At 67.2% G+C, this 56,372-nt stretch carries 56 protein-coding genes, 2 pseudogenes and 1 CRISPR repeat array; of the genes and pseudogenes, 27 read left to right on the top strand and 31 right to left on the bottom strand.

What is annotated here, in order from left to right; all coding sequences use genetic code 11:
• Positions 1-459 precede the first annotated feature (459 nt).
• The 4 genes and pseudogenes from ABZX61_RS10795 to ABZX61_RS10780 form a co-directional block, all read right to left on the bottom strand.
• The gene (locus tag ABZX61_RS10795; RefSeq protein WP_355193430.1) at positions 460-711 is read right to left on the bottom strand and encodes an aldo/keto reductase; all 252 of its coding nucleotides are present in this window, start codon (positions 709-711) and stop codon (positions 460-462) included.
• A 67-nt stretch (positions 712-778) separates the two neighbouring features.
• Positions 779-964 (bottom strand): annotated as a pseudogene (locus tag ABZX61_RS10790) (aldo/keto reductase); the annotation flags it as partial.
• Positions 965-1,014: 50 nt separating this feature from the next.
• Positions 1,015-1,293 (bottom strand): aldo/keto reductase, encoded by a 279-nt coding sequence (locus ABZX61_RS10785; RefSeq protein ID WP_355193428.1) that lies wholly within the window; start codon positions 1,291-1,293, stop codon positions 1,015-1,017.
• Complete coding sequence (locus ABZX61_RS10780) at positions 1,269-2,204, bottom strand: LysR substrate-binding domain-containing protein (RefSeq protein WP_355193426.1); 936 nt, start codon at positions 2,202-2,204, stop codon at positions 1,269-1,271. Before ABZX61_RS10780 ends, ABZX61_RS10785 begins: the two co-directional genes overlap by 25 nt.
• 170 nt (positions 2,205-2,374) lie before the next feature.
• On the opposite strand from ABZX61_RS10780, the gene ABZX61_RS10775 reads away from it, so the two are divergent.
• From ABZX61_RS10775 to ABZX61_RS10750, 6 genes and pseudogenes are all read left to right on the top strand, one after another.
• Entirely contained in the window at positions 2,375-2,929 is a 555-nt protein-coding gene (locus ABZX61_RS10775) for a hypothetical protein (RefSeq protein WP_355193424.1), read from the top strand.
• A gap of 43 nt (positions 2,930-2,972) precedes the next feature.
• A complete protein-coding gene (locus tag ABZX61_RS10770) occupies positions 2,973-3,635 on the top strand; it encodes a hydrolase (RefSeq protein WP_355193422.1) in 663 nt (220 codons plus the stop codon).
• Between the two features lie 285 nt (positions 3,636-3,920).
• Positions 3,921-4,991, top strand: coding sequence for an LLM class flavin-dependent oxidoreductase (locus ABZX61_RS10765; protein WP_355193420.1), 1,071 nt, complete (start codon positions 3,921-3,923; stop codon positions 4,989-4,991).
• A complete protein-coding gene (locus ABZX61_RS10760; RefSeq protein ID WP_355193419.1) occupies positions 4,988-5,695 on the top strand; it encodes an NAD(P)-binding domain-containing protein in 708 nt (235 codons plus the stop codon). The genes ABZX61_RS10765 and ABZX61_RS10760 overlap by 4 nt, the downstream gene beginning before the upstream one ends.
• Positions 5,586-5,918: pseudogene (locus ABZX61_RS10755) on the top strand (N-acetyltransferase); the annotation flags it as partial. The gene ABZX61_RS10760 and the pseudogene ABZX61_RS10755, both read left to right, overlap by 110 nt.
• Positions 5,919-6,084: 166 nt before the next feature.
• Entirely contained in the window at positions 6,085-6,927 is an 843-nt protein-coding gene (locus tag ABZX61_RS10750; protein ID WP_355193417.1) for an alpha/beta hydrolase, read from the top strand.
• Here ABZX61_RS10750 and ABZX61_RS10745 read toward each other — a convergent pair.
• Positions 6,917-7,360 (bottom strand): hypothetical protein, encoded by a 444-nt coding sequence (locus tag ABZX61_RS10745; protein ID WP_355193415.1) that lies wholly within the window; start codon positions 7,358-7,360, stop codon positions 6,917-6,919. The two genes, ABZX61_RS10750 and ABZX61_RS10745, sit on opposite strands and share 11 nt — an antisense overlap.
• Positions 7,361-7,588: 228 nt before the next feature.
• Between ABZX61_RS10745 and ABZX61_RS10740 the strand changes: the two genes are divergently transcribed.
• On the top strand, positions 7,589-7,981 hold the full coding sequence (locus tag ABZX61_RS10740; protein WP_192785439.1) for an ester cyclase: 393 nt from the start codon (positions 7,589-7,591) through the stop codon (positions 7,979-7,981).
• Positions 7,982-8,440: 459 nt separating this feature from the next.
• Here ABZX61_RS10740 and ABZX61_RS10735 read toward each other — a convergent pair whose 3' ends face one another.
• The 7 genes from ABZX61_RS10735 to ABZX61_RS10705 form a co-directional block, all read right to left on the bottom strand.
• Complete coding sequence (locus ABZX61_RS10735; RefSeq protein ID WP_355193413.1) at positions 8,441-9,622, bottom strand: low temperature requirement protein A; 1,182 nt, start codon at positions 9,620-9,622, stop codon at positions 8,441-8,443.
• Between the two features lie 74 nt (positions 9,623-9,696).
• Positions 9,697-10,038, bottom strand: coding sequence for a GNAT family N-acetyltransferase (locus ABZX61_RS10730; protein WP_355193411.1), 342 nt, complete (start codon positions 10,036-10,038; stop codon positions 9,697-9,699).
• Between the two features lie 285 nt (positions 10,039-10,323).
• Positions 10,324-11,109, bottom strand: coding sequence for an NAD(P)-binding oxidoreductase (locus ABZX61_RS10725; protein ID WP_355193409.1), 786 nt, complete (start codon positions 11,107-11,109; stop codon positions 10,324-10,326).
• Positions 11,106-12,815 carry a carboxylesterase family protein gene (locus ABZX61_RS10720; protein ID WP_355193407.1) on the bottom strand — a complete coding sequence of 570 codons (1,710 nt, stop codon included), beginning with the start codon at positions 12,813-12,815 and terminating at the stop codon, positions 11,106-11,108. The genes ABZX61_RS10725 and ABZX61_RS10720 overlap by 4 nt, the downstream gene beginning before the upstream one ends.
• Positions 12,816-13,018: 203 nt before the next feature.
• Positions 13,019-13,162 carry a hypothetical protein gene (locus ABZX61_RS10715; protein ID WP_192785442.1) on the bottom strand — a complete coding sequence of 48 codons (144 nt, stop codon included), beginning with the start codon at positions 13,160-13,162 and terminating at the stop codon, positions 13,019-13,021.
• 79 nt (positions 13,163-13,241) lie between these two features.
• Positions 13,242-14,174 (bottom strand): alpha/beta fold hydrolase, encoded by a 933-nt coding sequence (locus tag ABZX61_RS10710; protein WP_355193405.1) that lies wholly within the window; start codon positions 14,172-14,174, stop codon positions 13,242-13,244.
• Positions 14,175-14,288: 114 nt separating this feature from the next.
• Positions 14,289-14,495 (bottom strand): hypothetical protein, encoded by a 207-nt coding sequence (locus ABZX61_RS10705; RefSeq protein WP_355193403.1) that lies wholly within the window; start codon positions 14,493-14,495, stop codon positions 14,289-14,291.
• 174 nt (positions 14,496-14,669) lie between these two features.
• On the opposite strand from ABZX61_RS10705, the gene ABZX61_RS10700 reads away from it, so the two are divergent.
• Entirely contained in the window at positions 14,670-15,101 is a 432-nt protein-coding gene (locus ABZX61_RS10700; protein WP_355193401.1) for a LysR family transcriptional regulator, read from the top strand.
• Here ABZX61_RS10700 and ABZX61_RS10695 read toward each other — a convergent pair.
• The 6 genes from ABZX61_RS10695 to ABZX61_RS10670 all read right to left on the bottom strand — a co-directional run bounded on the left by ABZX61_RS10695 (position 15,049) and on the right by ABZX61_RS10670 (position 21,183).
• A complete protein-coding gene (locus tag ABZX61_RS10695; RefSeq protein ID WP_355193400.1) occupies positions 15,049-15,783 on the bottom strand; it encodes a GPP34 family phosphoprotein in 735 nt (244 codons plus the stop codon). The two genes, ABZX61_RS10700 and ABZX61_RS10695, sit on opposite strands and share 53 nt — an antisense overlap.
• On the bottom strand, positions 15,780-17,537 hold the full coding sequence (locus ABZX61_RS10690) for an alpha/beta fold hydrolase (protein WP_355193398.1): 1,758 nt from the start codon (positions 17,535-17,537) through the stop codon (positions 15,780-15,782). Before ABZX61_RS10690 ends, ABZX61_RS10695 begins: the two co-directional genes overlap by 4 nt.
• An 82-nt stretch (positions 17,538-17,619) precedes the next feature.
• Positions 17,620-18,648: a DUF418 domain-containing protein gene (locus ABZX61_RS10685; RefSeq protein ID WP_355193396.1), complete on the bottom strand. Its 1,029-nt coding sequence runs from the start codon at positions 18,646-18,648 to the stop codon at positions 17,620-17,622.
• A gap of 213 nt (positions 18,649-18,861) precedes the next feature.
• Positions 18,862-19,500: a GPP34 family phosphoprotein gene (locus tag ABZX61_RS10680; RefSeq protein WP_355193395.1), complete on the bottom strand. Its 639-nt coding sequence runs from the start codon at positions 19,498-19,500 to the stop codon at positions 18,862-18,864.
• A gap of 31 nt (positions 19,501-19,531) precedes the next feature.
• Positions 19,532-20,251, bottom strand: coding sequence for an ABC transporter permease (locus tag ABZX61_RS10675; RefSeq protein WP_355193393.1), 720 nt, complete (start codon positions 20,249-20,251; stop codon positions 19,532-19,534).
• A gap of 47 nt (positions 20,252-20,298) precedes the next feature.
• Positions 20,299-21,183 (bottom strand): ABC transporter ATP-binding protein, encoded by an 885-nt coding sequence (locus tag ABZX61_RS10670; protein WP_355193391.1) that lies wholly within the window; start codon positions 21,181-21,183, stop codon positions 20,299-20,301.
• Between the two features lie 100 nt (positions 21,184-21,283).
• Here ABZX61_RS10670 and ABZX61_RS10665 point away from each other — a divergent pair, with 100 nt between their 5' ends.
• The gene (locus tag ABZX61_RS10665; RefSeq protein ID WP_355193389.1) at positions 21,284-21,643 is read left to right on the top strand and encodes a hypothetical protein; all 360 of its coding nucleotides are present in this window, start codon (positions 21,284-21,286) and stop codon (positions 21,641-21,643) included.
• Between the two features lie 232 nt (positions 21,644-21,875).
• Here the strand turns inward: ABZX61_RS10665 and ABZX61_RS10660 are convergent, their stop codons facing one another.
• From ABZX61_RS10660 to ABZX61_RS10650, 3 genes are all read right to left on the bottom strand, one after another.
• A complete protein-coding gene (locus ABZX61_RS10660; protein WP_355193387.1) occupies positions 21,876-22,478 on the bottom strand; it encodes a response regulator transcription factor in 603 nt (200 codons plus the stop codon).
• Positions 22,475-23,605, bottom strand: a complete 1,131-nt coding sequence (locus ABZX61_RS10655; RefSeq protein WP_355193385.1) for a histidine kinase — start codon at positions 23,603-23,605, stop codon at positions 22,475-22,477. Before ABZX61_RS10655 ends, ABZX61_RS10660 begins: the two co-directional genes overlap by 4 nt.
• 603 nt (positions 23,606-24,208) lie before the next feature.
• Positions 24,209-25,138: an AraC family transcriptional regulator gene (locus ABZX61_RS10650; RefSeq protein ID WP_355193383.1), complete on the bottom strand. Its 930-nt coding sequence runs from the start codon at positions 25,136-25,138 to the stop codon at positions 24,209-24,211.
• 143 nt (positions 25,139-25,281) lie between these two features.
• Here ABZX61_RS10650 and ABZX61_RS10645 point away from each other — a divergent pair, with 143 nt between their 5' ends.
• Complete coding sequence (locus tag ABZX61_RS10645; RefSeq protein WP_355193381.1) at positions 25,282-26,034, top strand: SDR family oxidoreductase; 753 nt, start codon at positions 25,282-25,284, stop codon at positions 26,032-26,034.
• 306 nt (positions 26,035-26,340) lie between these two features.
• Here ABZX61_RS10645 and ABZX61_RS10640 read toward each other — a convergent pair whose 3' ends face one another.
• On the bottom strand, positions 26,341-26,982 hold the full coding sequence (locus ABZX61_RS10640) for a class I SAM-dependent methyltransferase (protein ID WP_355193379.1): 642 nt from the start codon (positions 26,980-26,982) through the stop codon (positions 26,341-26,343).
• A 98-nt stretch (positions 26,983-27,080) separates the two neighbouring features.
• Here ABZX61_RS10640 and ABZX61_RS10635 point away from each other — a divergent pair, with 98 nt between their 5' ends.
• The 3 genes from ABZX61_RS10635 to ABZX61_RS10625 all read left to right on the top strand — a co-directional run bounded on the left by ABZX61_RS10635 (position 27,081) and on the right by ABZX61_RS10625 (position 31,965).
• Positions 27,081-28,130: a phosphotransferase gene (locus ABZX61_RS10635; RefSeq protein ID WP_355193377.1), complete on the top strand. Its 1,050-nt coding sequence runs from the start codon at positions 27,081-27,083 to the stop codon at positions 28,128-28,130.
• A 201-nt stretch (positions 28,131-28,331) separates the two neighbouring features.
• Positions 28,332-29,747: a glutamate--tRNA ligase gene (gltX, locus tag ABZX61_RS10630; protein WP_355193375.1), complete on the top strand. Its 1,416-nt coding sequence runs from the start codon at positions 28,332-28,334 to the stop codon at positions 29,745-29,747.
• 250 nt (positions 29,748-29,997) lie between these two features.
• On the top strand, positions 29,998-31,965 hold the full coding sequence (locus tag ABZX61_RS10625) for a serine/threonine-protein kinase (protein WP_355193373.1): 1,968 nt from the start codon (positions 29,998-30,000) through the stop codon (positions 31,963-31,965).
• 184 nt (positions 31,966-32,149) lie between these two features.
• On the opposite strand, the gene ABZX61_RS10620 is transcribed toward ABZX61_RS10625, so the two are convergent.
• From ABZX61_RS10620 to ABZX61_RS10585, 8 genes are all read right to left on the bottom strand, one after another.
• On the bottom strand, positions 32,150-33,136 hold the full coding sequence (locus tag ABZX61_RS10620) for a glycosyltransferase (RefSeq protein ID WP_355193372.1): 987 nt from the start codon (positions 33,134-33,136) through the stop codon (positions 32,150-32,152).
• Positions 33,133-33,660 (bottom strand): HD domain-containing protein, encoded by a 528-nt coding sequence (locus tag ABZX61_RS10615; protein ID WP_355194057.1) that lies wholly within the window; start codon positions 33,658-33,660, stop codon positions 33,133-33,135. The genes ABZX61_RS10620 and ABZX61_RS10615 overlap by 4 nt, the downstream gene beginning before the upstream one ends.
• Positions 33,661-33,736: 76 nt before the next feature.
• On the bottom strand, positions 33,737-35,422 hold the full coding sequence (locus tag ABZX61_RS10610) for a carbamoyltransferase C-terminal domain-containing protein (protein WP_355193370.1): 1,686 nt from the start codon (positions 35,420-35,422) through the stop codon (positions 33,737-33,739).
• 7 nt (positions 35,423-35,429) lie between these two features.
• The gene (locus ABZX61_RS10605; protein WP_355193368.1) at positions 35,430-36,203 is read right to left on the bottom strand and encodes a radical SAM protein; all 774 of its coding nucleotides are present in this window, start codon (positions 36,201-36,203) and stop codon (positions 35,430-35,432) included.
• Positions 36,200-37,294: a hypothetical protein gene (locus ABZX61_RS10600; RefSeq protein WP_355193367.1), complete on the bottom strand. Its 1,095-nt coding sequence runs from the start codon at positions 37,292-37,294 to the stop codon at positions 36,200-36,202. Before ABZX61_RS10600 ends, ABZX61_RS10605 begins: the two co-directional genes overlap by 4 nt.
• A complete protein-coding gene (locus ABZX61_RS10595; RefSeq protein WP_355193365.1) occupies positions 37,291-38,385 on the bottom strand; it encodes a radical SAM protein in 1,095 nt (364 codons plus the stop codon). The genes ABZX61_RS10600 and ABZX61_RS10595 overlap by 4 nt, the downstream gene beginning before the upstream one ends.
• Before the next feature lie 4 nt (positions 38,386-38,389).
• Positions 38,390-39,361 carry a D-2-hydroxyacid dehydrogenase gene (locus ABZX61_RS10590; protein ID WP_355193363.1) on the bottom strand — a complete coding sequence of 324 codons (972 nt, stop codon included), beginning with the start codon at positions 39,359-39,361 and terminating at the stop codon, positions 38,390-38,392.
• Positions 39,358-40,206, bottom strand: coding sequence for a glycosyltransferase family 4 protein (locus ABZX61_RS10585; protein WP_355193361.1), 849 nt, complete (start codon positions 40,204-40,206; stop codon positions 39,358-39,360). The genes ABZX61_RS10590 and ABZX61_RS10585 overlap by 4 nt, the downstream gene beginning before the upstream one ends.
• A gap of 568 nt (positions 40,207-40,774) precedes the next feature.
• On the opposite strand from ABZX61_RS10585, the gene ABZX61_RS10580 reads away from it, so the two are divergent.
• Together ABZX61_RS10580 and ABZX61_RS10575 are read left to right on the top strand one after the other, a co-directional pair.
• The gene (locus ABZX61_RS10580) at positions 40,775-42,202 is read left to right on the top strand and encodes a carph-isopro domain-containing protein (RefSeq protein ID WP_355193359.1); all 1,428 of its coding nucleotides are present in this window, start codon (positions 40,775-40,777) and stop codon (positions 42,200-42,202) included.
• A gap of 11 nt (positions 42,203-42,213) precedes the next feature.
• A complete protein-coding gene (locus ABZX61_RS10575; RefSeq protein ID WP_355193357.1) occupies positions 42,214-43,161 on the top strand; it encodes an FAD-dependent oxidoreductase in 948 nt (315 codons plus the stop codon).
• Positions 43,162-43,273: 112 nt separating this feature from the next.
• Here ABZX61_RS10575 and ABZX61_RS10570 read toward each other — a convergent pair whose 3' ends face one another.
• Complete coding sequence (locus tag ABZX61_RS10570; protein WP_355193355.1) at positions 43,274-43,753, bottom strand: AAA family ATPase; 480 nt, start codon at positions 43,751-43,753, stop codon at positions 43,274-43,276.
• Between the two features lie 515 nt (positions 43,754-44,268).
• Between ABZX61_RS10570 and ABZX61_RS10565 the strand changes: the two genes are divergently transcribed.
• The 12 genes from ABZX61_RS10565 (at position 44,269) to ABZX61_RS10510 (ending at position 54,053) form a co-directional block, all read left to right on the top strand.
• Positions 44,269-44,652, top strand: a complete 384-nt coding sequence (locus tag ABZX61_RS10565) for a hypothetical protein (protein ID WP_355193353.1) — start codon at positions 44,269-44,271, stop codon at positions 44,650-44,652.
• On the top strand, positions 44,634-45,458 hold the full coding sequence (locus tag ABZX61_RS10560) for a hypothetical protein (protein WP_355193351.1): 825 nt from the start codon (positions 44,634-44,636) through the stop codon (positions 45,456-45,458). The genes ABZX61_RS10565 and ABZX61_RS10560 overlap by 19 nt, the downstream gene beginning before the upstream one ends.
• 90 nt (positions 45,459-45,548) lie before the next feature.
• Positions 45,549-46,106 carry an SAF domain-containing protein gene (locus ABZX61_RS10555; RefSeq protein WP_355193350.1) on the top strand — a complete coding sequence of 186 codons (558 nt, stop codon included), beginning with the start codon at positions 45,549-45,551 and terminating at the stop codon, positions 46,104-46,106.
• A 7-nt stretch (positions 46,107-46,113) separates the two neighbouring features.
• Entirely contained in the window at positions 46,114-46,818 is a 705-nt protein-coding gene (locus ABZX61_RS10550; protein ID WP_355193348.1) for a hypothetical protein, read from the top strand.
• The gene (locus tag ABZX61_RS10545) at positions 46,815-48,110 is read left to right on the top strand and encodes a CpaF/VirB11 family protein (protein WP_355193346.1); all 1,296 of its coding nucleotides are present in this window, start codon (positions 46,815-46,817) and stop codon (positions 48,108-48,110) included. The genes ABZX61_RS10550 and ABZX61_RS10545 overlap by 4 nt, the downstream gene beginning before the upstream one ends.
• A 128-nt stretch (positions 48,111-48,238) precedes the next feature.
• A complete protein-coding gene (locus ABZX61_RS10540) occupies positions 48,239-48,943 on the top strand; it encodes a type II secretion system F family protein (RefSeq protein ID WP_355193344.1) in 705 nt (234 codons plus the stop codon).
• A gap of 179 nt (positions 48,944-49,122) precedes the next feature.
• The gene (locus ABZX61_RS10535; RefSeq protein ID WP_355193342.1) at positions 49,123-49,806 is read left to right on the top strand and encodes a type II secretion system F family protein; all 684 of its coding nucleotides are present in this window, start codon (positions 49,123-49,125) and stop codon (positions 49,804-49,806) included.
• A 24-nt stretch (positions 49,807-49,830) separates the two neighbouring features.
• Positions 49,831-50,019: a hypothetical protein gene (locus ABZX61_RS10530; RefSeq protein WP_355193340.1), complete on the top strand. Its 189-nt coding sequence runs from the start codon at positions 49,831-49,833 to the stop codon at positions 50,017-50,019.
• Entirely contained in the window at positions 50,016-50,393 is a 378-nt protein-coding gene (locus ABZX61_RS10525) for a TadE family protein (RefSeq protein ID WP_355193338.1), read from the top strand. Before ABZX61_RS10530 ends, ABZX61_RS10525 begins: the two co-directional genes overlap by 4 nt.
• The gene (locus ABZX61_RS10520; protein ID WP_355193336.1) at positions 50,375-50,815 is read left to right on the top strand and encodes a TadE family protein; all 441 of its coding nucleotides are present in this window, start codon (positions 50,375-50,377) and stop codon (positions 50,813-50,815) included. The genes ABZX61_RS10525 and ABZX61_RS10520 overlap by 19 nt, the downstream gene beginning before the upstream one ends.
• Positions 50,812-51,222 (top strand): pilus assembly protein TadG-related protein, encoded by a 411-nt coding sequence (locus tag ABZX61_RS10515; RefSeq protein ID WP_355193334.1) that lies wholly within the window; start codon positions 50,812-50,814, stop codon positions 51,220-51,222. The genes ABZX61_RS10520 and ABZX61_RS10515 overlap by 4 nt, the downstream gene beginning before the upstream one ends.
• Entirely contained in the window at positions 51,219-54,053 is a 2,835-nt protein-coding gene (locus ABZX61_RS10510) for a LysM peptidoglycan-binding domain-containing protein (RefSeq protein ID WP_355193332.1), read from the top strand. The genes ABZX61_RS10515 and ABZX61_RS10510 overlap by 4 nt, the downstream gene beginning before the upstream one ends.
• Before the next feature lie 372 nt (positions 54,054-54,425).
• Positions 54,426-56,344: direct repeats of the CRISPR family, unit length 28 nt; unit sequence GTCGGCCCCGCGCACGCGGGGGTGTTCC.
• Positions 56,345-56,372 lie beyond the last annotated feature (28 nt).

Below are 56,372 nucleotides of genomic sequence, written 5' to 3'. Positions count from 1 at the left end.
TCATCGTCCTGTCCGCGACTGTTTTCTTCTCCTACATCGGGCTGTGCTACTTCGACTATGGCCTCTTCACGACGCGCCCTGAGACGGTCACGGGGTTATTCACCCACAATGGGGTTCTACAGTATGCAACGCTCGCCCTCGTCGTCGCGGCACTGATCGCGAAGTCCCGGTTTGGCCGTGCGATCAAGCGGCAGGAAGCAGAGAAGCGGATCTGACCATCGACGACCACGCGCAGCATGATGCCCCGACCGATACCCGGATGCGTCGGGTGGCGATGGTCACTGTCGTCGCGGCGATCGCGCCGGAGCGGCAGCAGATCAGGAGGCCCAGCCATAGGGCTGGGCTCGACGTCAGCCTCCGCGTACCGGCGGCGGGGATCCGGGCATTCGATCTCGCAGGACGTCAACAGCGTCGCAACCGTCACGGGTGGTTCTCTGTTCCGTTCCAGTTGGCACCCGGTCAGGACGAGGCTGCCGTCAGGGCTTGTAGCTCGGCGTCCGACAGGTGCAGGTCCTGCGCGGCGAACAGTGCTGGCAGTTGCTCGACGGTGCGTGCGGAGGCGATCGGCGCGGTCACAGTCGGTTGCTGCGCGAGCCAGGCCAGCGCCACCGTGGCCATCTCCACTCCTCGCGCCGTCGCGACCTGCTCCAACGCGTCGAGCACCTTCACGCCGCGTTCGGTGTCCGCGTAGCCGCCAGCGAGTCCGGGCAAGTGACGCGGAGAGCCGTTCGGGGCTGATGTTGGAGGTCGCGATGGCGCGCACCTTGCCAGCCTTCACGAGATCGTCGAGCGCGGCGATGATCTCGTCGACCGGAATGGAGTCTTCCCGGTCGAAATGGGTGTAGTAGAGGTCGATGTGGTCGGTGCGCAGTCGCCGCAGGGACTCCTCGGCGGCGGCTTGGATGGTGGCGGGCGCAAGGCCCAAATACTGCCGGTGGTCGCCGGCTTTGGTCGCGACGACCACCTCCTCGCGGTTGTGACGGGGGCGAGCCAGTTGCCGATGATGGTCTCGGACTAGCCCGGTTCCGTTGCCCTGCTCGGGAAGTAGTTCATGTACGAGTCGGCGGTGTCGACGAAGTTGCCGCCCGCGGCGAGATAGGCATCAAGCACCGCGAAAGACTGTGTTTGGTCGGCGGTCCAGCCGAAGACGTTGCCACCGAGACAGAGGGAGGAAACGCGGAGGTCGGACGAGCCGAGGGGGCGAACCTCAGTCACGTCAAGCTCAACAGGAGCTCCGCACCTGACATTCCGCGGGCGCGTCTCACGCGTCACGTCATGGGGTTGCGTAGCCATTTGTTGCGTTCAGCGCAACGTCGGGCGGTGTCGACGACGCTCGCAATGGCCGGTGACGGATCGTTCGCGGGCCACAGCACGGAGAGTTCTGCCATGATCAGCGGATCGACGACGTCACGAACAACAATGCCGGGGCTGGTCTTCGCGGCGTGCTCAGCGAACGATGTCGGGGCCAAGCTGACCTCGCGTCCGCTGGAGAGCCGGGCGAGCATGGCGTTCACCGGTGGTTCGTCGAACGCGCAGATATCGGGTGAGAAGCCCGCCTCGTGGCACGCGGCGACGATGGCGTCGTAGTACGCCGGGGCGTGGTGGCGGGCGAACAGCAGCAGCGTCTCGTCGCGGAGGGCCGTCACCGGGATCCTCGGTGCGTCAGCGAGGCGGTGGCGAGCGCTGAGGACCGCGGAGACGGGCTCTTCGCGGAGGAGCTCGCCATTTACCCCGTCGAGGGGCTGCGGTGAGAGAGCGAGACCGGCGTCCAGGTCGCCGGCACGGAGACGTTCGGGAATCTCGGCACTGAAGAACTCTCGAGCGTCGACCAGGACGTCGGGATGGTCTTCCCGGAGGGTGTCCAGGAGCGCCGTGAGCGTGTCGAAGCTTGTCACCGGTGTGTATCCCAACCGAATCGTCGTCGCGATCCCTGCCCCGGCCAGCCGGGTGAGCTGCACGGCTTGCTCCAGCGCGGCCAGCGCTTTCGGCGCCTCGCGAGCCAGTGTCCGGCCTGCGGCGGTGAGCTGCACGCTACGGCTCGAACGCACGAACAGCGGGGTTCCGAGGGTCTCCTCGAGCTTGCGAATCTGATGACTCAAGGATGGCTGAGCGATGTAGAGACGCGTGGCCGCGCGACCGAAGTGGAGTTCCTCAGCTACGGCCATGAAGTAGCGGAGGACACGGGGGCTGACATCGATAGACAAATCCTACCGCTGGAGGTCCGGACAAGTCTTGGACGCCCGCCGGATGGCCGCCGTAGTGTCGTTCTCACGACGCGGGAGACGTTCCAACGTGCCCCGGCGAGCCTGGTCGGAGCCGGTTTCGGTTCGCGTGACCGGCCGACAAACCACCTCAGCCTCGCAAGGAATGAAGCATGAACATCACCGTGATCGGACGAGGCAACGTCGGCGGCGGGCTGGCCGACCTGTGGGAACGTGCCGGGCACCAGGTGACGCGGCTGGGGCGTGGAGGCGGCAATGTCGGCACCGCGGACGCGGTACTGCTCGCCGTCCCGGGAACCGCCGTGGGGGTGGCGCTGTCATCCGTCGTCGGGCTCGAGGGCAAGACAGTGCTCGACGCCACGAACCTCTACGGCGGTGCCCGGCCTCCGGCCGGGTTCTCCTCCAACGCCGAGTACGTCCAGTCGGTGACGGGCGGGCCGACGGCGAAGGCGTTCAGCACCAACTTTGCCTCTCTCCTCGAGCAGGTCGCCGATGCCCGTGTACGGCCGAGCAACCTGTGGTCCGGTGACGACGAAGTCCAGGGCCTTGCCAGGCAGCTCAGTCTCGACGCCGGATACGAGGCGGTCCGCCTTGGCGACCTGAGCATGGCCGCCACGCAGGAAGGCCTGGCCGGCCCGATGTTCGCGATCGCGCAGTCCGGACTCGGCCAGTTCGTCTACCGGCTTGCATCACCCGAACAGCTCTGACTCTGACCATCGAACGTTCAACCCATCGCGCAGAAGGAACACAGTGACGCGCACCGCAAAGACCGGACTCGAGGCACTGCTCACCCCCGAGGAGAGCGTCCTGGTGCTCATCGACCACCAGCCCTACCAGTTCACCAATCTCAACAGCCATGAACCAACCATGATCGTCAACAACGTGGTCGGCCTCGCCAAGGTCGCCAAGGTGTTCGACGTCCCCACTGTGCTGACCACGGTGATCGAAGAACGTGGCGGTTACCTCATCAAGGCTCTCCAGGACGTGTTCCCGGACCAGAAACCGATCAACCGCACGTACATCAACACCTGGGAAGACCGTCGTGTCGTCGACGTCGTGGAGAAGACGGGGCGCAAGAAGCTGATCATCGCCGGGCTGTGGACGGAGATCTGCGTCGCCATGCCCGCCATCCAGGCGCTGGGTGAGGGCTACGACGTCTTCGTCGTCACCGACGCCTGCGGCGGGGTCAGTGCCGAGGCGCACGACATGGCGGTGCGCCGCATGGCGCAGGCCGGCGTGGTGCCCATCACCTGGATGGCAGTGTCCGGCGAGTGGCAGCGCGACTGGGCCCGTGAGTCGACGGCCAACGCGCTCGGGCCGGTGCTCGAGGAGCACGGTGGCGCCAGCGGGATCGCGTTCGCCTGGGAGCTGCAACTGCTGGCCACACCCACCACCGATGGAGCTGGTGTGTAGCGCCGACGGACGCTGAGCCGGAGGCGAGCCTGGGACACGTGGCGTGCCCCAGGCCGCCTTCGGTGCGGTCACATTCGGAATGGGGGGCGAGTGGGAGCATCCCCGCGTCATCCAGGTGCGATTCCAGAGCGTCACCGACGCCGGTCCGGAACGATTCAAGCGCTCGTACACGCAGGTCGTCGTCGCCCCCGGCCGAATACATTTCAGGCGATTTCCGCTACCCCTACCTCTCGTGAATCTCGCACCGTCGCGCACGGGCACAACGAAAGCTCTGAGGAAGTTGCCATGATGGACGTTTCGAAGATCGAGTTCGGTATCGACAGCTTCGGGGACCGGCCCCGTGACAATCGGGGTGAGGTCGTCTCGCACGCGCAGGCGATCCGCGCCGCGGTGACCGAGGCCGTGCTGGCCGATCAGGTCGGCATCGACGTGGTCGCGTTGGGGGAGCACCACCGGCCGGAGTTCGCGATCTCCAGCCCGGAGACGGTGCTGGCCGGCATCGCGACCGCCACGAAGCGCATTCGGCTCGCCTCAGGTGTCACGGTGCTGTCCTCGGACGACCCGGTGCGGGTCTTCCAACGGTTCGCGACCGTGGACGCGCTCTCCAGCGGCCGGGCGGAGGTGATCCTCGGACGTGGTTCGTTCACCGAGTCGTTCCCGCTGTTCGGGTACGACCTGAAGGACTACGAGGTGCTGTTCGAGGAGAAGATCGACCTGTTCCACCGGCTCCTGGACGAGACGCCGGTCACCTGGGAGGGCACCACCCGGGCCGCTCTGAATGACGCGGACGTGTACCCGAAGACCGATTCGGGACGGCTCAGCACCTGGGTGGGAGTCGGTGGGTCACCGCAGTCCGTGCTCCGTACCGCCCACTACGGGTTCCGGCTCATGCTCGCCATCATCGGCGGCGCCCCCGCCCGGTTCGCTCCCTACGTGGATCTTTACCGGCGGGCGAACCAGGAGCTCGGCACCACCGCACAGCCGGTCGGGATGCACTCGCCCGGCTTCGTCGCCGCCACCGACGAAGAAGCCAAAGAGCTGTTCTACCCCGGGTACCGGGAGATCCGCGACCGGATCGGGGCGCTGCGCGGCTGGCCACCGCTTCGCCGGGAGGAGTTCGACGCCGAGGTGGGGCGCGGGTCGCTGTATGTCGGTTCGGTCGAGACGGTCGCGAACAAGATCGCCCACGCGATCCGGGTGCTGGATGCGGGCCGGTTCGACATGATCTACTCCGCCGCGGGCACCGTTTCAGCCACCGCCCGGCTACGTTCGGTCGAACTGTACGGCACCCAGGTCATCCCCCGGGTCCGCGAGCTGCTGGCCGAACAGTCCGCCGTCACGGCGGCGACACGATGACCACCCCCGTGGCCACCGTCGGGATCCTGGGGGCCGGGAAGGTCGGCACCGTCCTGGCGCGCCTGGCGGTCGCCGCCGGCTACCGGGTTCTGATCTCCGGCTCCGGTGACCCCGCGAAGATCGCGCTGACCACCGAGGTGCTCACCCCTGGCGCGACCGCCGCGTGGCCAGCCGAGGCCGCGCAAGCCGCGGACGTGGTGATCCTCGCTCTCCCGCTCGGCAAACTCCGCAACCTCCCGGTCCCGGCGTTGCGGGGGAAGCTGGTCGTGGATGCGATGAACCACTGGTGGGAAATCGATGGTCCCCGCGACACGATCGTCCCGCCCGGTACGTCCTCGAGCGAAGTCGTGCAGCAGTTCCTGACGGGCGCGCGAGTCGTGAAAGCCTTCAACCACATGGGCTATCACGACCTCGAAGACGGGGCTCGCCCATCCGGCCACCTCGGGCGCAAGGCGATCGCGATCGCCGGTGACTCACCCGAGGATCTCACCGCCGTGTCAGAGCTGATCGACACACTTGGGTTCGACCCACTCGCCATCGGTGACCTCGCGGCGGGTGCCCGGCTCGAGCCCGGCGCCCCTGCCTTCGGAGCCAATGTCGACGCCGAGCAGCTTCGCGCGCTCACCAGTACCCCTGCTCCGGTCACTGAACCGTCTCTGGCCTATTCACAAAAAGGACAGCCAGATGACTCAGGGATCAGTTGACAACAGCGGTGCATCCGTGACGGTCAGGCTCGAGGTCGCCAGCCCGATCAGCTCCTACACGGTGAACCTCGCCAATGAATCACCCGTCGGCAGGGTCGACTTCGTCGACTTTCCCGAGGAAGACGATGACCGGATATTTTTCCACACCGAGGTAGACCAGGAGTTCAGTGGACGAGGTCTGGCTGGGCTGCTGGTGCGTGAGGCGCTCGCAGACAGCATTCGCAAGAACCTCACCGTCGTGCCTGTGTGCCCGCTGTTTGCTCGCCATCTGAGAATGCATGGCGATGAATTCGCCGCGAATGGCGGTGTCTTCCGCCAGCCGACACCTGCCGACATCGCACTGGTTACGCGCGCCAGCGTTGGGCTGGTCAGCACCGAAAGGGAAGATCATGGGATACATCACCGTTGGAAACGAGAACAGCACGCCGGTCGAGCTGTATTACGAGGACCAGGGGTCGGGTCAACCGGTCGTCCTCATCCACGGCTACCCGCTGAACGGGCACAGCTGGGAGCGTCAGACGCGCGAACTCCTCGCGTCCGGGTACCGGGTCATCACTTACGACCGTCGCGGATTCGGGCAGTCGTCGAAGGTCGGCTCCGGTTATGACTACGACACGTTCGCCGCGGACCTGAACACGGTCCTGGAGACCCTGGACCTGCGCGATGTGGTGCTGGTCGGCTTCTCGATGGGCACGGGGGAACTGGCCCGGTACGTGGCACGCTACGGGCATGAGCGAGTAGCGAAGCTCGCGTTCCTCGCCTCGCTCGAACCGTTCCTCGTCGCCCGCGATGACAACCCCGAGGGGGTCCCGCAGGAGGTGTTCGACGGCATCTCTGAGGCCGCGAAGGGCGATCGGTACGCCTGGTTCACGCGGTTCTTCTCGGACTTCTACAACCTGGACGAGAACCTCGGTTCCCGGATCAGTCAGGAGGCCGTCACCGGCAGCTGGAACGTCGCGATCGGCAGCGCCCCGGTCGCCGCGTACGCGGTCGTCCCGTCCTGGATCGAGGACTTCCGCGGTGACGTCGAGGCGGTGCGCGCCAGTGGAAAGCCGGCGCTGATCCTGCACGGCACCAAGGACAACATCCTCCCCATCGACGTCACCGGGCGTCGCTTCCACGCGGCGTTCCCCGAGGCCGAGTATGTCGAGATCGAAGGCGCTCCACACGGTCTGCTCTGGACCCACGCCGACGAGGTGAACACCGCACTGAACGCATTCCTCAACACGTAGGACCTCCACCGATGATCTTGGTGGTCGGACCACTCCGGATCTGGCGGTTGAAGATGATCTCCATGTTGTGCGGACGGCCAAGATCAAGCTCGTCGGCGATCAACGCTTCGAAGAACCCCCGGGCTTGGCGGGGTGCGTCGAAGACGATCGTGCGGGAGAGCTCGACTTGCCACATCGAGGTCTCCCACCAGCAGCCGGCGTCCCGGTCGGTATCGGTGAACGGCAGCGGCAGCCTGGAAAGCCGGCGTTGTACGAACACGTTGATCACGCCCGGACCGAGCCGGTCGCAGATCGCCTGCAACACAGTCGGATCGTCGGTGGTGGCGAACCCGCTGGACAGCTCGGTGAAGCCGATCTCGGCCTGGGTGGCCTGGCGTTTGGCCCACTCGTGCCCGTTGAGCCAGATCTTGGCCGGATAGGGAAATAGGTGCACACCTTGATGAAGGCGGGCTGGGCCCGATCACCGTGCGGGCCGGAGCAAGCCGATCGCGTCAGCCACTGGATCCCGAAAGCCGAGCACCGAGCACTCCTTCTGGACGATACGTAAAGAATTACGGACTCTGCATCATTGATCGTACTCCGCTGCTCCCGCCAGTATCGATGTCGCAGGTGAACCATGAGTACACGAGAACAGCCCGGACACCGGGCGAGAAAGGCAGTCATGTCCGACTTCAACATGCGCGAGTTCTACGACCGCTACTGCGAGGCGCTCAACGCGCATGAGTTCGACCGCATGGACGAGTTCGTCAACGAGTCCATCCTCTCGCACGGCGAGCCGGCCACTCGCGCGGACGTCGTCGCGGCGCTCAAGGGCATCACCGACGCAGTTCCCGACTTCCACTGGGAGATCAAGGAGGTGGCGATCAATGGTGAAACTCTGGCCTGCCACTCCGTCAACCACGGCACCCCCACCAAGGAATGGCTCGGGGTGGCTCCCACGGGCGCTCCGATCGAGATCGACGAGTTCGCCATCTACCGGATCCGCGACGGGAAGTTCGTGCAGATGTCGGCCGTTCACGACGCCGAGGCCCTGAAGAAGCAGCTCGCGGGCTGACCCAGTCGAGGCTCAGCCACGCAGAGCCCGCCGCATGCTCAAGCTCGCCCAGCGTGCGCCCGGCTACGCCATCGCCGCGAACGGCCGGTATCGAAGGCTACGTCTCGGTGGTCTTCGCCGCCGGCGCGACGGTCGTTTGCGAGGTGCCCGGTAGGCCGACGCCGACGTCGCGCTCGGGGACGCCGACTTCCAGGGCGAGGGTGATGATCGAGTGGCGCGGGCTGTGGGACTGTACGTTCTTCGGCTCGCCCAGAGAAACGGATCCGGACCAGTGCGGCGACGGTGAAACCGATCAGGCCGATGACTCCCGACCATGCGGTCAGGTCAAGAAGCCGGACCACAACCGGTCTGCGCCGGTGTTTACCCATGCAGCTCGGGCGATTCTCTCCGGCGCCGAGGGCAACGGCGATGTCACCCGGTACCCGGAGCACGCAATCAGCGTATGGAGGAGCCTCGGCTCTATCGCGATGGGGCACGTGTGTTCACGGGTGGCTGCAGGACTAGGACAACGACGACGAGCACGAGGACCACGGCGGTCAGCGTGACGGGAACCGCGATGAGCGGGTCGCACAGGACCAGAACTGCGGCCAGCGGGGCGACTGTGTTGACGAGCCGGTCGGCGTGGTCTCGGATTGCGATCCACCAGATGCCTGCCAGGAAGATCGCGACCGGGACGGTCACGGCGAAGGAGGCGGCCGGGTTGCTGAGCTCGCTGTGCCCGGTCAGGACGTCGATCTCGACCTCGATGCCCGCAGAGAACGCACCGGCGGCGGCGAACACGAAGTAGTGGACGTAGCCGTAGCGCAGCGACCCGCCGAAGCTGGCGATGGACCGGTGGTGGGGCGGCCAGAAGTAGATCCACCACAGGGCGGCGGTCGCGACGAAGGTGAGCGCGGCGATCGAGATCAGCGGTCCGAGGGTTTCGGCGTCGTGGACGGCCTCGATGATCGCGTTGGAGGAGGCGAGCAGGCTCTCGCCGAGCAGGATGAGCGTGAACAGGCCGTAGCGCTCGGTGATGTGGTGGGGGTGCCACGGGGTGGTGCCGCGCCTCTGGGCGATGACCGGGATCGCGACTTCGACGCCGATGAGCAGGACCAGCGAGATCAGGCCTGGTACTTCGGGCAGTGTCAACTGCACGAGCCAGAGGACCTGGACCGCCGCGATTCCCCCGGCGTAGACCTGAGCGGTGCGGCGGATGGACGCGTCAGTGCGTGCAGCGCGCAGCCACTGGGCGACCATGGCCAGGCGCATGACCACAAAGCCGAGGATCGGCAGAGTGTAGTCCGCGTCGGTGAAGGCCGGCTCGATCCCGGTGGCCAGCACGAGCACGCCGGCCATCTGGACGATGGTCAGCGCGCGGTAGAGCCAGTCGTCGGTGTCGAAGGAGGTGGCGAACCAGGTGAAGTTCATCCAGGCCCACCAGATCCCGAAGAACACCAGACCGTAGGCGACCAGGCCGTCGAGCACGTGCCCCTGGGTCAGGGAGTGGTGAAGTTGGACGGAGGCGATGCTTACCGCGACGACGAAGACGAGGTCGAAGAACAGCTCGAGCATGCTGGCCGACCGGCCCTGCTCGTGCGGGTCGCGGGGTGCCATCGGGATGAGGCGGAACCTGCTCGCCGAGGACGGAGGCGTGGTCATCGTCGTGCTGTCCTTCCTGCCGCAAGCGTGAGGGGCATCATGGCGGGTGGCTCTGATGTGCGCTTGTGCTCGGTTCAGCGCAGAGTGCGCAGGTGCTCGAGGCTCACGGGGTCGGTGGCGTCGTCGAAGTCGTGGTGCCTGGAGAGCCACTTCTTTACGTAGGGGCAGACGGCCACGATGCGGTGCCCCGCCTGGACGCTGGTGCTCAGTGCGGTGCGAGTAAGGATGCCGGCGAGACCGCGGCCTTCGAATTCGTCGAAGACCACGGTGTGGTAGAAGATCCGCTGTGGTACCGGTGCCGCTCCGAGATCCTTGTACATGGAGAACCCGGCATGGGCGCCCTCGACGAGGATGTCGAAGCGGCCCTTCTCGGGGTTGTCGCGAACGGTGACGCCCTGCTGGTTCTGATCATTCATTGCTGTTGTCCTCTCGGTCGTTGGCGGGTTCTGATCTCGGCGCTGAAAAGGCGCGGGTCAAGGAGGCGCGCGGTGGAATCGGCCGGAACGGACCGAGGTCTGGCCGGTGCGGATCAGATGCCACTCGTTCCCGGAGTCGCCCCCTATCGCTGGTCGTCACGTGTCGGCGCATCGGGTTGACCGTCGTCGAGCGACGTGATGATGCGTGCGGGGTGGCGCGCACGCTCGGCCAGCTCGCTGACAGAGAGCACCTCGGTGTCCGCGCCGACGAGAGTCTGGCCGGTCTCAGCGGATGTTGCGTCGCACCGCCTCCGGGATCGGGGTGTCCCCGGTGTTGAGCTCGAGGATCTGGCGGCCGATCCGCGGCTCGTGCATCAGGGCGGCCAGGGTCTCGGCGACATCCGCGCGGGGGATCTGGCCGTGGAGTTCCGCTGGGCCGAGCGACACGACGCCGGTCCCTGGATCATCGGTGAGCAGAGACGGGCGCAAGATCAGCCAGTCCAGGCCGCTGCGGGCCACGGCGACGTCGGCCCGCTTCTTCACCGCGAAGTAGTACTCCTCCTCGTCGCTGAGGTTCCGCTCCCGCCACGATTCCGGGAGCACCGACACCAGCGCCAGGCGCCGCAGGCCGACGTGGTGCATTGCCTCGATCGTCTTGTCGACCCCGTCGCCGTCGACAGTCCGGGTCACCTCGGCAGCGCCGCCGTTCGATCCCGCCGCGAACACGACGACCTCGGCGTCCGTCACCGCGGACGCGAGATCCATCGAGCTCATGAGGGCGAGGTCACCGACGACCGCGTCGATCCCCTCAGCGGCGAGAACATCCTGCTGCTCCTCCCGGCGCACGAGTCCGCCCACCTCGTCACCGTGGGATCGAAGCGCCCTCGCGAGCAGCCCTCCAGTCTTTCCCGCGATCCCGATGACGAACACGTTCACTGCGATCTCACTTTCCTTCAGCCGACGTTGCTGCACGTTCCCGTTCGGGAGACTTGCCGAGGACTGCGGTTCGGCGATGATCATCCGCCGCCGCGATCGCTCAACCGATCGCAGGATTACCTTGGTGAGCCTCATGGGATTGGACCGTCGTAGCTCATCCAGAAGTCGATGGCATCGGGCCGGGGGCGGGGTGCCATGCCGCTGTCGGTGCCGAGCCCCATGACCTGCCCGGACGTGTGCCGAACGGTCGGCCAAGCGGGTAGCCCGGGCCCGTTCGGGTCCCCGTGCCGCACGAAGTTCAGCCAGTAGCCGCGCATCTGGTCGCGCAGCCGGTAGTCGGCCGGGCCGTAGTCGGCGTCGCCGTCGTTGCCGAGGTTGTCGTAGGCGTACATCACCTCGGCGCCGTGGTAGGCGCCGTACCTCTCCAGCCCCTTGTCCGGTGGGGTGTGCGCGAAGAAGTACAGGTACACCGGTGCGTGGCCGGTCTGCGTCTGCAGGTGCGCCCACCGGTGCATCGCCCGGGTCATGACCTGGTCGGTCTGGGACCGCAGCAGCGAGTCGAGGACCTGCTCCTCGGTCCCGCCTGGATACAGGTCGAGGAACCGTTCGGCGTCCTGGCCGTATTTCTCCCGGGCCGACGCCTGGTAGACGTCCACGTCGGTGGCGGGCGGGGCGGCCAGTGTCAGGAAGCTCTCGTCCGCGTTGCTGCCGACGAGCAGGGGCACGTCGAGCTGGTCCCCGTCGGCATAGATCTGCGCGGGCGAGCGGTCCAGGACGTGTCCGTCGATCGAGGGCCGCCAGTGTGGGCCGACGGCGGCCGCCGCCCGGGTGATCTTGTTGACGGGCATGCGCCGCATCTGGTCGATCGTCGCACCGCCCAGCTCACGCGCCAGGCGCCGGCCGGCGTCCTCGGCCACGGCTCGGGTGTCGGCCTGGTCACCGTTCTCGGTGTCTCCGGTGGTGCCCATGCAGGCGCCGCTGGCGCCGATGATGCCGTCGACCAGTCCCTCGGCCAGGGGCGTGGCGCCCAGGAGGCAGACGCTCTCTCCGCCGGCGGACTGGCCGGCGACCGTGACCCGGTCGGGATCGCCGCCGAACCCGGCGACGTTCTGACCGATCCAGTCCAGCGCGGCGAGCTGGTCCAGGATTCCGTAGTTGCCCGACGCGGCGTACCCGGCCTCGGCGGCAAGCTCGGGGTGTGAGAGAAAGCCGAGCACACCGAGCCGGTAGTTGATCGTGACGGTGATGACCTCGCCGCTGGAGGCCAGTGCCTCGCCGTCGTACAGGGGCAGGGCGCCCGAGCCGGTGACGAACCCGCCGCCGGGGACAAAGACGAGGACCGGGAGCTGCTGTGAGGTGGGCGCGACGGGCCGCCAGATGTTGAGGTAAAGGCTGTCCTCGGAGACCGGGTACGGGTTCAGCAGCGTGTCCTCCAGCGGCACGTCGACGACCTGCGAGAGGGCCCGCGTGAAGAAGGTCGAGGTGCCCTGAACAGGTGCGGCGGAGAACCGGTCGGCGGCCAGCACCTCGGTCCGCGGCCGTGGCGGACGCGGCGGCTGCCACCGCAGGTCCCCCACGGGTGGCTGGGCGTACGGGATACCCGCGAAGATCTCGACCGTGCCTGCGTCGTTGCGGACGCCGGTCACCGGTCCTTCCCGCGTCGCGACGAGTTTCGAGGGCCGCGGATCGTCCCCGCCGGCAACGCGTACCTGTGGCGCCGGATAGGCCAGCACCGCGGCGCCACACACCACGACCGCCGCCACCAGCCACGCACCCACCCGGAGGAGGACACCGCGTCTCGGCCACCACTTCGCGGTCACCACGAGCGCTGCGAACAGCAAGGCGACCAGGCTCCAGCCCCACCACGGGCTACGGTTGAGCCACAGGAGGAGTGAGGCGAGGACCGCCAGGAGAGCCGGCGACACCCAGGACCATGCCGAAGGCCGCGGCGCGTTTCCGCAGGGCGCCACCTTTCGGGCCTCCCGTGCGGCGGTCGTGTCCGCGCCCTCCTCCTTGTCGGGTTGGCGACCGGCTTGGCAGGGGTTCATGCGACCTCGATCGCGGTGACGACGCCGGTCGCGGCCATGGTGAGCAGGGCTGCCCACAGCGCGACGATCAAGGGCTGGACGAACTCTGGCACCTGTGCGACGAGGTCCTGGAGCCACTCGTAGGGGTTGGAACCTGACATGGGTGTCTCTTTCGTTCGGGGGGCGATGGTCGGCGCCCGGATGGTCGTGTCCGCTCGGTGCCGACCAAGCAGGTGCCGGCTACGTGGAGGGCCAGCTCTTCAGGGCGCGGCGGGAGGTTGCGCGGTCAGCGACGCGCCCTCGCAGAACCTCGAGCTTCTCGCCCAGGCTGCCGATCGCGAGCGAGAGGTGTCCCTGTCCCGGTTCAAGGTGTGGCACGGCCGTAGGCAGGTGCTCGGCCAGCCACTGGCCGTGCGCTACCGGGACCATCCGGTCCACGGTGCCGTGCCACAGCTCGATCGGCGCCGTGACGGCGTCGAGGTCGAAACCCCACGGGCTGGTGAGCGCGGCCAGATCCGCGATCCAACCCTCGTCTCCTCGGGACAGGCCGTGGTCCATGTTGGCCGCGTTGTCCGCGCCGAACTCGGCGGTCAGTACAGCCAGGTCCACCGGGGGCAGCAAGGAGGCCATCTCGGTCGCGACATCTGCCGACGCGTGGCCCCGAACCGCCGAGGCCATCTGTCCCACGAGTTCGCGCATCGCCGGTTCGCCGTGTCCGGCCATCCCGAACTGTGCGACGTTCTGTGCCCCCATGCCCTTGATGTAGTCGAGGCCCTCGGCGTCGAACGGCGCGAACGAGGCGATGAGCAGCACGCCCTCGATGGCCTCAGGGGCGACCCCCGCGCTGGCCAGCGCATGCGGCCCGCCGGCGGACCACCCGACAACGAGGTAGCGGGTGACGCCAAGGTGGGTGAGCAGGAAGGCGCAATCAGCGGCGGTGTCGGCGACGGTCCGGCCGGCGGCGGGGCTCGATGCGCCGTATCCCGCCCTCGAGTACGTGATGATCCGGAACCCGCGCTCTGTCATCGAACCCAGGACCGTGTCCATCGGGACAGCCGAGCCTGGCATGCCGTGGTGGAACAGGACGACCGGGCCTGTGTTCGGTCCTTGCACTTCGTACTCGAGATCGCGCCCATCGGGCAGCCGCAAAAGTGGCACTGGAATCTCCGTCACCTTCTGAGATCGAACAGAACGTGGTCAAGGTCGCACCGCTCGGCGCACCACCAGGAGGCGGCCTGGGGCACGCCACGTGCCCCAGGCTCGCCTCCGGCTCAGCGTCCGTCGGCGCTACACACCAGCTCCATCGGTAGTGGGTGTGGCCAGCAGTTGCAGCTCCCAGGCGAACGCGATCCCGCTGGCGCCACCGTGCTCCTGGAGCACCGGCCCGAGCGCGTTGGCCGTCGACTCACGGGCCCAGTCGCGCTGCCATTCCCCGGACACTGCCATCCAGGTGATGGGCACCACGCCGGCCTGCTCCATGCGGAGCACCGCCATGTCGTGCGCCTCGGCACTGACCCCGCCGCAGTGCGTCGGTGACGACGAAGACGTCGTAGCCCTCACCCAGCGCCTGGATGGCGGGCATGGCTCCTCAGGGGTGAGCAGTGCCTCAAGCCCGACCTTGGCGGTACGCGTCACGATGATCCTTCTGCGTGATGGGTTGAACGTTCGATGGTGAGGCTCAGAGCTCGACGGGCGGGCCGGAGCCTCTCCCGTGGCGTCACACGACGCTATGGCGGCCGCCCGGCGGGCGTCCAAGACTTGTCTCGACGCCTGGCGATAGAATCTGTCTATCGATATCAGCCCACGCATCCTGCGCTACTTCCTGGCCGTGGCCGAAGAACTCCCTTCGGCCGTGCAGCTATGCGCCTCTACATTTCCCAGCCGTCCCTGAGTCATCAGATCCGCAAGCTGGAGGAGACCCTCGAAACCCCGCTCTTCGTGCGCTCGAGCAGCCGGGCGCAGCTCACCGCCGCGGGCCGGACACTGGCTCGCGAGGCGCCGATGGAGCAAGCCGTGCAGCTCAATAGAGTGGACGGGGCACGGGACACTAGCTGCTGCCAGCCGCATTCGCGGCGGTCGACGCGCTCAGGGCACCACTGATGACGGCGATCGTCGCCCGGGTGACGGCCGCTCCCGCGGCCGCCGCGCCCCAGTTGCCGTTCTCGAGCTCCTTCGCGCGGTGGATGACCGACGACGTCCACGGGATCTCGGGGTCGAACTGGTGCAGGTTGGCACTCGCCGAGAGCAGCGCCGTGATCGCAGCGGTCCTGGCGTCGGGCTCGGTCCCGTCGACGAGCGTCGCGCGCACGCGGGCGAGCAGCTCCGCACGCCTTGCGCTCCCGAGCTCGAGGAACTCCGACGGGATGAAGCCGAGCACCCTCTTGCGCTTGCGTCGCAAATGCCCGTCGTCGACGAGCTTGCCGAGCACCTTGCTGCGCAGTTCCGGACCGATCGCCGCGATCACCGTCTGCACACCGCGCGGTTTCGTGGCGAGGTAGTCCCACGCCGGGCGGAGGATGTCGTCGTGCGGGGCGTCGCCGCGTGCGGCGACGCGGCAGACGAGCTGGCCTGCCTCCTGCACCTCGGTGAGGCCGCGGAGCGTGAGATCCGCGACGACGGCACCGCCCAGCACGTAGTACAGGAAGATCTCGCCCGCGATCGCGCCGGAGGACGGCTGGTAGAGCAGCAGCAGCACGTCCTCGACGAGCAGCGGCTCGCCGATCGACCGCACGAGCGGCACATCGTCCGCCCGATCGACCGGTACCTGGTTCTCGTTGCTCATCGTTCCCTCTCAGCGGGAATGGTTGGGTCGGTGAACCGAGGGACGTCGGTGGTGTGCTCGGCGTTCTCGTCGAGCGGCGTCCACGACTCGTACGTGGACTGCTCCAGGGGTAGGGGCTTGCCTGCGGCGACGATCGTCCGTGCGGGCCGGTCGCCGCCGAGGAGGAAGTCGATCACCGGTCGGTCCACCTCTTCTGTGCCGTAGGGGAACACCCCGTGGATGCTCTCGTTGTCCACGGCGATCAGGCTCGTGTTCGGCAGCCCTGTGCCGGCAGCCCAGCCCTGCTCGAACGGCGTCATCGAGTCGAGCTCGCTCTGCAGGACGATCGTCTCGGGGAAGCTGTCGTCCAGGGGCGGCATCTTCGAGTCCGTCGGCCAGAACGCGCACGTCGGCGTGACCAGCAGCCCCAGCTGCGCTGTCAGCGGCGCGACCTCTGCCGTGTGCTCGTTGAACTCCTCCCAGTAGTCGAGGCCCTGCGTCCACTGGCCGTCCGTGCACGCGGTGAACTCGATCACGTAGTCGTGCGTGCCGCGGACTGTTTCGCCCGGTTCGTGGACAGGGGCGTCGGCAAGTTGTGCGAGGCGTTCGTGCGCCGCCGCCCGTAGCTCGTCGGGCAGGTCCGTCCGATCGATGATGCGAGCAGCCGACTCTACGGGGATCACCGGGTCCGTCGGTGTCTCGCTCTCGGCGATGATGCTCGACACGAGGCTCCCGGCTGCCGGATACGCGACGGGGTTGGAGAAGGCGACCGGGCCGTTGACCGAGTTCCAGGCGTAGCGCGCCGCCAGCGACTGCTCCGGGGCGCTCGTGGCCGCGAAGTACCGCTTCCAGATGGTTTCCGGGTCGGAACCGAGCCCGAAGGTCGCGTCATTGCGGGCGATCCAGTTCATCATGTGCAGGCGGAACTGGCGATCACGGCCCTCGTGGGCGGCGTTGTACAGGGTCTGGATCGACTCCTGTGTCGAGTCCGTCGCCGAGTCGAGCACCATCCGCTCGATGTTGTCGGAGAAGAGGCTGCCGAACCATGTCCCGAGCCAGGTGCCGTAGGAGTAGCCCATGTAGGTCACCGACTCGAGCCCGAGAAGGTGGCGGATGAAGTCCATGTCGTAGGCGGCCTGCTCGGTCGTCATGGTCGCCACGTCGGCGTCCTGCGAGCAGGCTTCGCCGATCGCCCGCGCCTCGGCCGAACGCCCGTCGTCCGGGGCGTACTCGTATTCGTACTCGCATTCCGCGTGGCTCGACTGACCGAGACCGCGCTGGTCGAAACTGACGTAGTTCGTGGTCGGACGGAGCTCTGGCGTGTACATCTGGACGGTGGCGCTGTAGGACAGCCCGGATGCGTACGGTCCGCCGGGGTGCGTGATGATCGTCGTGCGATAGTCGGGGTTCGCGGGATCGATGTTGCGCGCCTGAGAGATCCGGACATCCCAGGTCACCTCCGGATCGGGGTCGTGCCAGTTCCGCGGGACCTGGATAGTGGCGCACTCCACGTTGGACAGATCCGCACCCGGCAGGGGCGGGCCGTCATCGTTGAACTCGCAGGCCTCCCAGGCCAGCTCCTGGTCCGCAAGCGGGCCAGCGAGTGCGGCGACATCCGGTGTCTCCTTCTCTTCACCGTTGCCGCCGCTCCGGAACGCGATCGTGCCCGCCACCAGAGCGGCGGCTACTGCTCCGGCAGCCGCGACCCCCACTGTCAGCCGCCTGAGTCTCCGGGGTCGCCCGGTCTCCGCCTGGGCGGAACTGTCACTGGGCATGAGTGGTCTCCTCATCGGTCGCGAACCGCGGATCGCTGCATGCGTCGAGCGATGGCCAAGCGCTGGTCGGAACACATCACGGTCACCAGCCTTGGGATGCTGGGGCGGCTCGGCGCAGGTCCACCGGGCTCCACCAGGTGACGCAGCGCCATGCCCATTCCAGTGGTCCGTAATGGAAACGGGCCAGCCACCACCGGCTCCACAGCGCTTGCACGATCAAGATGACCGCAGGGAGTCCGAGTAGCGTGGCCCAGGCGGTCGACCCGGGCGCCAGGTGGAGGGGGCCGAAGCTTACGATGAGCAGGGTTGCCGTGACGTAGCTGGTGGGGGCCATCCGTCCGAGTGCTTCCAGCGTCGGGCCGATCCACCGGCCGACCGGGGTGCGCACGAGCAGGAGAAGCCCGGTGGCGTAGGCGATGGCCATGGTCAGCCCGGCCACGGCGGAGGAGGTGCTGAAGCCGGCGTTCAGCGGGTCTTGTTCCTGCCACACCAGCGCGGCGGCGGAACCGGCGGCCGAGAACACGAACACGGCGAGCAGGTGCGGGCCGAGCCGGTCGAAGGCGTTCGGCAAGCCGAACTGCGTCAGGGCGAATCCGGTGACCAGTAGTCCCGGTACGAGGATCAGGCCGCCGGCGGACAGCGCCACCGGCACCACGGTCGTGGTCAGCCCGATCGCCAGGTTCACCCAACGCGGTGCCCTGCTGAGCGGCAACAGTGCCACGATCCCGAACAGCGCGTACGGCAACAACGCTTCACCGGGCTGGAGAACCTGGTGTGCGGCCCCGAGCACACCGAGCGCGGCCAGCCGCCGCAACAGCAGCAGCCTCGGCCGTTGAGCCTTCGCTTGCGCCCGCTGGAGGAAGATGCCGAAGCCGATGCCGAACAGCAGTGAGAACAGGGGGAAGAATCGTTGGTGTGCGGTCAGCTCCAGGACGTGCGGAATGGGAAGTTTCTGTTCTTCGACGGTGCTCTTTATGCCCGTGATCTGGGAAATGTTGACCAGGAGGATGCCGCAGAGAGCGAACCCGCGCAGTGCGTCAAGCTGGCCGATACGTCGACCTGAGCTGGACGTCGTTTCTCCGCCGTCTCGGGTTTCCATGGTAGTGGTCACTTTCGTGTGGTTCCTTTTCCGACGTCAGATGTGTCGAGGAAGATGGCAACGGAGGTGAGGATCTCCATCGGCCGGACTCACCTCGAGATCACCGCCGAACGGGAGGACCGTGATCGACACACCGTGGTCCGAAGGCAGCACGCCGCGGCGATCAGCGCCCGGGGCGTCATTTCTCGTGTTCTCAGGGCGGTTCGACCTACTACTCGGGGTGGATCAGGCCGCCCCGCCCCGCCGAGCCGCGATGGACAGTTCGGTCGCCTTCCGCAGTCCGGGAAGGACGGTCTCGAGGTTGTCGGCGATCGCCTTGAACGCCTGCTTGTGCTCGCGGCGTTCCTTCGGGGTGAACACGCTGCGCACATCGCCTTCGACGGAGAGCATCACCAGTGCCGCGACCGAGACGTCGGGCGGACCGCCGCCCAGGAGCACCGCGTTCCTTGTCGACTCCCGCAAGGCGCGCACCCGCTCCCGGTCTTTGAGGACACCCGGGCGGCTCCATCGGAACCCCAGCTTCCGGATCTTCTCCGCCTTGATCGTGCCCAGCTCCGCCAACTGGTCGCGCACCACGGCCTCGGCCCTCTCCCACCGGTGGTCCACGACAGTGAACCAACTACGCGGCTTGACGAGGGAAACACTGTCCAGCACGTCGGCGAGGAACGCGTCGTTCGGCAGCGATGCCGCGGTGTTGCGCACGGCCTTGCCGTTCTGGTCCTTGAGCCACGCGCGCATTGTCAGTTCGGCCACAGCCGCGGCCCGCAGCAGCTGGCCGCGCACCAGCACCGAGCTGGGATCGAGCTTGTCCTTGTCCAGGTCGTAGCCGAGTAGGTAGAGCTGTTGCGGCAGGGTCCAGTTCATGTCTTCCTCCAGGACATCGAGGCCATGCCGTTCAGCGGCGGGGTTCCCAGCGGAAGTAGCGGGTGGCCAGGGTGACGGCGATGGCGACCCAGGCGAGGGTGGGGGCGAGCAGGATGAGGGAGTCGCTGAGCACGACTCCACCGTTCCAGGCGTTCATGACGAGTTCGGTGGCCGCACCGCCGGGTAGCAGGCGTTTGAGCGTGGCCAGGTCCTCGGTGCCGGTGAGGCCGACCCAGGTTGTCACCGCGATCACGCCGAGGGTGACGGGCAGGATGGTGACCTGCGCGTGCTCGGGCGAGTTGGTCACACCGGCGGTGGCCAGGCCGAGGCCGATCATCATCGCCACGGTGACCAGCACGGCCACCACCAGCAGCCCGGCATTGTCCGGGCCGCCGGCGACCACACCGAGCACGGTCATGATCCCCGCGACCTGGATCAGCGCGATCACGGTGACCGGCAACACCAGCCCGACCAGGATCTGCGCGTCGGCGGCGGCGGTGGAGCGCAGTCGCTTGAGGAACAGGTTCTGTCGTCGCGAGGCCAGCGTGGTCACCACTGTGGAGTACAGGCCGAACGCGCACACGGTGAACATCACGATCCCCGCGATGTAGCCGAGGGAGCCGACCTGTGCGAACAACTCGTGCTGGTAGACGAAGAACGCACAGACCGCGATCGGGATCACGAAGCTGGTGATCAGTACCGACCGGTTCCGGAAAATCTGGATCAGCTCACTGCGAGCGATCGAAAGCATGACTACGGCGCTACCTCTCTGGGGAAAGCTGGCTGGCAAGAAAGCCGTCAGTGGTTGTTGATCGCGCGGAAGACATCGTCGAGCCGGGTCGGCCCGGCTGCGAGCTCCCGCAGCTCTATCGCGTTGTCCTGTGCCCATCGCAGCAGGACGAACAGGTCTTTCTGCAGCTGGTGGGTCTCGATCAGGAACTTGCCACCACTGTCGCGGCGGCCGGGCAGCGGCAGCGCAGGCGACGTCCCTGGCAGCATGAACTGGATCACTGCGGGCAGCGTCCGCGTCAGCTCCGCCACGGTGCCCTCCTGGTGGAAGGTCCCCCGGTGCATCAGCCCGATCCGGTCCGCGCGCTGCTGCGCCTCCTCCAGATAATGCGTGGTGAGCACAATCGTGGAGCCGTCCTCACGCAGCTTGTCCACCGCGTCCCACAGCGCATCCCGCGACTGGATGTCCAACCCGGTCGTCGGCTCGTCCAGGAACACCAGCTCCGGCGTCCCCCACACCGCCGTCGCGAAATCCAGCCGCCGCTTCTCCCCGCCCGAGAGCTGCGACACCTTCGTGCCCGCCTTCCTCGTCAGGTCCACAATGCTCAGCACTCGCTCCAGCCGGTCCTGCCGCTGGGTCAGCGCACCGATCAGCTCGATCGACTCCCGCACCGTCAAATCCGGGCTGAAGCCGCTCTCCTGCAACATGATGCCCATCCTCGGCCGCACCGCCGCCCGATTCCGCGGACTCTGGCCCAGCACCCGCACGGTCCCCGACGTCGGCTCACGATGCCCCTCGATCGTTTCCAGCGTCGAGGTCTTACCCGCACCGTTCGTCCCCAGCAACGCGTAGAACTCACCCCGCCGCACCTGGAAGGACAGATCCTTCACCGCGTGGAAGTCCCCGTACTTCAGGTCCAACCGCTCAACATCGATCACCGCTGTGGAAGTCATACCCCACATCTCAGTGCCACCACCCCAAGAGTGCCAGTGCGACCACGTCACTGATCCGCAATGACATTCCGTTGAGTGAATACATGACACCACGTCACTAGTGCCGGACGTCGAGCCGAACGGCACCGCCGTCATGTTCGACGAGCAGGTCGCCACGCTGGGCTCGGGCCAGCGGTCCTTCGACCTCAAGTCGACCGACTGGACACTGGCGAAAGGGCACTCACTGGCCGTCGAGGTCGGCACGATCGAGGCCAACCCGATCAGCGACTGGATCGACACCCCCGCCAAGGAGACGATCACCGTCAACAGCGCCCAGCTCGAACTGGCACTCGACAACCCGGCCGACGATCACAGCGTTCCCGGCGAGCGGGCCGTGTACCTGGACGCCTACCTGCAGATGCACACGAAGAAGCTGCCGGTCGGTGACGCCACGTTCACACTCCCGACCGCCCAGCCCTGACCCGGCACGACACCAAGCGGCTGACCACGCCACTCCACCGAGTTGCGTGGTCAGCACTTGCGGGTGCCATCGTGGAGAGTGGTAACTCCACATCGGACAGTTGCTTGATCAGGAGCAGGCGCGCCAGGTTGGCCGACCACGGAGGGGAAGCCACAACGGACACGAAATCGGTGGATCCAGACTCAACGACCCGGACACCCGGCGCTGCGTGCCGGGCCCAGCGCCCCGGCTGTTACAGCCAGTCGTGTTCGCGAGCGTACCGGGCGGCTTCGTGCCGGGTGCGGGTCTGGGTTTTCTGCATGGCGTTGGAGAGGTAGTTGCGTACGGTGCCTTCCGCGAGGTGGAGCTGGGTGGCGATGTCGGCGACCGAGTAGCCGTCGCGGGTCGCGCGCAGCACGTCGAGCTCGCGGTCGGTGAGCGGGCAGTCGTCGACGAGGGCCAGTGCGGAGACGTCCGGGTCGATCCAGCGCTTTCCTTCGTGCAGGGTGGCGATGACCTCGGCGATGTGCGCCGGTTCGGCCGACTTGCTGACGAAGCCCTGGACGCCGAGTTTGAGTGCCTTGCGGAGCACTCCGGGTTTGGCGTGGCGGGTGAGCATGAGGATGACCTGGTTCGGCCGGGTGCGGCGGATTTCGGCGACGGCGCCGAGACCGTCCACACCGGGCATCTCCAGGTCGATGACGAGCACGTCGGGCTGGTGTCGCAGGGTGGCGTCGACGGCGGTCTCACCGCTCGCGGCCTCGGCGAGCACGGTGATCTCGCCCTCGAGCGGCAGCAGCGCGGCCATCGCCTTGCGCAGCAGGGCTTCGTCGTCGGCGAGTACCACCGTGGTCATCGGTTCTCCTGTGTTTCGGAACGTCGGTGCGGCAGGGTCGCGGCGGTCAGGAACCGTCCATCGTCCTGCTCGACCGTCAGTTCACCGCCATCGCCGGCGACGCGTTGCCGCAGGGCGGCCAGCCCCCGGAGTTCGGGCAGTGGTGCGCGCTGGGCGCCGTCGTTGACGATGGTGATGCTCGTCGCCGACAGGGTGATCCGCACGCGCGTCGCCTGGGCGTGGCGAAGGATGTTGGTGGTCGTCTCGCGGAGGACCTGGCCCAGCAGTTCGCTCGCGTCCTGGTCGACGTCGGCCTCGCGGTTGACGCGCACCCTGATGCCGGCGGCCTCGAAGAGGTTCCGCGCGTTCTCCAACTCGGCGGACAGGTTGAGCCGTCGTTGTGCGTAGGCGAGTTCCTTGGTCTGGGTGATGGTTTCGCTGACGAGGGCGTGGATCTCGCGCAGTTCCTGCTTGGCTCGTTCGGTGTCGGCGTCGGTGTTGCTGTCCACCAGCTTCTGCGCGAGCGCGGTCTTCAACTTCACCACGTGCAGCGTGTGGCCCTGGATGTCGTGCAGGTCACCGGCGAACCGGACGCGTTCGCGGATGACGGCCAGCTCCGCCTCCCGTTCGCGTGCCTCCTCCAACTCGTCGACGACGTCGTAGAACCCCTTGTTGGGGAACATCAGCCCGACCACCACCACGGTGAAGCCGACGGGGACGAGGACGAACTGGAACAGCACCCCGGGAACGTCCTCATGCGACACCAGCAGCCGCGCCGCGCCCACCACGCCGACGTAGACGGCGAGCGCCGCGGCCGCCGCCACCCGGTACCGAGGCAACTGGGGGATGACGTAGGAACCCACACAGGAGACACCGAAGAACGCCGCCGAGCTACCGACCACCAGCGCCGCGAAGGGCCACACGGCCGCGGTGACGACCAGACAGGGGAGCGCGACGCGCAGCACCTCACCCGCCGCCCACCGCGTGAAGCAGACCATGGTCGCCACCACACCGGTACCGAGGACGACGGCCTCCCACCAGGACCGGGCGTAGACCGCCACCGAGATCGCCCCGGCCACGGCGAGCAACGGCAGGAACATGGTGAGGTTGAGCTTGCGGAGCTGTCCCTGCGCAGGCTCGGTGTCCATGGGTGGCTCTCCAGGATCGAACGGCAGGGGTCTGCTCCTCAGCATCGTTCAGCTCCGGCGGTGGGCACTAGTGACACCGCGTCACACCTTCCCCCCGAACAATGTCATGCGAACTGATGACGTGGGTCGCACTGGCGATCGTCCACTCAGGTCGCTGAGGTCGAGAGTATGACACCAGCGATCCGCGTTGACCGGACGGACGTGGCTGTTCTCGTCGCCACCGTGGTGGTGGCGTTGACCCCGGCGACAGCGTCGGCGCCGACGCCGGGCCCGCCGAGGTGGGGTGCGTGCCCGGCGGACGTCGCCAAGCCCGGGGCTTGGAGCATTCGGTCATCGGGCGTGGACTGGTCGGCGAGGTAGAGGCGTCTGGCTCGAAGCGCCAACTCTGCGCCAGCGGGCCGGCGTCGGCATGTGGCCAACAACGCCGAGGTCGGGGACGGCATGGCCACGACCGAGGCCAGGCATCCACGCCAACGCGATCGCACCATTACTGCAGTCGCGTTTTTGACGCGTGTCCGCGTCGCTGGTAGTGGTGTCGGCGAGCGGTGTGCTGGTGTCTTCGTCGCCAGCGTGAGCGGCGCAGCCGAGCACAGGACGCCTCCTTCAGCTTCCGTTCGCGGCCGAGCGCGGTGGCTGCCGTGCCTGGTTCCGGAACTGCGCGGGCGATGAGCCGACCACGCGGCGAAACGCGGTGCTGAACGCGCTCTCGGACAGGTAGCCCGTGGCCCGTGCGAGCTCGGAGATCGACAGAGTGTCGCGGGTGAGGGCGTCGCGCGCGAGGCTCATGCGCCATTGGATCAGGTACTCCAACGGCGGGACCCCGACGTGGCTCTTGAAGGCCTGGGCGAACGCGGAACGCGACATGTGGCTGATCTCGGCGAGCTCCTTGAGGCTCCAGGAGTGGGCCACGTCCGCGTGCACGGCACGCAGAGCGGCACCGATGCCGTCCTCGTTCAGGGCGCCCAGCCAGCCGGTGGGCCGGTCTGTCTGACCGGCGTGAGCACGCAGCATGTGCACGAGCAGGATCTGTGCGAGGTGGTTCTGCACCAGCGGGCCGCCGGCGGCGGCGACCCCGACCTCGGTGGCCAGGAGATCGATCAGCTGCGCGAGCCGCCTGCCATGAGGATCGGCCACGCGGACGATCACGAGCGGCGGCAGAAGATCGGTCAGGAGGGCCGCGTTCCTGTCGTCGAACGCGATGTGCCCGACGCAGAGGTAGAGGTCCTCCTCGGACTCCGGGCCGATCCGCACGAACCCGTCTTCGGCACCCGCCCACACCTGCTCCGCAGGGCGCGGGCTTGCGTCGAGCGTGCTGGCCAGCACGTAAGGCGGCGGGTTGCCCAGCATGAAGGTGTCACCCTCCTGCAGGAGCACCGGCTCGTGCCCTTCGAGGATCAACCAGCACGTGCCGCGCACGAGGCCCCCGATCCGCACGTGCAAGAACGTGTCGAAGCGCAACGCCCACTCTCCCGCGGCCCGGAGGCTGGGCCCGATCACCGTGCGGGGCCGGAGCAGGCCGATCGCGTCAGCCACTGGATCCCGAAATCCGAGCACCGACGACACCTCCTGGACGATACGTAAAGAACGCAGGACTCTGCATCATGGATAGTATCCGCGATCTGTCGCAGTATCGATGTCGAACGGACCGGTATCGAGAGAGTGATGGAGACACCCACATGGGACAGCTGGAAGGCAAGACGTCGGTGGTCACCGGGGGCAGCACCGGTATCGGTCTGGCCACCGCCGTACGGCTGGCGGACGAGGGCGCGTACGTGTTCGTCACCGGCCGACGCGAGGCCGAACTGGAGGCCGCCGTCAAGACCATCGGAGCAGACCGGGCCACCGCGGTCGTCGGCGACATCTCGAAGCCGGAGGACCTGGACCGGCTCTACGAGGCGGTCCGGGCGCGAGGCAAGGGTTTGGACGTGCTCGTGGCGAACGCGGCGGTCGGTGCGTTCGTGACGCTGGAACAGACCACCGAGGAGCACCTCGACCAGACCTTCGCGGTCAACGTCCGAGGCACCCTGTTCACCGTGAAGAAGGCATTGCCGCTGCTCAACGACGGAGCCTCGATCGTCCTGGTCGGTTCGACGGCCGGCGACCGTGGAGTAGAGGCGTTCGGCGCGTACGCGGCGTCGAAGGCGGCCGTCCGGTCCTTCGCGCGGACGTGGTCCAACGAGCTCAAGGACCGTGGCATCCGGGTCAACGTGGTCTCGCCGGCATGGATCGAGACTCCCGGGGGCACCGCCGCTTTCGGCGACGAGGAGACCGCCCGGGCCGTCAAGGAGAATGTCGCCGCGACCGTGGCCAAGGGCCGCATGGGTCAGCCTGAGGAGGCCGCCGCAGTCGTGGCCTTCCTGGCCTCGGAACAGAGCAGCTACGTCGTCGGCGCGAACATCTACGTCGACGGTGGCACGAACCAGATCTGAGCAGGCACCACACGATGGGTGGCATCTGAAACGTCCCAGGTTCTATGCCGCTACTATCCAGGCGGCGCAGCCACCAACATCGACGCCGGCGCCGAGATCGACCAGCAGGTCCACGGCCCGGGCGGGCTCCTCGGCGAGGAGTCGAGCCGATGCCGCCGATTGGGCTGCCGACCGCGCTGCGCGTTCCGGCCAACGAGGCTGACAACAACCCGGTACCAACATCCACAGACCAGATGGCCGGAACAACGTCAGCGTGCCACGCCAACGCACAGCTGGGTATGAGGTGTACGGCATGGCATTGGATCTTTAGCAAGCGGACGTGCTCCGCGACGGGCATGCGGGACGCCTCAACACGCCAACTTGACAGGGAACCGCAGCGGCACGACCATCCGGCCGCCCGGGGCGAGCAGGTGCCCCCCACGGGCAATCCCAGGGGCCGACCGTGACCAGGATGGCGTCGTTGAGGCCGTCATCGTCGCCGATGTGCTCAGCGTCTCCAAGGACGACCCTCACCTGTGGGTAGCCGGTTTCGGTGAGGAAGCGGGTCGCTCGCTCGGTGACGAACGGATCGATGTCCATGGTGACCACCAGCCCCTCCGGGCCGACGATCTCGGCGATGAGTGCCGCGTTGTAGCCGCCGCTGCCGATCTCCAGCACTCGCGCCCCACGCGTGAGCAGGGCGGCTTCGAGCATCTCGGCTTGCAGCCAGGGTGCGCTGACGGAACTCGTTGCCTTGCCGCTGGCATCACGGTTGGTGACGACGGCGTCCATGGCGGAGTAGGCGGCGGCGATTGACGGCGCTTCGGGAGCGAACTTCTCGCGTGGGACCTTCGCGAACGCTGCCGCGACCTCAGGAGAGTGGATCGATCCCCGCCCCTTCAGCTGCGCGACTATGTCGGCTCGCGCAAGATCCGGAGACTCAGGTGATGACAGAGTGTCGATAGCCACTCGCTCAATGTTGGCTCCGGCTCGGCGCGTGACATCGGCTCGCCAGATGCTTCCTACTCAACGGATACATCCCACGGCGGTCGCGTACGTTACTTGACGTGACCGACGACGCCCGGAGGATCTGCCCTGACATCACCGATGACCTCCCTGTCATCCAGGAGGCGTTCGGTCTGGGCATCCTCAACGCCGAGGATCTGACGTATCTCCCCGACGGGATGATGAACCGCAACTGGCGTGTCCGCACTGGCCACGGAACGTACGCGTTGAAGCAGATCCTGGACGTGCCGCTGGACATGGCACGACGCAACCTGCGCGTTCAGGCCATGCTCGCCGCGGACGGAGTTCCCGCTTGCGTACCCGAAATGAGCATTGGCGGTGACGTCGTCGTGGAAGCGGCCGGCCGCGGCTACTGTCTTCTCCCTTGGGCCGAAGGCTCCCACCTGCCGGGCCCGGAGCTGTCGCTGGAGCAGGCTGGCCGATTGGGCAAGGTTGCCGGGCACATCCACCACCGGCTGCACAACCTCCCTCCAGGATCTGGCCTGGCCCGGGTGACCGCCGCTCCACGTTCCAAGGTCACCGACCAGAGTGCCGCCATCGCCGAAGCTGACCGCTACCTGCGACTGATCTCCTCCCTAGAGGTCCGGCTGCCGTTCGACGTGACCGTGGCCGAGTTGCTGGAGCAGCGGAAGACCCTTCTCCATGAGTACGGAGACCGACGGTCCGCCAGTGACTCCCCTGCCGGGCCAGCCGGGTGGACACACGGCGACCTGCAGTATCGCAACCTTCTGTGGCACGACGGGGAGATCACAGCGGTGCTGGACTGGGACCGCATCCAGGTCCGGACGTTCGCTGAAGAAGTCACCCGTACGGCGATGGTCCAGTTCATGTCCAAGGAAGGCCTATTGGATCTGGAACGCGTCAGCGCGTTCGTCGCCGGCTACCGCCACCTGATACCGCTGCGCTCAGAGGAAGTGGCGGACGGTCTCGACCGGTTGTGGTGGAGACGTATGACGAGCTTCTGGCAATTGGACTTCCACTACAACCGGGGCAACCACGGCGCTGCCGAGCTGATCGTCCCGACGGAGCGATTGCTGGCGTGGTGTGCCGAGCACCGGGAAGAAGTGGCAGCCGCCTTCACGGCGATCTGAAGACGGGTTGCACAGGCGGCGCCTTGCCGGCCAGAACGTGTCGGTCCGCCCAGCTGAATCCCAGAGGCTCATCACGAATGAATGTCCACCACGTTGCGCAGTCGGCGCACGCGCTTGCCTTCGCTCATGGTCGGTAAGGTCAGGGTTCTCAGCAGCGGAAATTTGCCGGATCTCCTGCGGCCCAGTAGGTAGGGTTGCTGCGTGTCTGGGTCTCTGGTTCGCGTACGTTTTGCGCCTTCTCCTACTGGGATGTTCCATGTGGGTGGGGCGCGGTCGGCTCTGTACAACTGGGCGGTGGCGCGACAATCCGGGGGCACGTTCGTGCTCCGCATCGAGGACACCGACACGGCCCGTAACCGGCCGGAGTGGACCCAGGGCATCATCGACGCCCTGGCGGCGATCGGGATCAGCACCGCCGATCCGGCCTTCGAGGGTCCGTACTTCCAGTCCGACAACGTCGAGCGGCACCGGGAAGCGGCCCTGCAGCTGTATGCGGCCGGGCGGGCGTACTACTGCGACTGCACCCGCGAGCAGCTCAAGGAGCGGACCGGGTCCGAGCATCTGGGGTATGACGGGTTCTGCCGTGAGCGCGGGCTGGAGTTCGCCGAGGGGCGGGCGCTGCGATTCCGTACACCGGATGAGGGCGAGACCGTGGTGGAGGATCTCGTCCGCGGCAAGCCGATCTTCCCCAACAGCGCGATCGAGGACTTCGTGATCGCCCGGGGTGACGGGTCGCCGGTGTTCCTGCTGGCCAACGTGGTCGACGACCTGGATAAGGGCATCACGCAGGTGATCCGGGGCGAGGAACACCTGTCGAACACGCCCAAGCAGCAGCTGTTGTGGGAAGCGCTGGGCACCAGGCCGCCGGTCTGGGCTCATCTGCCGGTCATCGTCAACGAGAAGCGGCAGAAGCTGTCGAAGCGGCGCGACAAGGTGGCGCTGGAGGACTACCTGGGTGACGGGTTCCTGCCGGAGGCGATGGTCAACTACCTGATGTTGCTTGGCTGGGGGCCGGGCGACGACCGGGAGATCATGCCGTACGAGGAGATGGAACGGCTGTTCCGGGTCGAGGACGTGAACACCTCGCCGGCGTTCTTCGACGTGAAGAAGCTGACAGCCTTCAACGGCGAGTACATCCGGGCGCTGTCTGCTGAGGCGTTCGTCGCCGCCAGCGCGCCGTGGCTGACCGAGCCTTATGCCCCGTGGCGGGCCGGGGCGTTCGACGCGGGTGTGTTCGCGACGGTGGCTCCGCTGGCTCAGACGCGGCTGACGCTGCTGTCGGAGATCACCGGCTATGTGGATTTCCTGTTCCTGGATGAGCCGGTGTTCGACGAGGCGTCGTGGGGAAAGGCGATGAAGCCGGGCGCCGCGCAGCTGCTGGGTGACGTGCGTGCCGCCTACGCCAGCGCAGCCTGGCAGGCTGATGAGCTGAAGAATGTGCTGACGGCTGTGGGCGAGAGCCACGGGCTGAAGCTGGGCAAGGCCCAGGCTCCGGCCCGAGTCGCGGTCACGGGCCGGACGGTCGGACTGCCACTGTTCGAGTCCCTGGAACTCCTCGGCCGCGATCGAACGCTGGCCCGTCTCGATGCCGCTCGGCTGCGACTGTCTGAGGTCTAGCGAGCTTTGGTCGCGGATTTCTGCGGGTTTATGTCACGTTTCACGGCACCATGCGGCGAGGCTGTCTACCATGTCGGCGAGGCCTCCGGCAGGGCGATCACCTTTCGTGAGGTGTTTGCGACAATCCTGGCCGTCACCCGATTCGGGTGAGCTGGGGGTTGGTGAGGGCATGCGGCCAAGCGCGTTCACGAAAGGGCCATTTCCTGAGAAGATCTGGACTTGTCGCGCGTATCTTTCGAAAGGGTGGCGCATGGAGCCGCTGCGGGCAGATGATCCGCGCCAGGTAGGCCCTTACCGGCTGCAAGGGAGACTGGGCGGCGGCGGTATGGGACAGGTGTTCTTAGGCCGTTCCCGGGGCGGCTGGCCGGTCGCGGTGAAGGTGGTGCGACCGGAACTGGCTGACGATGAGGGGTTCCGACGCCGGTTCGCGATCGAGGTGGAAGCAGCCCGGCGGGTCGGCGGGTTTTATACCGCGCAGGTGGTGGCTGCTGACACCGACGCCGATCCGCCATGGCTGGCCACCGACTACATCGCCGGCCCGTCCCTGAAGCAGGCCGTCGCCACGCACGGACCGCTGCCGCCCGCCGCGATCGGTGCGCTAGGTGCAGGCCTGGCCGAGGGCCTGGCCGCCATTCACCAGTGCAACCTCGTGCACCGTGACCTCAAACCCGGCAACGTGATCTTGGCCGCCAACGGTCCTCGTGTCATTGACTTCGGCGTTGCCCGCGCGTTGGACACCACCTCTCAAACCGCCACGGGGGCCGTGATCGGCACTCCTGCGTTCATGTCTCCCGAACAGGTCCGGGGCGACGAGGTCGGCCCTGCCAGCGACGTGTTCTCCTTAGGGGCGGTGTTGGTGTTCGCCGCCACCGGCCGCGGCCCCTTCGGCGACGGCCACGACCACGCGCTCATGTGTCGCATCCTTCGTGACGAGCCTGACCTGACCGGCCTTTCTATAGACGTGGCCGACGTGGTGAGCGCTTGCCTGGCCAAGACCCCCCAGAGTCGGCCCAGCCTCAACGATCTTCTCGACCGGCTGACCGGATCAGCTGAGGGCACCACACGATGGCTCCCGCCCGAGGTCACCAGGATGATCATCCGGCTTGAACAAGAACACGTCGAAACCGAGCTTCTCGATCGGCTGAGCGCACCGGCTGAGGGCACCACACGATGGCTTCCGCCCGAGGTCACCGCGATGAGCACCCTGCCAGAACAGGAACGCGTCGGAGCGCTCATCAGCTTAAGCGAGATGGAGGTGGAGGCCGGGAACCTGGAGGATGCCTGCAAGCTATACCGGCAGGCCATCGAGATCGGCGGTAACCCCGAGCAGCTGGCCACGGCGCTCATCAGCCTAGGCTGGCTGGAGAAGACGGCCAGAAATCTGGAGGAGAGCCGCAAACTGTTCCAGCAGGCCATCGAGAACGGCAACCCCTGGCAGAAGGCCAAGGCACTCATCTGTCTAGGCTGCCTGGAGCACGACGATGCAGGAGACATGGAGGAAGCTCGCAGGTTCTGGGAACGAGCGGCCGAGACCGGCCAACCAGGCATAGCCCCACAGGCATTGGTGAACCTGGGCTCGCTGGAGAAGACGGCCGGGAATCTGGACAAGGCCCGCAGCCGATACCAGCAGGCCACCGAGACCAGCGACCCCGACGCGGCAGCCCAGGCGCTCCAAGGCTGGGGCGACCTGGAACTCGACGCGGGGAACCTTGATCGAGCCCGCCAGCTCTACAAGCAAGTCACCGAGATCGGCGATAACCCCGAGCAGACGGCCACGGCACTCATCAGCCTAGGCTGGCTGGAGAAGACGGCCAGAAATCTGGAGGAGAGCCGCAAACTGTTCCAGCAGGCCATCGAGAACGGCAACCCCTGGCAGAAGGCCAAGGCACTCATCTGTCTAGGCTGCCTGGAGCACGACGATGCAGGAGACATGGAGGAAGCTCGCAGGTTCTGGGAACGAGCGGCCGAGACCGGCCAACCAGGCATAGCCCCACAGGCATTGGTGAACCTGGGCTCGCTGGAGAAGACGGCCGGGAATCTGGACAAGGCCCGCAGCCGATACCAGCAGGCCACCGAGACCAGCGACCCCGACGCGGCAGCCCAGGCGCTCCAAGGCTGGGCCGGCCTGGAACGCAGCGCCGGAAACCTTGATCGAGCCCGCCAGCTCTACAAGCGAATCCTTGAGGTAAGGCAACCACCCACCGAGCCCGGCAAGTGAGGCGGTGCCTTTCATTGGCCCGTGCATACGGAGCGAGATCCCTGTCAGTCGGCGGCGTGGACCTGCTCGACCATCACGCCGTTCTCGGTCCACTGGTGCCCACCTTGTCGTCCGGCACCGGGTCCGTGGCTGGGCAGGCTATGAAACGTCTGCTGCGTACCACTCCCTGGGGCACCGACGGGTGCTAGCTGACCGTCGCCAGCAGTGTGCTCCACTCCCGCTGGAAGTAGTTGAGGTCGTAGTGGGCTAGGGCGTCGTAGGCGAGTTTCATGTCCTCCGGTGGTACGGCGGCGCGCTCGTGCAGCTGCTGCGCGAGGCCGTGAAGATCGGGGGCGGGCTGGCCTGTCAGCTCGGCGAGGTCGCCCAGGCCGGCGATCGGCTGTAGAAGGCATGGCAGGCCGACCAGGATGGCCTCGGCAGCGCAGCGGCTCCAGCCTTCGGCTATCTCGGGAACGAACACGCCGACGTCGCAGGCGCGTAGCAGGCGGAGGTACTGCCGGCGGGGCAGGTCGAAGTGCGCGCCAACGTGGCCGATGGTGTTGCTGCCCGTAGTGATCACGTGCAGCCGCCGGTCCCGAGCGGTGGCCGTGGTGATGAGGTGGATGCCCTTCCCGTGTACCGCCTTACCGGCGTAGACCAGTAGGCCGTCACGTGGCAGATCATGTTCGGCTCGGCATTCATCCTTGTCCAGGCTGCGGACGTGGTCGATCTCGGGGAGGTCGAAGGAGTTGTAGATGACGTGCACCCTGTCCACGCCTCGGGCCTGGAGGAAGCGGGCCCAGTAGGGTGCGACGCACACGACGGCCGCGCATTGTGGCAGGACGCTGAAGAGCTGCTGCCACAGCTGGGCCTGGATCGGGGCGGAGTCGTGCTGGAGTGGCTCGTAGTGGTGAAGGATGAAGATCGTCCGGGCTCTCATCGCGGGGGTGAAGAGCAGCAGGCTGAGGTCGTCCCAGACGAAAGCGCCAGGTGCCTCATGCAGGGTTCGGATGTGCGGGGCGATGGCGGCCACGTGCCGCATGGTTCGCCAGCGGCGGGTCTGGTCGGCGCGCTTGAAGTCCGGCACCGTCCGCCAGGTGATCTCCTCGCTGGTCAGCTGCTGGAGCATCCGCAGGTAGACACGGCCTCCAGTGTGGTTGGTGGGGGCCAGGGAGTGGACGATGCGCGTCATGCGGGCGCCATCCCGCTGATCCGATAGCGGTCGTGCTCCTCCTGGAGCGCCTCGTACGCCGCCTTCAGCTCAGAGCTTTCCGTCTGAGCCGCCTGGGCGAGCGGGATGTAGAAGTCGGCCAGGGACGCGATGAACCGCTGGTGGCGTGCGGCATCTGGAGAATGGCGCAGGTCACGGAGGTTGTGAATGCGGTCGGCGAACCGGATCAGCAGCCCGTTCGAGCTCAGTCTTCTCACCTTGGTGCGCCAGACGGTTTCGTCCGTAGCCTGCCTCGAACGGCCTTCGAGGCGGTGGTCGGGCGTCATCGCCCGTAGTTCCTCCACGAAGAAGCGGCCCAGGCGGATGGCGATTTCGGGCTCGGAACTCGGCGTTACCTCAAGGGCGTCGTGCAGCAGGCCGAGGATCAGCGTTTCGGGGTGGGACACGTGGAGCTCGTCGCGCAGGATGGCGACCACGGCAAGGGGGTGCTCGATGTAGGGGGTGCCCTGATCGCGTACCCGCCCTTCGTAAACAGTGAGAGACAGGGTGGCCGCGATGTTCGACGGGCCAGGTGCTCGTGGCCAGGGCGGCGAGGATGCTGTCGAGATCGTGCATGATGACCTACCTCGTGGGGAGCTTGTCGGAGACGAGCAGGGAGTCGTTGATGGCGACCGCGTCCAGGCCGAGCTCGGCGGCAGCGCGTACCGCCTGCTCGGCGCTCATCAGGATGGGAGCGCTCTTGGTGTTGAACGAGGTGTTGAGCAGCATCGGTAGCCCGGTGCGCTGATGGAACTCCTCCAGCAACGGGCGGAGGCCGGCGTGCTGTTCGGAGACGGTCTGCAGTCGGGTGGTGCCGTCGTGATGGACGATCGCGCCGATCTGGGAGGAGCGGCAGTTTCGTACGCGGGCGACGCGGTTCATGAACGGATCGCCTTCGCTCACGAGCCAGTCGCGTGCGTACTCGGCAAGGACAGCCGAGGCGAACGGCCGGTAGGCGGCGCGTTGTTTGATGGCGTTGAGGCGATCTCGGGTTTGCGTGCGACTTGGGTGGGCCAGGATCGAACGGTGCCCGAGGGCGCGAGGGCCGAATTCCATACCGCCCTGGACCCAGCCCACCACGTGATGCTCGGCGAGCAGTTCGGCGACGGCCGGGATCAGCCGGCCGTCCATGCCGGTGATCAATCGATACCCCGGCGGAACCGCTGAAGGAGGGACCGGCCCAGGGTGCGGTCCCCATGCGGCATCCACCGGCGTGGGGATGCGCGGCTGGCGTAGCTGGTGGTGCCAGCCGTACAGGGCGGCTCCGAGGGCCGTTCCGGCATCGTGCGGGGCAGGGGCGATGAACAGCGTGTCGAAACCTGCCTCTTCGGCGAGACGTCCGTTCAGGTGGGAGTTGAGCGCGCAACCTCCGGAGAAGACGAGGCTGGTCGCTTCGGTGATGCGGCGCAGGTGGCGGGCGACGTGGATGACCGCGCCGGAAAATGTCTCTTGTACGGCTGCGGCCAGGTCGGCGCGCTCGCCGAGTGAGGCGTCCGCCGCCGATCCGGCGGTCCAGGTTCGGTCTCCGATGCGTATGGGCGTGGTGGTGTCGGTGGATCCGAGCGGCGGCTCGATGCGTACGGTCCCGTCGATCTCCAGGTGGAGAAGCTGTTGAACATCGTCCCGGTAGCGGCTGGGCTCGCCCAGGGCGGCCAGCGCCATCAGGCTGCCCTCGGCTTCATCGCCCGGTGGAATGATCCTGGTCGCGAAGTTGCGATAGAAGTGCCCGAGAGAGTGATGCACCCGGCGGGGTCCGGGCAGGACGGTGGGCATGGCCTGGTAGACGCGGTCGACCCGGTTCGGGGTCAGTTCGTACCCGGTGATGCGCTCGCGTCCCGGTCCGAAGTCGGCGCCGAGCGTGGAGCCGCCGGCGTCGATGACCAGCCCTGCGGCGTGCTCAAGGCCGGACAGCAGATAACCGGACATCACGTGCGCGGTGTGGTGGGACATGAGGTGGAGCCGCGAGCCGAGAGGCTCGGGCAGATCAGCCGCGAGTTCCTCGCGCTCGGTGCTCAGCCAGATGCCGGCGGCGGGTGTGGGCCGCATCGAGGGAACCCATACTGCGTCAATGTCATCGGGACCGATGCCTGCGGCTTCGAGACACCACGCGAGCGCCTGTGCGGGTGCGGTGAGCACGGACTTCCAGTGGTGTCGCCGGTGGTGCTTGATGCCGCTCCAGCGTTCCTCCTCGGCCGCGTACAGGCAGCCGTCGACGATCAGGGCGGCTGAGGTGTCGTGGTGGAAGTTCAGACCGAGGATGGCGGTCATGTCGGGGTCACCTTCCAGACGGGACGACAGAGGCGCCGGAGTCGGCGTATTCGTGGCACCGGAGGCAGAAGTGGTAGTGCTCACTCCGGGGTGCGAAGACCTTGGTGGCGAAGTCGGAATCCCAGACGCTGAACTCGCTGTCTGCCTTGGCCATGGCGTTGAAGCAGCGGTAGCAGGATCCGTCGAGCTCGATCATGAGATGTTGATCGAGGTAGCGAGCGCAGAGCCCGTGGAGCTGGTTGGTGGGCTGGCCGACGTCGATGTGGTGTACATGGTTGGTGACGTGGATGGCGCCGTGCCCGTCGCATAACCGCGCCAGCCGGGTGAGGCGCGGTTCGTCGATCGCTTCGAGGACGCTGTTGATGACGACGGTCTTCCCGGCCCGGCGCAGTGCGGGGACGACGGCCTCGACCTGCTCGTAGTTGCCGTGCTCGTCGTCGCACCCGATGAGGATCTGGTCGTAGCACTCCACGGCGGTCGCCATGAGTCGTTCGTTGCGGGCCAGGGTGATGGCGTTGGTGCCGAGCACCATAACTCGCTGGGGAAGGCGGGTGCGCGCCAGGCGGCTCAGCGCGGGGAAATCACGATGGACGGTCGGCTCGCCGCCGTTGATGTGCAGCTGCTGGAACGGGATCGACTCCAGCCTGTCCAGGATGGTGGCGAAGAGGTCCATCGGCATGTTCTCGCCACGGGCGCCGTTGGCGAAGATGCAGAATGCGCAGTCGCGGTTGCACTTGGTGGTGATTTTGATCTTCGCGGTCTTCAGGATCCGAGCGTTCATGACGGAACGCCCGCGTTGAGAAAGTCCTCTACCAGCGTGCGGTGTCGATGCCACGTGGTGAGGGTGTCGCGGAGGACCCGCTCGGTGGTGGGGCCGGTGGGCAGTAGGTCGGCCATGCGAGCCGCCAGACGCTGTTCCCCCGTCACCTGGTCGAACGCGAACGCACGTAGAGCTGCGGCGGCGGCGTGCAGCTCACGGGCCTCGCGGCGGACGAGATAGGCGGTCGCCGTACCGGGTGGCGGATCGAGGTAGTAGAGCCACCGGGCGACACGGACGCGCAGCATGCCGACCGTCATCGTGGAGGTCGGGTGCGGCGCTTCGTCGTGCTCCGCTGCGGCCGGAAGGTGCTGCATGGCCGCCGTCACCGCGGCATGCGCCTGGCGAAGGAGGCCGGCGATGGATTGGTCGTGCTGGTCACGAGCCTGGCGTGCGAATGCCTGCCCGTAGTGCTCAAGGTCTGGAGGATGCCACTGGGCCAGGGCCGCGAACTTCCCAGGGCACCGGGTACGGGTGGCCAGCGACGCGATGGCGAACCAGCAGGGCGCGAGATAGTGCCACACGATGCAGTGGCGGCGGTAGCCAGGAAGGTCGATGTGGACGTTGTCGGCGCTGTCGGCGGACAGCCGGTAGCGCCCCCCGACCCGGGCGTCGAGGATTCCCCGGTAGAACAGCTCGTCGGCACGGCTCCACGGGGCCATCTGCGCCTGGGACTTCCAACGGTGAAAGACCCTTGGATGTCCACTGATCATGCTCCACGTGGCGAGTTCTGCTGGGGCGACACGGCGTTGATCGACCTCCGGCAGCGTGAAGGCGAACCCAGGTGGATGTTCCAGCAGGCGCCGGTTGACGATCTCCTGGGAGACGACTGCCATATGAGCCGCGGCGAGGCGGTGATTCCACTCCCACCAGTCTTGCGGCGGCTGGGCGAGGAGGATCCGGATGTCGAGATCCGAATGCGGGGCCAGGAGATCCGCCGGCTGCCACTTGTGGGCGAGCATCGCCGGCGGTATCCCCTGGATGCCCAGCTCCTGCTCGTACGCGGTGCCGAGCTGGACGTACGGTGACACCTTCGCGGAGAGCACGGCCGTCATGACGTCTCCCCCGAGCTGGCGCGACTGCAGGAGCCAGTGGACAGGACGGGGAGCATGACAGGTGCGCCATGGGGACGCTCCATGCGATCCCAGCGGAGGTCGTAGTCCACGTAGTGGAAGCCCTGCCAGGCGGGGTTGCCGTTGCGGTCGAGCATGGCTCGGAACAGATGGGCGAATGCCTCGTCCAGGGTGCCGCCTGCGAGGTGCGGTTTCAGCGCGATGTCACGGTTGTGGAGGATGCACGGCCTGGCGACCCCGCTCGGGGTGATCTTGATGCGGTTGGCGTCCGAGCAGGTGGCACAGCTGGAGTTGGAGATGAAGCCGATGGAGCCTACCCAGCCGTCTGGCCGGAGGTAGTTCCCCGGGCTGCGTACGCCGAGCTCCGTGCGGGAGACCTCACCGGCGCTGGCGAGCCACTGCAGCAGGTGAGGGCGGACTTCGGTCTCGGAGATGTACTCCTCGGTGAAGATCGCCGAGGCCGGGCCGATGTTCTGCAGCTCGATGAGCCGAACCGCCACTGGCAGGTCCTTGGCCAGGTTGGCGACCTGGAGCGCATCGTGAAGGTACGAGCGCTGAACCACGCAGTTAATCTTCACCTTGAGCTGGAGGCCAAGAGCTGCGTTGACGGTGTCGCGCGCCCGATCAGGATCCCCGCCGCCCATGATCTTCGCCGAACGGCTGCGGTCGAGGCTGTGGAGAGAAACGTTGACGTACGTCAGCCCGGCGCCGGCCATCTGGTCGACGGTCAATCCGCGCCGGAGATTCCCGTGGGTGGTCATGCCGATCGAAGCCTCCGTACCGAGTCCGGCGGCGAGGGCGGCGATCACTTCGAGGATGTCGGAGCGGAGAGTCGGCTCCCCGCCCGAACAGTGCGCCTTCGCCACTTTCCAGGCAGCGGCTTCGCGGGCGATCGCGGCGTAGTCGCCCGCACTCAGGGGGTGGTCCTTGTGCCCGTAGTCGGGCATGCAGCGCGGCTTGCAGAAGACGCAGTCGAGGTTGCACAGCGAATTGAGGGTGAACGCGAGATAGGGATGGTTACGGCCGGTCGCGGAGAAGTCCGCGAGCAGCGCAGTGCGATCGGCATCAGACATCGGATCAGCCTTCGGTGGGCAGGGTGGCCAGGCCGTGCAGTGACACGCCGTCCAGGTAGCGGCGCAGGTTGTCGGCGAAGAAGGTAATGGCTTCGTCCATGTAGAAGCGTGAGAACGTGGCGCTCTTGGGAGTGAGGATCACGCGAGGGTGCAGGCGAAGCGTGTCTTCCATCGGAAGCGGTCGCGGAGTCGTGACGTCCAGGGCCGCGCCGCCCAGCGGGCCGTAATCCAGGGCTTGGAGCAAGGCTGTGTGATCTACCGTGCTGGCACGGCCCAGATTGATGAAGATCGCCCCGGGTTTGCAGGAGTTGAACACCCGCTGGTCGAAGTAGCCCGCGGTCTCGGAGGTCGCCGGAAGCAGGTCGATCACGACGTCGGCGTCGGCAACCGCTCGTCGAATTGCGGAGGTCCGTACCCAGCGGATCCCGTCCTGAGCATCGGTCGGCGGTGTGCGGCGGACGCCGATGACGTTCATTCTGAACGCTGCGGCTGCTCGCGCCAGGTGGGCACCGATGCTTCCGCAGCCGACGATGGCCATGGTGGCGCCGGCCAGGTCGAAGAACTCTGTGGCGAGCTCGTCCTTCCACCAGAGCCGGGTGAGTTGTAGGCGACTGCTGGTGAACAGCCCGCGGGAGAAGCCGAGGACCAGCCCCATCGCGTGTTCCGACATGGGGCGCCCGTGAAACCCGTACGAACGCGTCAGCATCACCCCGGCCTGTTGCGCCTGCCGTACGGGGAGGTGATCGGTCCCTGCGGCGGGAGAAGCGATCCACCGCAGGAACGGTGCGAGGGAGAACCAGGTCGGGGCGAAGCGCCAGCCGAAATAGACCTCGCTCTCCTGAAGATCGTCCGGCACTGTGGAGGGCGTGGCGACGCGGAACTCCACGTCGGGGAAGTTCGAACGCAGGTGGTCCACGTGCTCCTGCGACGGCTGCCAGAAGTCCTGATCGGAATTCAGGCACATCGTGACTCTCACCGGACTCCACTCCTCACCGGGAGGGACAGAGCCCAGGGGGCGACAGCTCCGAGCGTGGCACGAATGTTCTTGAGATAGTCGTGCCGCCTCCGTAGGAGGGCTCCGCCGACCTCGATGAGCCGGGCGCGTTCGCCTGAACTCACCGAGAGGGCGTGGTGAATCGCTTCCGCCAACAAGGCGGGGTCGTGCGGTTCGGCGGTGAACCCCGTGAAGCCGTCCACAACCGTCTCACGTAGACCACCAACACGGGTCGCGACGACGGGCCCTGCCTTGGCCGCGAACGCCTCAAGCGGGATCCTTCCGAAAGGCTCCCTACGAGAAGGAACGACGATCCCGCGCAGCGCTGGGCTGCTCATCCAGGTTCTGATCCGGGGGCTGAACCGGGTGATCAGCGTCGCGTCGGAACCGCCGTCCTCGATGATTCTTGCGAGGTGTCGCTGATACTCATTGGGCACCCCCGATCCGGTAACCGCCATTACCAGATGAGGAACGGGCACGCGGCGACTGCGCAGGATTTCCAGAGCCGCCAGCAGGTCCTCGAATCCCTTGTCCGGAACCGGGCGGCCAAGCGCGAAGAGGAATCCTCCCTCGGCCCGGCTGGGAAGTGGAAGCGCCTTCTCCGATGGCTCCTCGTCCAGGAGCAGGCCATTGGGCATGTCCACCAGGGCGTGGCCAGGCAAGCTGTAGCCGTCCCGGAGGTGCTGGCGCATGAAGGCCGAGATCGCTGCAACGTAGCCGCCACACTTGACAGCGGTGTGCAGGCGGTCCCGCTCCCAGTTGATCTCGGACAGATCATCCGGACTGCTCAAGGCGGCCGTCGAGCGGGGTACGAGCAGCAGGTCCACGTTGTCGATGGCATGGTCAACCAGCCCCAGAACAGACTGGCCGAGACCGATGAGCAGGCATCGGTCCGCTGCGGAGGCAATGTCGGCGACTTTCTCGACGACCCGCCCTAGATTTCCGTTGCGCTGTCTGATCGGGACGACCTGGGCGTTCGCCTGCTGCAGGCTTCTCAGAAGCGGGCCAGTCCAGCAAGGGTCAGCCCGGACGGAATGCCCTCGAACGGGTATCACGACAAGCCGCCCGGGAGGAAGCAGCCGGGTTAGCGCAATGAGGAAATTCCCTGTTGCTGAACCCCGATCCCGAACTCGCTCCGTAGAACCCGTCCTGAAGAGCGACGACGACCCGGCACGCCGACCTACTCGCGACAGTCGGCTCGATCACTTTCACTACCCCTCCTCGATGGCCTTGTTCCGGCTGCTTCTACGACAGCCCAGGGCGGTGCGCGGCGAGGAGGTGGTCAACCGGTCAACTCGGTCAACTTTGCGCGCGACGTGGCATGGAGCTGCAGGATGGGCACATCATGAAGAGGTTCCGAACGCGAGCGGCCCCCACGACAGCGAGGTGAGCGGCATGACTCCGCAGCCGAAGCGCTCGAACCCCGTACTCGCCGCTTGCCTCGAGGAACTGGGCTGGAGCCCGAAGGCTCTGGCGCGCAAGCTGAACAAGGTCTTCGGACCGGGGACCGTCGCCGAGTCCGCCCCCTACCACTGGCGGGACTGCGCTAGCGTGCCCCGGTCTCCCCTGCCGATGATGACGGCGTACGTGCTTTCTCAGGAGATGGGAAGGGTCATCTCCGTCGGCGAACTATGGCAGGGAAGGGCGCCGGAGTCGCCCATGCTCGTCCCCGCGAGCGGCGGCCTGGAGCTGCCGTGGACCGCGCAAGCTCTTTGGAGGATCGTGGAGGACTGGGTGGTTGGAGGGCTCGTTGACCGCCGCCAATTTCTCGCCATTTCTGGATCAGGTCTGACCGCCGTCGTCGCCCATTACCTCGACGGCACCGCCGGACGCGGCGCTTACCTCCCGCTCCTCACGGTCGATGCCAGCGACGCGTCCCTCGTCGAGCAGATCGAAACCCAGCTTCCGCAGCTCCAAGCCCTTGACGACGAGCACGGCGGCGCGCGTCACCTCGGCTACATCGGCGCCCAGTTCCGCAGCATCGGACTCCTGCTCCACGAGGGAGGCCACCCGACCGCAGTGACAGCCAGGCTTCTCCAGGCACTGGCCGAAGTCGGCCAGCTCGCCGGCTGGATGGCCTTCGACGCCACCCATCACGGCCTGGCCCAGCGCTACTTCGCGACCGCCCTGCGAGCCGCTCACCAGGTCAACAACCTGCCGCTCTGCGCCCACATCCTCGCCGACCTGTCCTTCCAGGCCGCCAGCCGCGATCACCCCGCCGACGCCATCACCCTCGGTGAGGCCGCCCGCCGCGCCAGCGACGCCGCCCCGGCCGCCGTCCGGGCCTCGGTGCTCTCCCGCCTCGCGTTCGCGTACGCGACGGCGGACCGCTATACGGACTTCCAAAGAAGCCGCGACATGGCCCGCGAGCTCGTCGACGAGCCGCTCACCGGTCACGAGCCGCGCTGGATGTACTTCCTCACTCCCAACCACCTGGACTGCCAGGCGGGCTACGCCCTCATCCACCTCGGCATGACCAGGCAGCATGACGGCACCACGGCCAAGGCCCGCACTCTGCTCGGCCAAGGCATCGACCTACTGCAGACCGGTGCGCACAGCCGGAGCCACGAAACAACCCATCAACGACGAGCCCTGTACGAAGGCGCGTGGCTCGCCCTCGGCAACAGCGCCCGGGGCGAACTCGAATCCGCCTGCCAGATCGGGGAGATCACGGCCAGACGACTGCGCACCGTCCGCTCCCCTCGGAGCACAGACCTACTCCGCCGCCTGGCCGTCGACCTGCGCCGCCGCCAGCGCAACCCATACGTTCGTAGCTTCCTCCCCCGGCTTGAGCACGCCCTGCAGGCGACGAATCGGAGCTAGAGTCACCGAATATGACCTCTGACCGCGTTGTCGTAGTCGGGGCTGGTGTCTCGGGCCTGACCACTGCCATCGTCCTGGCCGAAGCCGGCCACAACGTGCACGTCATCACTTCTGAGCTTCCGGGTGTTACGTCTCTGTCCGCCGGAGCCATGTGGGGCCCGTATCTGGTCGAGCCCAAGGACAAGATCGACCGGTGGAGCCAGGAGTCCCTTCAGATCTTCCAGCGCCTCGCCGCAGACCCCGCCACCGGTATCCGGCTGACCAGCGGCATCGAGGCATCCCGTACCGCCCAGAACCCTCCGGACTGGGCCACCGTCCTCCCCGGCTTCCAGCCCTGCACCCGTGCCGAACTCCCCGAGGGGTTCACAACGGGCTACCGGTTCACAGTTCCGGTCATCGACATGCCGGCCTACCTCAGCTATCTCCAGCACCGACTCGAAGCGGCCGCCGTCACCATCGAACTCGGCACCTTGGCCGCCCTGAAAGAAGCACAACCGGCAGCCACCGTCGTCAACTGCACGGGCCTATCAGCACGGTCACTCGTGGACGATCCCCGCGTCCGTTCCATACGCGGACAGCACGTCGTGGTAACCAACCCCGGCCTCACCGAGTTCTTCTCAGAAGACACCGGCATGTCGCCTGATCTTCTATGCATCTACCCCCACGGCGACACCGTCGTCCTCGGCGGCACAGCCATCGACGGCGACGAGTCTCTTGACGTCGACCCCCTGGCTGCCGAAGCGATCCTCGCCCGCTGTAGAGCTGTCGAACCGCGTCTCGCGCAGGCCCGCGTTCTCGACCACCGCGTTGGACTGCGCCCCACGCGTGATCACGTCCGTGTGGAGGCGGATCCAGTCGTAGGCCGGACGCTGCTGCACAACTATGGGCACGGAGGAGCCGGAGTCACTCTTTCCTGGGGTTGTGCGTTCCACATCCGGAGTTTGGTCGGAGATCCATAGCGAGATCCAACTACGCCGTAACACCCCGGCTGAACGCCTCGCGACGGTCCAGGCGACCTGCGCCTAACCTAGGAGCGGCGGGAACTGGAGCGCCTGTTCCTGCAACCCCTGGTCACGGTGCCGTTTGCGCCAGCTCCTCAAGCTGCTGGACGACCTTGTCGATCGGCGCAGAAGCGTCAATCTCGACAGTGGAGGTGGCCCTGAGCAACGGCTCTACGTTGGCCAGGTCGCGCAGGATGGCCTCACGCTCCTCGGGGCTCTTGCCGAAGGGGTTGTTGGTTCGCGTCGCGATGCGGGCAAGCATGATCTCAGCGGGAGCCCTGGGCAGGACGACCTGATCGAATTGAGGATAGAACCGACCCTGATTGGATTTGCAGCCAGCCACGAAGAGGGCACCCTCACGGTGGTTGGCGAGCAGATCACTGATGGCCGACTCCCGCCACACCCAATCGGTGGATCCGTCCGGCAGGGTCACCCAACGGCTCCACTGGTCGGTGTCGGTATCGACGGCGCGATGACCCCGGGCCGCCAGCATCTCCAACGCCGTGGACTTGCCAGTGCCCGACATACCAGTGACCAAGATCTTCGCCATCAGCCCGAGACTACCGGACCAGCCTGGTCCCGGTCGGCTTCGTACCATCCATGTTGGCGATCCGCTGGCTTCCGGCTACGGGTTCGCGATCCTGCCCGGCAACCCCGCGGCGAAGTCCAGTGCCCACTCATCACGGCCGGCGGTCGTCATCCCCGCGCGCGTCGTACTGCTGATGTGATGCGCTCGCCGACTGGATCTCCTCGCAGGAGCGGTGAACAAATATCCAGTAATGATCGGCTGGCCATGGCAGGAACTGCCGGAGGGTGACGACTACCCTAGCTTGACAACTATAAGTAGTCGATCAACTCCTCTATGCAAGGACCTTGGTGGTAAGGGGCGATTTGACGAGTTCCAGACTGGTCATGTCCTTGGCGGCGGTACTCGCCGCCATGGCAACCGCCGTGACCGCATGCGCCAGCGACTCTCCTCCCGCACCGAGAGCTACAGCAGCGTTTCCCGCAACCACTCCAACACCGACTCCCAGTCCTTCGACGGACAAGGATGCCGTCCTGGCTGTGTACAGCGAGCTCTACCACGCCGGACCACGCGCCGAACATGCTCCTCCTACAAAGCGCAGGGCGATTCTTGAGCAGGTCGCGACGCAGCCCCTGTTGGACACGATGCTGAAGGGTATCGCCGCGCTTCGCGCCCAAGGTCGGATCACCTGGGGAGAGCCTGTCCTGCGCACCTACGACGTACAAGTCCAGGGTGACCGGGCGGCCCTGCACGACTGCCAGGACGCCCGGAAGGCCGGTCAGGCAGATGACCGGACAGGAAAGCGCCTCACCCACGGCATGCCCGCCACTCATATGGTCGCCGCCCTCACCAAGGGAGCAGATGGCGTGTGGCGGGTCGCGAAGATCGAGCAATTGGAAGAGCCTTGCTCGCCATCGGCATGACCCATCTCCTTGTCGCCGGCCTTGTCGTCTTCCCCGTGATGAAGGACGACGGCGACGGCGTTGGCGTGTCAGCTCAGCCCTTCAACTACCTCATTTGGGCCAACGAGAAGCCCCGCAGGGCATCCACTGTCTCGGCCAGCAAGAAGCCGAAGGTCACCTGTTCCCAACGGCGATGGTGGTACGTGAACGGGCTGAAGAAGGTAGGGGCAGAATCTCCTGATCCTGATCGCCCGCTCAGCACCGAGCAGCCCAAGGAGGGCGCCTGGTACGAGGTCCGGTGCTCCGATGGCTACTGGGACATCGTCTGGATCGAGAACAAGCAGTCTCCGAGGGCCGTTCGCGAGCGGCTCGCGCGCCGGGCATACGCGCGCATCCCGATCACACCCCCGGAGGTGCTGACCGCTCCACCGCGTGGCCGGGACGGGCTGGTCGGGCTCCCACACTGGTTCTACCTGGCCAAGGGGCAGTGGGTCCCCAAGTCCAAACGGCTGCACGCCGGGGCTGTCTGGGCCGAGGCCACCGCCACCCCGCAGCGGATGACCATCGACACAGGCGACGGCCACTCGCTGACCTGCAACGGCCCCGGAACCCCCTTCGACCCCTCGCTCCTGGCTGCCCAACAGCGCTCTACGTGTTCACATCTCTTTCTGCAACCGGCCCTGGCTCGCCGAGTGACTGTGTCCGTGACCTGGCGCGGTACCTGGCAGGGCTCAGGCGGTGCAGGTGGCGCGTTGCCGCCGATCATCAGGTCGGTCACGTTCCCGGTTCGCGTCGTAGAAGCCCAGACGCTCGTCACGGAGGGATAGACGTTGATGCTGCTTCAGCGGCTCTCGCCGCCCAGAGAAGCGGGCCAGGTGCGGCCCTTGCCTGGTCGGCGCAGCCCGATGATGCTCGTAGTGGGCGTCGCGTTGACCGCGCTGGGTGCTTTGGTGGCGTGGCAGGTGTACGGAGTCGCCAGCGAGCGGGTTCCGGTGCTGGCCATGGCTCGGGACGTACCGGTCGGCCAGCCGCTCCAGGCTCAGGATCTGCGTACGGTGGCACTCGGCCTGGACGCGGCGGTCCAGTCCGTGGACGCGGCCGGTAAGAGCGCGATGATCGGAAAGCGGGCTGCCATCGACCTGAAGGCGGGCAGCCTGCTGTCACCCGCGCACGTGACTGAGACACTGGTGCCGGCACCGGGTGAAGTGGTGGTGCCGGTGGCGCTGAAGCCCAGCCGACTGCCGGCCAGAGGCATCCAGCCCGGTGACCGCGTCGTAGCTACTGCCGTCTCATCCGGTGAAGCAGGCCACGGGCCGGCACAGGATCACCCGGCCAGGGTGGATCGGGTCGGCCAGCCGGACGCCGACGGGCTGGTCGTGGTCGACCTGATCGTCCCAGCAGCGGCCGGTACGGCTCTGGCCCGCCAGGCAGCTGATGGCCAGGTGGCCATCGTGTTGCAGTCGCGGGCCAGGTGAGCTGCCCATGCTGATCGTTCTGTGTTCGGGCGGACACAGCCCTGGCGTGACGACAGCCGGGCTGGCCCTGACTCTCACCTGGCCACGTGAGGTGCTGTTCGCCGAGTGCGACCCCGCTGGTGGCAGCGTCCTGTCCGGGTATCTGGTCGGTCATCAGCAGGATCGCGGCCTCGGCGAGTGGGCGGTGCAACTGAGGCGCGGCGCCGATGCGCCGGCTACGTTGGCTGAACAGGTGCTTCAGTTGGAAGACCGCCGGATCCTGCTGGGACTGGCCAGTCCCTCCCAGGTGTCGTCGGTCCAGCCGCTGTGGCCGGGCATCGCCGAGACCTTCGCCACCATTGGCGGGGACGTGATCGCTGACATCGGGCGAATCGGCGGCTCGGATACACCGACTCCGCTGCTGGCCAGAGCGGACAGAATCCTCGTCATCGCCCAGCCCACGCTACGAGATCTGTCCGCGCTCGCTCCTCGTCTGGCGGAGATCAACCACCGAGTCAGCCCACACATGTTGCTGACCGGTGATGGGCCCTATGGACGCCGGGAGGTGGCCAGGACGCTGGGCGTAGAGGTGGTCGGCCACCTTCCGCATGATCCGAAGGCGGCGACGATCCTGACGCACGGCGCTGGCAGCGAGCGGTACCTGTCGCGTTCCCTGCTCCTGCGGGCCGCCCGCTCGCTCGCGACCAAGCTGTGCGAACGGGTGGCGGCGTGAGTTTCGACGTACAGCGGGCGGTGCGGAAGATCCTCCCCCAGGTGACCGAGGCGCTCGACAGCGCCGCGGTTTCCGGTGACGAGGCTGTCCGGGAGTATGCACGGGCGGTCATCATCGACCTGGTCCACGAGTACGCAGACAGCAGGACTCTGGCCGGCCGGAACGTGCCCACCCTGCCGGAAGAGCGGCTGCTGGCCGAGGCGGTCTACAACGAGATCTTCGCCCTGGGACGCCTGCAGCCGTTCGTCGACGACCCCGACGTGGAGAACATCGACGTCAACGGCTGCGATCAGGTGTGGATCACCTACCGGGACGGCCGCAAGCTGCCCGGCCCGCCAATCGCCGACAGCGACGAGGAACTGGTGGGCAACGTCCGCCGATGGGCCGCGTACCAGGGCCAGACCGCTCGGGACTTCTCGATCGCCCGCCCGCGCCTGCACCTGTCGGTCGGACGGACGCGTATCGCCGCGCTGATGGGCGTCACACCGCGCCCGTGCCTGTCGATCCGCAGGCACGGGATGATCCACGCTGATCTGGACGATCTGATGGCCTCCGACACCCTGGACAAGGGCTGCCGCGCGTTCCTGGCCGCCGCCGTAGGCGCCCACAAGGACATCGTGATCAGCGGCGGCATGGGCGACGGGAAGACCACGTTCGCCCGGGCCCTGGCGGCCGAGATCGATCCGGACGAGCGGATCGCCACCGTGGAGAAGGAGTACGAACTCTTCCTTCACACTCAGCCCGACCGGCACCGGGACGTTCTCGCGCTGGAGGCTCGCGAGGGCAACACCGAAGGCTTCGGCGCGATCACCCTGCACCAGTTGATCGAGGACGCCCTGCGCTTCAACGCCCGCCGCATCATCGTCGGCGAGGTACGCGGAGACGAGCTGGTCCCGATGCTTGAGGCGATGAACACCGGCGGCGCCGGCTCCATCTGCACCATGCACGCCGACTCCGCCGACCAGGTGTTCGCTCGAATGCTGATCCTGGCTGGATCGGGTGGCCTGGCGATCGCGCCCGAGACGCTGTTTCGCACCATCGGCATGGCCGTGGACTTCGTTGTCCATCTGCGGCACGAGCTCCGCCACGACCTGGACGGGCTGGTCAACCGCCGCTACGTCGCCGAGATCCACGAGGTCCTGCCCCCGGCCGACGGCATGGAACCATCAGTTAACCGCGTCTACGTGCCAGGGCCGGACGGACGCGCAGTGCCGAACACGATCCCACAGTGCATGGACGAGCTGGTCACGGCCGGCTTCGACCCCAACCTGTTCACCGGAGGTTGGGCATGACCGGGTGGCTGGCCGCCCTGTCTGGAGCGGCGCTGATCGCGGGGCCACTGGTCGCCGTTGCCGGATCACGGCGGGTTCCGGTGCGCCCGCCCCGCCCGCCACGGCGCCGGATACCCCGGGCAACGGTCATGCCGTTGGCGTACGGGCTGGCCGCGTTCTGTGCCACGTGGTGGCTGACAGGCTGGCCGGTCGCCGCCGCTGGGGCCGCAGCGGGCGCGGTAGCGCTGCCGCGCATGCTGATCAGCCGCGACACCGTACGGCGGATCGAGCGGCTCGAAGCGCTGGAAGCCTGGATCCGGCACCTGGCTGACGTACTCGGCGGCAGCGCGGGCATCGAGGAGGCTCTGCGCTCCAGTGCCGACCACCCGCCCGCGCCGATCGCCACCGAGGTGCGAGCGCTGGCCCGCCGGCTCACTTACCGCGCCCCCACCGAACAGGCACTGCGCGCGTTCGCCGACGACCTCGCCGACCCGACCGGCGACATGATCGCCGCAGCACTCATCCTGGCCTGCCGGGCCCGTGGCCAAGGACTACGCGATGTCCTGCAACGCCTGGCCCGCACGGTCGCCAAGGACGTCGCTGCCAGGCGCGAGATCAACGCCGAACGCGCCACCCACCGTGTCACCGCCCGCTGGGTCGTCGGCGCGCTGCTCGGCTACACCACCTTCGCGTTGCTCAACACTACCTACGTCGCTCCGTTCGGCACGATCGGCGGGCAACTCGTGCTCGCGATCGTGATCGGCCTGTACGCGGGCGCGTTTGTCTGGCTGCACCGCCTGGCCAGGCCGCCGAAGGGGCACCGTTTCCTCAACGCCGCAGGTGGACCATCATGATCGGAATTGTGCTGGCCTGCGGCGCAGTCAGCGGCCTCGGAATCGCTCTCACCCTCGCCGCTGCCTTTCCAGCCCCGCCTGCGCTCGCCCCAGCGATGGAACGCCTCCGGCCAGGCACACATCCCGAACCCGAGCAAGACTGGAAGTCACGCCTGGTCAAGAGGCTCGCGGGAACGCTGATGGGCGCGCGAGTTCCACACACGGATCTGACGCTGCTCGGCAAGACACCCCACGACTACCTCGCCCAGAAGGCGTTGATGCTCGCCTTGGGGGCGGCCGGCCCATTCGTGTTCTGGGCGTGGTGTGCGCTGCTCGGCGTCACCTTGCCCTGGCTCGTCTCCTGGACGGCGTGCCTGGCGTTCGCCGTCGCGGTGTTCTTCGCCCCAGATGCGGCCATCCGCGGTCAGGCCGCCGAAGCACGCGCGGCGTTTCGGCAGGCCATCGTCGCCTACCTCGACCTGGTCGCGCTCGCCCGCGCCGCAGGAGCAGGACCTGCCGAGGCGCTGGAATCCGCGGCGAAGATCGGCCACGGGTGGACCTTCCAGCGACTGGCCCAGGCGCTGGATCCCGCGCGCCGGGGCACCGGCAGCGCGTGGGACGAACTCTCCCTCCTGTCCAAGGAGATCGGCGCCCCCGAGCTCGCGGACATGGCCGCCATCGCTCAGCTCGCCGGCACCCGAGGAGCAAGCATCCTCGACACCCTGATGGCCAAGGCACAGTCGTTGCGCGAGGCCGACCTGTCAGCCGAGGTCGCCAAGGCCAGATCCCGTACCGAGACCATGACCGTGCCAATGGCGCTGTCCGTCCTCGGATTCCTACTGCTGCTCGGCTATCCCGCCTTCGCGCGGATGACCGGCGGCTGACCCGTTTCCCGGAGGTACCCACCAATGATCTGTAACCGTGTACTCGCCGTTGCCACACGGCTGGAACTGCTACTTCGACGCGGTCAGAACCCCGAACGCGGCGCGTCGACGGTGGAATGGGTGATCATCGCCGCCGTGGTCTTCCTGCTGGCCATCGCCGTCGGCACGAAGATCACTTCTGTCGTCAACGAACAGCTCGCCAGAATCAAATGAGCGAACGCGAGCGAGGATCCGCGACGCTGGAGGCCGCCCTGGTCTATCCCGCAGTGCTCCTGCTCGTCATGCTCACCATGAACACCGCCCTGTGGTTCCACGCCAGAACCCTCGCCATGGCAGCCGCCCAGGAAGGACTGCGCGCCGGCCGAACCCATGGCTCCAGCCCGTCAGCCGGCCAGGCGACAGCCGAACGCTTCATCCGCGAGGTCGGCGGATCGTTCCTCGCTCACCCGAAGGTAGCTCTTACGCGCGATGCGGACACTCTCGAGGTGTCGGTCAGCGGCCAGGCCATCAGCCTGGTCCCTCTACTGACGCTCACCGTGACCCAGGTCGCCCGCGCTCCCATCGAGAAATGGACCACCAGCGGATGACTCGCGAGCGCGGATCGACAGCCCTCGAAATGGCCATCATCGCACCAGCGCTGATAGCGCTGCTACTGATGGTCATCGGGCTGGGCCGCGTCGCCCTCGCCCGCAGCGCTCTCGACGCCGCCGCCCGCGACGCCGCCCGGCAAGCCTCCCTCGCCCGCGATCCCACCACTGCCCGATCGGTGGCTATGACGAGCGCACGGGCAGCACTTGCTCGTGAAGGACTAGCATGCGCACCGTCGGTGACCGTGGACACCGCAGGCTTGTCCGCACCGCTGGGCAGGCCGGCCTCGGTGATCGCCCGAGTCTCCTGCGAGGTGAACCTGGCCGACCTCGCCCTACCAGGAATCCCCGGCACCAAGAACATCACCAGCAGCTTCACCAGTCCGATCGACCCTTACCGCGCACGAGGAGACCAGCCGTGAACGCGGAGAGAGGTTCGGTCACGCTGTTCACCGCAGTGGTCGCGTTCGCACTGCTGCTGTGCGCCGGGCTCATGGTGGACGGCGGCGCCAAGATCCAGGCCTACCGCGAAGCCTATGCCGCAGCCGAGGAAGCCGCCCGCGCCGGAGCCGGACAGATGAACACCGGCCACGCCTACGCCAGCGGCCAGTTCAAGATCGACCCCGCCCAGGCAGCGAACGCCGCCCGCGCCTACCTGTCCTCCGCCGGCCACACCGGCGCCGTCTCCACGGCCGGCAACCAGGTGCGGATCACCGTCACAGTGGCCAAACCCACCGTCCTGATCTCCCTGATAGGGATCAGCACCGTTTCCGCCACAGCCACCGCCACCGCGCGAATGTTCCACGGCATCGAACAAGGACAATCATGACGATGTACGGGCTGCGTCATCCACTGCTCGCCAGAATCGCCGCCGTCGCGGCACTCACCGGCCTGCTGGCCGGGATCCCCACCATCCTTCTGGTCTTCTTCTGGCCGATCGACCTGCCCACCCTCGACGACCTGGCCACTCCAGGCGAGCCCATCGTCATCAGGACATTGCTACTGGCCACGGTGTGGACCTGCTGGGCCCTGTTCGCCCTCGCGGTGACAGTGGAGCTCGTAGGCACGCTCCGCGCCCAGCGCAGCCAGGTACGCCTGCCATTCCAACGACTCGCCGCGTACCTGATCACCACCATCACGGTGGCCGCCACCGCGCCCATCGCCGCGCCTCGCGCCCTGATCCCAGCTGCAGCGATCGCCGCGACCTCCACGGAGATACACGATCACCCTGCGACCGGCGCATTGGACAAGGGCGAGACCGCGAAGCCGTACGTGACCTACGTAGTCCAGTCCAGAGACACCCTCTGGACGATCGCCGAAAAGCAGCTCGGCGACCCGATGCGCTACCGGGACATCATCGCCCTGAACCAGGGCCGCACCATGAACGACGGCCGCCCCTTCACCCAGGGCGAGTGGCTACAGGCCGGCTGCACCCTGCACCTGCCCGCCGACGCCAGGAAGCCTGAGCACACGCGGCTACGGACGCATACCGTCGCCTCGGGCGAAACCTTGTGGGGCATCTCCAAGCAGCACCTCGGACAGGGCATCCAGTACAAAAAGATCTTCAAGCTGAACAAGGGACGCCCACAGCCTGGCGGGACCCGGCTGACGGACCCTGACGTGCTGGAACCGGGATGGCGGCTGATCCTGCCCAAGCACGGACGCGCCACGCAGAAGACCAAGTCGGTCCACCGCCGCACCCTCCAACGGCACGCAGCCAAGCCAACTCACCGCACCCCTTCGTCGCACCACTCGGAGGACCCACCTAGCTTCCGAACCTCGTCATCTCCCCTCGCCACCGAGACGGGGCCCTCCTCCCGGGATATCGCCCCACCTCATCCGGCCACCGGAACAATCGCGCTCCGCCCCGTTCTCAACCCCGCCTCGCCCCACCCACCTGCTGAGCCTGCGCCACAGATCCCGAGACCCGCCGCAGTAGCGACCTCTCCCGAGGTGGTCATGCTGCCCCAGGGCGGGATGATGGCGCTCTCCTTCGCCGCGGGCATCGCCGTCGCACTCGCCGCCACCCGGCTCCACCGCAGGCGCCGTCTGCCCGCGCCGACCATCGACGAGCCCGTCAGCGTGCTCGCCCCAGAACCCCAATCCCCAGCCGTACGAGCGCTCGAACAGGCACACCGCAGCAGTGATCCAGAAGCGGCACCGCCGGACGACTTCGAACTGGTCAGCGCGGCATTCGAGATCGATCCACCCATCACGCTCAAAGCCGGAATCCGCAACGACAATCCAGTACATCTGCCCCTGTCCGGACTGAACCTGGCCCTCACCGGCACAGGAGCCGACGATTGCATCCGCGCCATCATCCTCGACCTGCTCACCCAAGCCGACGCCCACCGCGCCACCATCACCATCCCGATCCAAGACGCCGAACGCTGGTTCGGCGACACCATCACCACCCTGACCAACCACCTGCCCGAACTCCACCTGACCGCCACCCTCGACGAAGCCATCAACCACTTCGAAGAACAACTCGTCAGCCGCCGCGGCCTCCTCCAGGACTACGAGGCCGACGACATCCCCCAGCTCCGCCAATCCGAACCCGGCGAACCCCTCCCCGCCCTGCTGCTCGCCACCTCCTGTCCCGACGGCCACCCCTACCTGGACACCCTTCTGACCATGGCAGCCCACCTAGGGCTCGGAGCCGTACTAACCGGCCACTCATCATCAGGAACTACCTGCGAGATCGACAAGAATCACCACGTCAACGAAGCAACCGGCCCCATGGCCACCGAACTCCACAACGTCATGCTCTTCCACCTACCGCCAGATGCCGCAGCATCGGTGCTCCACACGCTCGCCACCGGCAACGGCATGCCCACCGAACACCCCGAACAACCAGCCGATCTCCCGATCCCACCGCCCAGCACGACACCCCAACCAGTACGGTTCACCCTCCTGGGAGAACCCGCGATCGACGTACGCGGCACACCCGTGGACCTCACTCGACGCACCAAAGCACTCGAACTGTTCGTCCTCCTCGCCCTTCACCCGAAGGGACTGGACCGCGAGGAGATCTGCGAGCGTCTATGGCCCGACCTGGAGGAAACCCTGGCCGGCTATCGCTTCCACGCCGCCCTCAAAGACCTGCGTACCGCCCTACGCGACGCCTCCACCCCTGACGACAAGAAGGCCCATTTCATCGAACGTAGCGGCAAGACCTACCGCATCGAGCCCCAACACATCGATGTCGACCTCTGGGCCTTTCACCAAGCACTCGCCGACGCCCGTACCGCCACCAACGCACAGGAAAAGCTCACAGCCTTGGAAACCGCCGCATCCCTATGCCGCGGACAGTTCGGCAAGGGCCTCAAATACGACTGGCTCGATCAGGACCACCGCTGGCCGCTCACCATCGCCAGCGTCAAAGCCCTCCTCCAGCTCGGCGCCCTCCACGAACACGCAGGACATGATGAACGAGCCCTGGAGATCTACGATCAGGCCTGCGCCCTCGACCCCGACATGGAAAGCGCCGCTCGATCGACCATCCGCCTCCTGATCACCCTCGGCCGCACCGACGAAGCCCGGCAACGCGCCCGCCATCTCAGAGCCCGCCTCAATACCCTCGGCGTCACCCCCTCCCCCGAAACCCAAACCGTCCTAAACCAACTGAACGCCCCTGCAAACCCGCCATACAGGCTTTAGCAGCTGCGCGCTGGCTACAACCGTCCGGCAACAAGGCGCTGGTGCCTGCCCACGTCACCTTGTGAAACTGGCCAGCTTGCGTTGGCCTGCGATCGAGTCTGAAGGCATAGCCCAGCGGAGCTTGGAACCGTACCTGGTTGGACCCTGAACTGCCTCCAAAGGCACTCGTGCCACCCATCAACTCCGTACCCTAGGTACACCGCCACCGACAAACATCGCCGCCAGGCACACCGCGATAGCCTTCGCCTCCTCGACGGAGTTAGTAGACCCAGCATTTCTAGAGAGGAGCGCAGGCAGGTGAAACAGCACCCCGCTGTTGCACAACCGAAGGAAAACGGCGCCTTCCGCCGATTAACTCGCAGGTGAACAAGTGTCGGCCCCGCGCACGCGGGGGTGTTCCGACCTCGCCCTGCCGCAGGCCGATTCCCGAACCGTCGGCCCCGCGCACGCGGGGGTGTTCCCTTCCTGCCCGACATCGCCGAGCTGTTCGGCTGGTCGGCCCCGCGCACGCGGGGGTGTTCCCATGATCGTGAACTCCATGACGGGCGGGAACTCGTCGGCCCCGCGCACGCGGGGGTGTTCCGCGTCGCGGGAACGAGATCCAGCGGAGCGCCCTGTCGGCCCCGCGCACGCGGGGGTGTTCCGCGGTTCGTCCGGCCTCGCATCCACCGTCGTTGGTCGGCCCCGCGCACGCGGGGGTGTTCCACCTCATGAGCGGCATTCTGCAGACGGAGCAGCGTCGGCCCCGCGCACGCGGGGGTGTTCCCCCGTGGTGACCCATTTGCCAGGCGGCTCTTTTGTCGGCCCCGCGCACGCGGGGGTGTTCCGATGAACGCCTTCCGGTGCTTGCGGCGTGCCTCGTCGGCCCCGCGCACGCGGGGGTGTTCCAGTACGGGGAGTACCGTGCCCAGTTGGTGAAGGCGTCGGCCCCGCGCACGCGGGGGTGTTCCCCCGGGCGCCCGCGCGCTGATCGTCCGCAAGACGTCGGCCCCGCGCACGCGGGGGTGTTCCGTTCGCCTGCGTCTCCGCGACCCTGTTCGCGACGTCGGCCCCGCGCACGCGGGGGTGTTCCATGGCGTACGACACTTTCGGGGCTGAGAGTTGCGTCGGCCCCGCGCACGCGGGGGTGTTCCGCTCGCGGTGATCGAGCTCATGGTGCTGGATGCGTCGGCCCCGCGCACGCGGGGGTGTTCCGCGCCGCGGCGGACGGCCGACCGTTCTGTTTGGGTCGGCCCCGCGCACGCGGGGGTGTTCCCCAGGCGATGATGGTCTCGGTGTCGCGGCTCGAGTCGGCCCCGCGCACGCGGGGGTGTTCCGGTGTGGGCCGTCATCGACGAGCCTGTCCTGTGGTCGGCCCCGCGCACGCGGGGGTGTTCCGCAGGTACGCGGCATCGGCGAGGCTTTTTGGTCGTCGGCCCCGCGCACGCGGGGGTGTTCCGCGTCGTCTCGCGGCCGAGAAGGCCCATCGGAAGTCGGCCCCGCGCACGCGGGGGTGTTCCGTCGCGGGCCGCGATGGTGCGCGCGCTCTGCGAGTCGGCCCCGCGCACGCGGGGGTGTTCCGATTGCGTCGTAGTTCCTACGGCCCTCTTCCGTGTCGGCCCCGCGCACGCGGGGGTGTTCCCAGCCTCCGCGTGGAGGCCCCGGGGAGGTCCCGTCGGCCCCGCGCACGCGGGGGTGTTCCGCAGCGGCGGCGGGTCCGGCAGGGCGGCCACGTGTCGGCCCCGCGCACGCGGGGGTGTTCCCTTGTGCACGGCATCCGCAAAGACGTGCATGGCGTCGGCCCCGCGCACGCGGGGGTGTTCCCCATGAGCGACACCGCCATCCACGTCGTTCCCGGTCGGCCCCGCGCACGCGGGGGTGTTCCGCTCCTCATGAGCTGGTCGTGCTGGGCGCGATTGTCGGCCCCGCGCACGCGGGGGTGTTCCTAGAGGCGTGGCCTGGCCGGGCGGTTTCCCCGTGTCGGCCCCGCGCACGCGGGGGTGTTCCGGAGGTCACGCGTTGGATGGAGGCTACGGAGTAGTCGGCCCCGCGCACGCAGGGGTGTTCCCTCCGAGCTGACCGGCGAGCCGGCTCTCTACGCGTCGGCCCCGCGCACGCGGGGGTGTTCCGCTCGAATTTGATCTGTGGATGCCGTCCAGTGGGTCGGCCCCGCGCACGCGGGGGTGTTCCCCGATCACCCCAGGTCCGCAGAACCAGAGCAACGTCGGCCCCGCGCACGCGGGGGTGTTCCAAGAGTTCACCGAATGATCCGCCCAGCGCGAGGGTCGGCCCCGCGCACGCGGGGGTGTTCCGCAGGAACGCTCGATCGCCGAATCGAAA

It is taken from the genome of Nonomuraea sp. NPDC003709 (assembly GCF_040610775.1).
In the GTDB taxonomy this organism is placed as follows: Bacteria; Actinomycetota; Actinomycetes; order Streptosporangiales; family Streptosporangiaceae; genus Nonomuraea; species Nonomuraea angiospora_A.
The sequence above is the reverse complement of the archived record's forward strand: the minus strand, read 5'-3'. Positions and strand labels throughout refer to the sequence as shown.

Coding starts and splice junctions, on each gene's coding strand:
- ABZX61_RS10785 (WP_355193428.1), bottom strand. CDS start 1,293: ATGGCTACGCAACCCCATGACGTGACGCGTGAGACGCGCCCGCGGAAT.
- ABZX61_RS10775 (WP_355193424.1), top strand. CDS start 2,375: ATGAACATCACCGTGATCGGACGAGGCAACGTCGGCGGCGGGCTGGCC.
- ABZX61_RS10765 (WP_355193420.1), top strand. CDS start 3,921: ATGATGGACGTTTCGAAGATCGAGTTCGGTATCGACAGCTTCGGGGAC.
- ABZX61_RS10760 (WP_355193419.1), top strand. CDS start 4,988: ATGACCACCCCCGTGGCCACCGTCGGGATCCTGGGGGCCGGGAAGGTC.
- ABZX61_RS10750 (WP_355193417.1), top strand. CDS start 6,085: ATGGGATACATCACCGTTGGAAACGAGAACAGCACGCCGGTCGAGCTG.
- ABZX61_RS10740 (WP_192785439.1), top strand. CDS start 7,589: ATGTCCGACTTCAACATGCGCGAGTTCTACGACCGCTACTGCGAGGCG.
- ABZX61_RS10735 (WP_355193413.1), bottom strand. CDS start 9,622: ATGACCACGCCTCCGTCCTCGGCGAGCAGGTTCCGCCTCATCCCGATG.
- ABZX61_RS10730 (WP_355193411.1), bottom strand. CDS start 10,038: ATGAATGATCAGAACCAGCAGGGCGTCACCGTTCGCGACAACCCCGAG.
- ABZX61_RS10725 (WP_355193409.1), bottom strand. CDS start 11,109: ATGAGGCTCACCAAGGTAATCCTGCGATCGGTTGAGCGATCGCGGCGG.
- ABZX61_RS10715 (WP_192785442.1), bottom strand. CDS start 13,162: ATGTCAGGTTCCAACCCCTACGAGTGGCTCCAGGACCTCGTCGCACAG.
- ABZX61_RS10705 (WP_355193403.1), bottom strand. CDS start 14,495: ATGGCGGTGCTCCGCATGGAGCAGGCCGGCGTGGTGCCCATCACCTGG.
- ABZX61_RS10700 (WP_355193401.1), top strand. CDS start 14,670: ATGGTGAGGCTCAGAGCTCGACGGGCGGGCCGGAGCCTCTCCCGTGGC.
- ABZX61_RS10695 (WP_355193400.1), bottom strand. CDS start 15,783: ATGAGCAACGAGAACCAGGTACCGGTCGATCGGGCGGACGATGTGCCG.
- ABZX61_RS10690 (WP_355193398.1), bottom strand. CDS start 17,537: ATGCCCAGTGACAGTTCCGCCCAGGCGGAGACCGGGCGACCCCGGAGA.
- ABZX61_RS10680 (WP_355193395.1), bottom strand. CDS start 19,500: ATGAACTGGACCCTGCCGCAACAGCTCTACCTACTCGGCTACGACCTG.
- ABZX61_RS10675 (WP_355193393.1), bottom strand. CDS start 20,251: ATGCTTTCGATCGCTCGCAGTGAGCTGATCCAGATTTTCCGGAACCGG.
- ABZX61_RS10670 (WP_355193391.1), bottom strand. CDS start 21,183: ATGACTTCCACAGCGGTGATCGATGTTGAGCGGTTGGACCTGAAGTAC.
- ABZX61_RS10660 (WP_355193387.1), bottom strand. CDS start 22,478: ATGACCACGGTGGTACTCGCCGACGACGAAGCCCTGCTGCGCAAGGCG.
- ABZX61_RS10655 (WP_355193385.1), bottom strand. CDS start 23,605: ATGGACACCGAGCCTGCGCAGGGACAGCTCCGCAAGCTCAACCTCACC.
- ABZX61_RS10645 (WP_355193381.1), top strand. CDS start 25,282: ATGGGACAGCTGGAAGGCAAGACGTCGGTGGTCACCGGGGGCAGCACC.
- ABZX61_RS10625 (WP_355193373.1), top strand. CDS start 29,998: ATGGAGCCGCTGCGGGCAGATGATCCGCGCCAGGTAGGCCCTTACCGG.
- ABZX61_RS10620 (WP_355193372.1), bottom strand. CDS start 33,136: ATGACGCGCATCGTCCACTCCCTGGCCCCCACCAACCACACTGGAGGC.
- ABZX61_RS10610 (WP_355193370.1), bottom strand. CDS start 35,422: ATGACCGCCATCCTCGGTCTGAACTTCCACCACGACACCTCAGCCGCC.
- ABZX61_RS10605 (WP_355193368.1), bottom strand. CDS start 36,203: ATGAACGCTCGGATCCTGAAGACCGCGAAGATCAAAATCACCACCAAG.
- ABZX61_RS10600 (WP_355193367.1), bottom strand. CDS start 37,294: ATGACGGCCGTGCTCTCCGCGAAGGTGTCACCGTACGTCCAGCTCGGC.
- ABZX61_RS10595 (WP_355193365.1), bottom strand. CDS start 38,385: ATGTCTGATGCCGATCGCACTGCGCTGCTCGCGGACTTCTCCGCGACC.
- ABZX61_RS10580 (WP_355193359.1), top strand. CDS start 40,775: ATGACTCCGCAGCCGAAGCGCTCGAACCCCGTACTCGCCGCTTGCCTC.
- ABZX61_RS10575 (WP_355193357.1), top strand. CDS start 42,214: ATGACCTCTGACCGCGTTGTCGTAGTCGGGGCTGGTGTCTCGGGCCTG.
- ABZX61_RS10570 (WP_355193355.1), bottom strand. CDS start 43,753: ATGGCGAAGATCTTGGTCACTGGTATGTCGGGCACTGGCAAGTCCACG.
- ABZX61_RS10550 (WP_355193348.1), top strand. CDS start 46,114: ATGCTGATCGTTCTGTGTTCGGGCGGACACAGCCCTGGCGTGACGACA.
- ABZX61_RS10540 (WP_355193344.1), top strand. CDS start 48,239: ATGCCGTTGGCGTACGGGCTGGCCGCGTTCTGTGCCACGTGGTGGCTG.
- ABZX61_RS10535 (WP_355193342.1), top strand. CDS start 49,123: ATGGGCGCGCGAGTTCCACACACGGATCTGACGCTGCTCGGCAAGACA.
- ABZX61_RS10530 (WP_355193340.1), top strand. CDS start 49,831: ATGATCTGTAACCGTGTACTCGCCGTTGCCACACGGCTGGAACTGCTA.
- ABZX61_RS10525 (WP_355193338.1), top strand. CDS start 50,016: ATGAGCGAACGCGAGCGAGGATCCGCGACGCTGGAGGCCGCCCTGGTC.
- ABZX61_RS10520 (WP_355193336.1), top strand. CDS start 50,375: ATGGACCACCAGCGGATGACTCGCGAGCGCGGATCGACAGCCCTCGAA.
- ABZX61_RS10510 (WP_355193332.1), top strand. CDS start 51,219: ATGACGATGTACGGGCTGCGTCATCCACTGCTCGCCAGAATCGCCGCC.